We start from the raw sequence: 43,256 nt of genomic DNA, 5'->3' as shown, positions 1-43,256 counted from the left end.
GACGCGAACGTTGCCTGCGGCAGGTTAGCCAGCGCGGCAAGCATCTGACCGGTCTGATTCGAATCGTCGTCGATGGCCTGCTTGCCGAGAATCACCAGTTGCGGCTGCTCCTTGTCGACGAGCGCCTTCAGCAACTTGGCGACCGCCAGCGGCTGCAATTCTTCCGCCGACTCGATCAGGATCGCGCGGTCCGCACCGATGGCGAGCGCCGTGCGCAGCGTTTCCTGCGATTGCGTGACACCGGCCGACACCGCGATCACCTCGGTCGCCACACCGGCTTCTTTCAGACGCACGGCTTCTTCAACCGCGATTTCGTCGAACGGATTCATCGACATCTTTACGTTCGCAATGTCGACGCCCGTGCCGTCCGACTTGACTCGGACCTTCACGTTGTAATCGACCACTCTCTTGACTGGCACCAGGATTTTCATACCGTCTCCTTCGAATACGTCGACGACGCGTGCGCCGCCATTGGCGAACGGATCATGTCTGCCGCGCGCTCAGCCAGCATGAGCACCGTCGCATTAGTGTTGGTCGAGGTTATCGACGGCATCACCGAGCCGTCGACGACGCGCAGGCCCGTCGTTCCGCGCACCCGCATTTCAGAATCGACAACGCTCATTTCGTCCTCGCCCATCCGACACGTGCCAACCGCGTGGTACACAGTCGAGCCATTGTCACGCACGTATTGCAATAGCGCTTCGTCGGTGTCGGCCTGACGGCCCGGTACGGTTTCATCGACGATATAACGGGCGACCTCGGGTTGAGCGAAGATCCGCCGGCCAATCTTGAGTCCTTCCACCATCGTGTTGCGGTCGAGTTCACTGCTCAGGTATGACGGTGCAATGGTCGGCGCTGCCGTGATCTCGCTGCTGGTGATGTGCACATGTCCACGGCTCTCCGGGCGCATCTGCCAGACGCCGCACGAGACACCGGGCTCCGACTCGAGCACGCCGATCCGTCCCTCGGCAAAGCTGCCGGGCGCGATCACGAACTGCACGTCCGGACGGGTGGCGAGGCGCGTCTGCGCAAAGCCGCCGACGAGCGCCGCACTATAGGTCAATACGCCGGTCCCTGACACGACGTAGCGCATCATCTCGCGCGCGAGCGCAAGTCCGTGCGCGCGCTCGTTCGCGGTGCCGGCACCGCGCACTCTATAGCCGAGCCGAACGACATAGTGGTCCTGCAAATTGTTGCCCACGCCAGGCAACGCGATCCGTGTTTTAACGCCTGCATTGTCCAGCACAGCCTTGTCGCCGATGCCACTCATTTCGAGCAGCCTCGGCGTGCCGACCACACCCGCGCTCAAAATCACCTCGCGGGTCGCGCGGATCTGCACCGGAATGCCCGCGCCCGTCGTCCCATTGATGCCGCTCACATGCGTGCCGTTCATCTCGAGCGTAGACACCTGAAGGCCGGTCACTACCGTAAGGTTCGGGCGCGCCATTGCCGGCCGTAGATAACCGCGCGCTGCGCTCGACCGGCGACGTCCGTCGCGCGTTTGCTGGTAGTACCAGATCGACGGACCGCGCGTGTCGCTGTTCGGATCATCGACGAAATCGAGACCCGTCCGCTGGGCGGCCTCGACGACCGCACCGCAAATCTCCGGCGGGTTCTTCACGCGGCTGACCTGAATCGGACCGTGCGTGCCTCGTTGCGGGCTGCTGCCCTCGGTCCACGTTTCCGAGCGGCTGTAAAACGGCAGACAGTTTTTGAAGTTCCAGCCGTTCGCACCCGACCGCTCCCAGCTATCGATATCCTCCGCAAACGGGCGCACGTACAGCAGGCCGTTGATGGCACTGGAGCCGCCGAGCCCGCGTCCGCGTGGAAACAGGATGGCACGGCCACTCGTCCCGGCGTCGGCCTCAGTGCGATAGCGCCATGTCACAGTGGGATGATCGAGCAATCGCACGAAGCCTGCCGGCACGTGGATGAACGGGTGACGATCGCGCTCGCCGGCCTCGACCAGAATCACCTTGATGGCTGGATCTTCGGTCAGACGGTTTGCGAGCACGCAGCCCGCCGTCCCCGCGCCGACGATCACATAATCCGCTGTGTACGATTTCATGACTTCGCTCCGGCAGCGGCTAATTCACGACCTTCCAGTGCAGCGATCTCCTCCTCGCCGAAGCCGTATTCGGCAAGTACTTCAGCTGTATGTTGTCCGAGCGTAGGCGGCGGACGGCGGTAGGCGACGGGGCTGCCGTGAAAATTCACCGGACTCGCGATGTTCGTTACCCTACCCGCGACCGGATGCTCGATCTCGACAACCGCATGGTTGTGCGAGATCTGCGGGTCCTGCGTCAGCGCGGTGTGATAGTCCTGCACGATCGCGCATGGCACGTCCGCGGCGCTCAGATGCGCTACCCAATATTCCGCGGTATGCAGCAGAAATTGCTCCTCGAGGATCACGTCGAGTGCATGCCGATTCGCAGTTCGCGCGGTGTTGCCGATGAAGCGTTCATCGCTCAGCAGTTCTTCGCGGCCAAGCGCGCGGCAAAGGTTCTGCCAGAATTTCTCGGTGAAGCAAGCTGCAAAGAAATAACGGCCATCGGAGCCCTGATAGTTGCGGTACGGCACCATCGTTGGATGACCGCTGCCGAGACGCTCCGGCGCTTTGCCGCTTCTCAGCGTCTCGCCGTCGCGCGGGATCGTGCTGAACAGCGCAGCTGAGAGCAGCGACGTATCAATGCGCTGGCCTTCGCCATGCCGTTCGCGATGGAGCAACGCGGCCGAGATCCCGAACGCGAGCAGCGCCGCCGCGCCGAAGTCCGGCAACGGCGCACCGAGCCGGACTGGATTGCCGCCAGCTTCGCCCGTCATGTCCATGAGACCGGCCACTGCCTGCACGATCGGATCGTTCGCGGGCCATGCGGCGTAGGGACCGCTTTGTCCGAACGCCGACACGCTGGCGTAGACGATCTTAGGATTGCGCGCCTTGACGGCCGCGTAGCCGATGCCCAGCCGATCCACCGTGCCCGGCCGAAAGTTCTCCACGACAACATCCGCCTGCTCCGCCATGCGCAAAAACGCATCACGCCCTTTCGGCGACTTCAGATCGAGGCGGATGCTGCGCTTGTTGCGGTTTTGCGAGAGGAACTGGACGCTTTCGCCCTGGACGAATTGATTGCCCAGTTTGCGCGAGAGGTCACCCGCCATTGGCTCCTCGACTTTCACCACGTCCGCGCCGAGGTCAGCAAGCAGCACAGTGCCGACCGGACCAGCGGTCATGACGGTGAGATCGAGAATACGGTAACCCGACAACGGGCCGACTTGTTTCTTATCCATGATGTGCCGCCTGCAAATGCGATGCGTCCGTAAATTCGGCCCGCGGGTAATCGAGCACGTCGAAGGCGAGACGGAACGGGTCGGCCTCACCACGCGTGATGGTCAACGCATGGCCGAAACCGGCATCGTCGCGCTCGGGAAAGTCGGTGCGGTAGTGGCTGCTGCGCGACTCGCGCCGCTCGATACACGCCTGCAAGATGACTTCGGCAGTGGTCGCCATGTTGTCGATCGTCAACGCATCGATCGCTTGCGGCGGCGAGGCAGCGCCACCCGCGGCGAACTGCGCGCGCGCCTCGCGAACGGCGGCTAACGCGATGTTCAGACCACTCTCCGTCTTCTCGACGAGGCAATGCGCTTGCATCGCCGCGCGCAGATCGGCGGCGATACGTTGAGCGTCGAACGAGGCATTCGGTTTTAGCGCTGTTCCGAGGCGCGTTGCGAGCGGCGCGACGTCGGGCTTCCCCGGCGCACCACTGTCGCGCGCAAACGCGGCCGCGCCGACGCCTGCGCGATGTCCGAAAACCTGACCTTCGGCAAGCGAGTTGCCGCCCGGGCGATCCGGGCCGCGCACGCCGCCAGCGAGCTCCCCTACTACGAACAGCCCGTCGATGGTCGACATCGCGTCGGTGTTCGTCATCCGGACGCCACCGTTCAGGCATTGGAACGCAATCCCGACGTCGAGCAGATCGCGCTTCGGGTCGAGTCCCTTCGCGCGCATCCAGCGCAGGGTGTTCGGAATAGTGGCCGCCAACCGCTCGTCCGGAATATCGGCGAACGAGAAGTGCACCGCACCGCGTTCCGTACCTCTGCCCTGAGCGATTTCCGTTGCGATCGCGATATCGATGTAGCGCGATTCATTCGAGATCGTGAACGGGAACACTTTCTCGTCCATCGCGGCTTCAGGCGTCACGCCTGCCGGCAGGTAGTCTGCCAGGAATTCGTGTCCATCGCGATTGAGCATCCTCGGATGCAGAATGAAGCAGGACTTGCTGAAGAGTTGCACGTAAGGGTGCACCATCGCCGGCCCGAACTGGTGAAACTCCATGTTCACAAGTTCGGCGCCATGGCGGAAGCAGATGGCCTGGCCGTCACCGGTCATTTCCGCTGTCGAGACCTGCTGCGAGAACAGACCGTGCGCACCGCCGGTGCCAAGCACAACGGCGCTCGCGGAAACCACCAGCAGCCGCCGCGATGCAAGGTCCATCGCGACCACGCCGCTTGCGCGCCCACTTGTATCACGCAAAAGGTCGATGAGTGCCGCTGGCTGACGCGTCTCGACTCCTAGCTTCCTCGCTTCGTCCGCGAGCGCGCTCACGAAGGCCTTGCCAGTTTTCCCCTTCACGCCCAGCGCACGCGCATACGTGCCGAAGTCGCTGCGGATGAGTTTATAGCCTTCGTTGACCCGGTCGAACGGCACGCCGAGCTTGATCAGGTCGGCAATGCGCTTCGGTGCGTCCTCCGCCAGCACGCGCACCAGTTCGCGGTCGATGAAGCCGCCCGCCGGACGCATCGTGTCTTCGTAATGCACCGTGGCGCTGTCGTCGGCGCTGCCGTAGCCAGCCGCTCCCATGCTCATGATTTCGCTTGCGCCGTGCACAGTGCTACCGCCCTGCCCGACTGGCGCCTTTGCCAGCACGAGGACCTTCGCACCAGCCTGTGCCGCCGACACCGCTGCACGCGAAGCCGCGCCACCACCGCCAACCACGACTACGTCGGCTTGCGCGTAGTCTACGCCAAAGCCGAGTTTTTCCAATGTCTGAACTGCCGTCACGTCTGTCTCCGCTTACGATTTAAGCGCGCGCGCCACGATGTTGCGCTGGATTTGATTGGTGCCACCGAAGATCTGGAACATCTTGGCTTCGCGGTAATGGCGCTGCATCGCGTATTCGGCTGAGTAGCCATTGGCGCCCATGATCTGGATGCCGTCAGTGGCGACCTGCACGTATGTATCCGATGCCAGGTACTTCGCCTGTGACGACTCGACGTCGCACGTTTCGCCTTCGTCGAGCAGTTTGGCCGCGCGAAACGCCATCATGCGAGCAGCATCGACGCGAGTCTGCATGTCGGCGAGCATGTGCGACACCGCCTGGAAATCGATGATCGACTGCCCAAACTGCTTGCGATCGTTCGCATACCAGCGTGCAAGATCGATCGCCGCCTGAGCGCCGCCCACACACATCGCCGACAAAGCGATGCGCTCCTTTGACAGCACCGTGGTGAGTTTCTTCCAGCCCACGTGCAAGCCACCCACAATCATTTCTCTGGGAACACGGACGCCGTCGTACACCACTTCACAGGTGCGAATGGCGTGGCCGCCGAGCAGGTCGATCGGATTGATCGTCAGGCCTCTTGATTCTTTAGGTACCAGAAAGAGGCTGATCCCGTCGTGCTTCTTCGCTTCTGGATTGGTGCGCACAGCGGTCAAGATATAGTCGGCCTGCATCGCGCCGGAAATCCACATCTTGGTGCCGTCCAATATGAAGTCGTTTCCGTCAGCCACGCCGCGCGTCGTCAGCGAGGCAGCATCTGAGCCGGAGCCGTTTTCGCTCAGGGCGAAGGCGAGAAAGGCGCGACCTTCAGCGAGCTTCGGCAACACCTCGCCCTTGATATTGTCCGGCGCGAAACGAGCCAGCGCGCCGCCCACCATGTTCACGTTCGCATTCCAGAAGCGCGCAAGCGCAATCGTGTGATAGGCGACGATCTCGAGATAAGCGGCCATGTCAAGATAGCCACCGACGCCGCCGTACTCCTCGGGCAGCGTGATGCCGAACCAGCCCTGTTCCGCGGCCACCTTCACGAGTTCCTCGGGGAAGCGCTTCTCTTCGTCGCACTGGCGGACATATTCCGGCGACGCATGGCGCGTCAGCACACGATTCACTGAATCGCGGAATTCGAATTGATCGGCGTTCAGATACGGTTTAAGGTCGCGCCGGTTGACGAGATTGCTTGCGTATTCGGGATTCACTGTGTCTCCTCCTTGTCCGATCAGGACACCTTGCGTTGCGCCAGGACTTCTTCTGCCTGCCCGAGCGGAATGGCACGCAACATTTGCGAACGCGACTTCGCCCCCGTCATCAGAAACGCGAGATCTGAGCCGCTGAGAATGAAACGCGCGCCTTTCTGCACGTAGGCGGTCATCAGCGCTTCGTCGTACACGCCGCCCACGCCCGGTACCTTGCCGTGCCGGTGGCATGCGGCGCACACGGCGTCGATGGCGGCCGCCACACGCGTATGGCCAAGTTGTCCAGTGATACCCAGATCCGCCGCAAGGTCGGTCGTGCCGACCAGCAGCACGTCGATGCCCGGCACCGCCGCGATCGCGTCGGCGTTCTCGAGGCCTTCGCGGGTTTCTATCATTGCTACCACGAGCACCTCGTCGTTGATCGCCCGAACCACATCGGCGATCGGGAGAGCCTGGAATCCGACCTGCGGCAGCATGCCCGGGATCGACCGACCGCCCGCCGGCGGGAAGCGGCACATATTGGCGATCTGCATGGCCTGTTCGGGCGTACTGACGTGCGGCACCACGATGCCCATCGCGCCGGTATCGAGCAGTCGTGTGGCGTGGAACGGCTCATGGCCCGGCACGCGGATGATCGGCGTCACACCGCCCACCAGAGCTGCCGCGCAGATCTGCGCGGCGGTGTCGATGTCCATGGAGTTGTGTTCCATATCGATGAACAGCCAGTCGAAGCCGGCCGTCTGCGCGATCTGCGCGATGTCGACCGTGCGAGCCTGGCGCAGCCCCATGCCGAGTGCCAATTCACCTGCGGCCAATTGTGCTTTTGCGTGGTTCTTGATGGTTTGCATGATGGATTCCATTCAGGCGGTTGCGTCGAGCGGCTCGTCGTTAGCCAGTTCGAGGTTGATGAATTTGGTGTCCAGGTAGTCGCGGATCGCGTTCGGACCACCTTCACGTCCAAACCCGCTGTCCTTACTGCCGCCGAATGGCGTCTCCGCCGTCGACGCCACGAACGTATTCACACCGACGACGCCGGCCTGCAAGCGCTCGGTTGTTTCCAGCGTGTTGCGCATCGAGCGCGTAAAGACATAGGCTGCAAGCGCGAATGGCAGCCGGTTCGCCTCGGTGATGACTTCGTCCATCGTCGTGAACCGGTTGAGAGTGCCGACCGGGCCGAACGGCTCGTCGTTCATCAGGCCAATGTGCGGAGCGGGGTTAGCAATGAGTGTCGGCTCGTAGAACCAGCCACGGCCGAATTGCGATGGACGACGGCCACCGCACAGCACGCTGGCGCCTTCACTTACCGCTTCGTCGACGAGGCGTTCGATCGCCTCGCGGCGCTTCGACGTGGTCAGCGGACCGAGGTCGGTGTTCTGCTGCAGCGGGTCGCCGACGCGTAGCGCCGTCGAGCGCTCGACCAGCGCCTTCACAGTCTTGTCGAAAATCGATTCGTGGATATAGAACCGCGTCGGCGACGCGCAAACCTGGCCCGCATTGCGGAACTTGCCCAGCGACGCGAGATGCGCGAAAGCATCAATGTCTGCGTCGCGATGCACGATCACGGGCGCATGGCCGCCGAGTTCCATCGTGACCTTTTTGAGCGTCTTCGCGGACATCTCGACGATCTGACGGCCGATGGGCACCGAGCCGGTGAAGCTGATCTTCGCCACGCGTGGATCGGCCATGACCGTCGGCGTAATTGCGTCGGCTTTGCCGATCACCAGATTGACCGCGCCCTCGGGAAACCCGGCGTCGACGAAGCAGCGCACCAGTCCCATCGTCGCCCCGGCCGCTTCGTTTGACGGCCGGATCACGATCGCATTGCCCGCGGCCAGCGCCGGTCCCATCTTGCGGGCCAGCAGCAGCAACGGGAAATTCCACGGCGTAAAGGCGGCGACCACACCGAGCGGCTCGTAATGCACCAGATACCGTCCGCCCTTGACGCGGCTTTCGTATGACATGCCGAACACGCGCCGTGCTTCGTCGGCGAACCAGTCGATCGACTCAGCTGACGCGTTAGCTTCCCCAGTGGCCTGGGCGATCGGCTTGCCGGTTTCCAGTGCCACGATTCGTGCGAGCTGCGGCGCGCGTTCGCGGATGAGCGTTGCGGCTCGGCGCAGCAGTGCTGTGCGCTCCCACGGTGTGAGCTTGCGCATTGCGGCTGAAGCCTCGGTCGCGGCATCGATGGCCTTTGTGACCTGCGCCTGCGTGGCCAGCGGCATATAGCCCAGCCGCTCTTCGGTCGCCGGATTGATCGAGACCTGCCCGTTGTCAGCCGTCGCAGACTGCCAGCGACCGGCGATCAGCAAGCCGTGCTCGCGGTAGTGCCCTTCTAGTTCCATTGCCTCCTCCTGATAAGTATCACGGACCACCCATCTTCCAGGTGCTTTCCCGGTGTTTCAGTGCATGCACTCTTTTTCTTATATCAACACCTTGACAGCTAAGTGTCAACACTTTTATAGTGTGTGTCAGCGAAATACGATCCGTCGTATGCACTTGCGAAACCGACGGATCGCTAAAAAGAACGCCGCGGCGCCGCCGAACGCGTCATGCAGCCCTCCCTTTCCTATGGAGCGAGACAAAATGAGTTCGTATTCCCGTCGTACCTTTCTGCAAACCCTTGGAGCAGCCGCGGTGGCGACAACCGGGACCGGTTTGTTTCCATCGCTGGCCAGCGCCCAGACTGCGCAGTTCAAGCTGAAGTACGCGAACAACCTGGCGCTGTCCCATCCGCTCAATGTCCGCGCAAAAGAAGCGGCGGACGCCATCAGGAAAGAAACCGGCGGCCGCGTCGACTTGCAGATTTTCCCGAACGGTCAGATGGGAACGGATACAGATATGCTGTCGCAGGTCCGTTCGGGGGCCATCGACTTTCTCACTCAAGGTGGCGTGGTGCTGTCGACGCTCGTGCCGGTCTCCGCGATCAACGGCATCGGCTTCGCGTTCAAGGACTACAACCAGGTGTGGGCGGCGATGGACGGCGACCTCGGCAGCTACATCCGCAGGGCGGTTTCGAAGGTGGGGCTCATCGCGATGGAAAAACCGTGGGACAACGGCTTTCGCCATCTCACGAGCTCGGTCAAGCCGGTGCTAAGTCCGACCGACCTCAAGGGCCTGAAGATCCGTGTGCCGGTCAGCCCTCTTTGGACCTCGATGTTCAAGGCGCTCGACGCGTCGCCAACCAGCATTAACTTCAGCGAAGCCTATTCGGCATTGCAAACCAAGGTGGTCGACGCGGAAGAAAACCCGCTCGCGCTGATCGAAACCGGCCGCTTTTATGAAGTCCAGAAGTACTGCTCGTTGACCGGCCATATCTGGGACGGCTTCTGGTTCCTTGCCAACGCGCGTTCGTGGGGCAACCTGCCGCCGGACTTGCAGACCATTGTGGCAAAACATCTGAATGCGGCCGCGGTGGCTGAACGGGCGGACGTCGCCGCACTGAGCACATCGCTCGTCGAAACGTTGCGATCGCACGGTATGGCGTTCAACAAGCCCGACATCCAGCCGTTCCGCGCCTCGCTACAAAAGGCCGGCTTCTACGACCAGTGGCGCAAAAAATACGGCGATGAAGCCTGGGCGTTGCTCGAGAAGTACACGCAGAAGCTCGCATGAGCGCGGACCACCGAAGAGTTTCTGGAGAACGAGTCATGACTTCCCGAGTTCATCCCGAGCAGGTGTTCGCCCGCGACATGGGCGCGCCGAAGGAACGACATGCGGCATCGAAGGTCGTGCGTGTCGGCAGCACACTCGATACGGCCATCAAGTGGATCACCGAAGTGCCCGCTGCGTTGCTGCTGGTGGCCGAAGTGGTGCTGCTCCTCACCAACGTTTTCTGCCGCTACGTGTTGCAGGATCCGTTGATCTGGGGTGACGAACTTGCGTCGATCCTGTTCATCTGGCTGTCGATGCTGGGCGCAGTGGTGGCGCTGCGCCGCGGCGAACATATGCGACTGACGATGTTTGTCGACAGAATGTCCCCGCAAAATCGTGCGTTTGCGGAGACGGTCGGAAATTTCATCGTGATGACTTTCGTGCTGCTGCTGGTTCGGCCGGCAACCGACTGGGCGATGAACGAGTGGATCATCAGCACGCCGGCGCTCGAGCTGCCCAATACCATTCCCGCGGCCGCGATTCCCGTGGCGGCTGCGCTGATGCTCGTGCTCGCCATTACGCGGTTGCTCGAGCGCTCGTCGCTTCGCGATTGCCTGAAGGCTTTCGCGCTCGTGGCCGGTGTTGCCATTGCGCTTTACATCGCACGGCAAGCGCTTGCGCCACTGACCGCGCTGAGTCTGGTCCTGTTTTTCGTCGTCGGCGTGATCACGATCATCTGTCTCGGAGTGCCGATCATGGTCGCATTCGGCGTGTGTACGTTTGCTTATCTCGCAACCGTCACGGGCGCACCGTTGACCATTGTTGTGAGCACGATGAATCAGGGAATGTCCAGCCTGATCCTGCTCGCCGTCCCGCTGTTCATCCTGCTGGGCGCACTAATGGAAGCGATGGGACTTGCCGAAGCGATGATCCGTTTCCTCGCTTCGCTGATCGGACACAAGCGTGGCGGCCTCGCCTACGTGCTGATCGGCGCTATGTACCTCGTGTCCGGCATCTCCGGCTCGAAGGTGGCGGACATGGCTGCGCTCGCGCCCGGCCTGTTCCCGGAAATGAAAAAGCGCGGCGCAAACGAAGGCGACCTGGTCGCCATGCTCAGTTCGGCGGCTGCCATGTCGGAAACCATTCCGCCCAGCCTCGTGCTGATAACGATCGGTTCGGTGACGGGAGTTTCGATCGCGGCGCTGTTCACAGGCGGCTTCATGCCCGCCGTGGTCGGCGCGGTAGCGCTCGCGGCAGTGGTCTGGTTCAAGAGCCGCAGGGAAAGCCTGCAAGGCGTGCAACGGGCCTCCTGGGGCGAGGTCGGCCGCGCATTCCTGATCTCGCTGCCTGCGCTCGCGCTGCCCTTCGTGATTCGGGCGGCCGTGGTGGAAGGCATCGCGACGGCGACGGAGGTGGCGACAATCGGCGTGGCTTACACCTGTGTGGTGGGTTTGCTACTCTATCGCCGCTTCGACTGGAGCCGGCTCTATCCTATTCTGGTGGAAGCGGCGTCGCTGTCCGGCGCGATTCTGATCATCATCGGGTGTGCGACCGCGATGGGATGGGCGCTCACGCAGTCAGGCTTCTCCGCGCAACTCGCCTCTATGATGATGGCTGCGCCGGGGGGCAAGCTCGGCTTCCTGGCGATCTCCGCGATAACGTTCGTGATGCTCGGCAGCTTTCTTGAAGGGATCCCGGCGATCGTACTATTCGGGCCGCTACTGTTCCCGATCGCCCGCGCGATGGGCATCTCGGACGTGCACTATGCCATGGTCGTGGTGTTCGCGATGGGATTGGGCCTGTTCGCCCCGCCGCTCGGCCTTGGCTTTTATGCGGCGTGCGCGGTCAGCAAGGTCGACCCGTCCGCCGCGATGCGCCGCGTTTGGCCGTATCTGGGGGCATTGGCGGCGGCCCTCGTCGTGATAGTGCTGGTTCCATGGGTATCGGTAGGTTTTCTGTACGTAAAATAGGTAGCAAAGAATGGCACAGATAAGGCAATCGTCATGAAAAGCGCGCTCAATGGTGCACAGAATAGCAAGGTGAACGCCCGCGCACCGGAGGTGATTGCGTCGAAACTCGACGACATCCGCGATCAGGTGCGCGCCATGATCCAGCGGGGGGAGTTGCGCCCCGGTGAACGCGTGAACGAGCAGGCGCTCGCCAATCAGATCGGCGTCGGCCGTAATTCGGCGCGTGAGGCGCTACGCTCGCTTGAACAGGCGGGGCTCGTTCGCATTGTGCCGAACCGGGGCGCGGAAGTGCGGCGGCTGTCGCTAGAAGAGGCAATGGACCTCTATGAAATCCGCGCCGGACTCGCACGCACGGCGGGACGCCTCGCCGCGCTGCGCCTGACGACCGACGAGGAGCATCTGCTCGGGCTCCTCCTCGACCAGATGGACGCGGCCGTGGCCGAGCGCGATAGCCGTCAGTATCAGACCCTGAACACCGAGTTCCACCGTCAGTTAATGGCGGCGACCAAGAATCCGCGGCTGATCACGATCAATCAGGCCGTCGAAGACGAGCTGACGCTCTACATTCACAAGGGCGTGTATTCATTCACGCAGATGCAGCGCTCCTCGAAAGAACACCGCGAACTTTTCGAGGCGCTGCTCGCGGGTCAAGCCGACGCGGCTGCGGAGGCTTTCGAGAACCACGTGCAGACGGGAAAGAAGCGCATGCTCGACACTGTGTCCACGAGCTCGTCCGAACGTTAATGAAGTGGAGCAGCTCGTTGAAAACCATCGTCTTTCTGGACCGCGCGACGCTGTCGGCCGATCTACCGGATTTCCCGTTTCCGCATCGCTGGATCGAATATCCGTCCACGACGCCGGAACTTGTTGTGGAGCGTTGCCGCGGTGCGCATATCGTCGTGACCAACAAGGTTCCACTGTCGGGCGGTGTGCTTGATCAGTTGCCGCATCTGGAACTGATCGGCGTGCCGGCCGCAGGCGTCAATCATCTGGATACCGAAACATGCCGCAAACGGGGCATCGGCATCGTCGCGTGTCCGGGCTATTCGACGATTTCCGTGCCCGAGCACGCGTTCGCGTTGATGCTGGCGCTCCGCCGCAACCTTATGCCTTATTGGCACGATGTTTATGCTGGCGGATGGAGCGGATCACCCACCTTCTACGCCGAACTGCATCCGATCCAGGATCTGCACGGATCGACGCTCGGTATCGTCGGTGCGGGTCACGGTGGAAAGCGTCTCGCCGAACTGGCCGGTGCGTTCGGCATGCGGGTACTGTTCGCAGAGCGCAAGCGCGCGAGGTGCGTGCGCGACGGCTATGTCGCTTTCGACGAGGTGCTGCGTGAGGCCGATACGATCAGCCTGCATTGCCCGCTTACCGACGAAACGCGGCATCTGTTCGGTCTCGCCGAATTTGAGCGAATGAAGCGCAGCGCGTCACTCGTGAACGCCGCACGCGGCGGTATTGTCGACGAGGGGGCGCTGATCGAGGCGCTCGACCGCAAGCTGATCGCGAATGCCGCGCTCGACGTCCTCGAGCAGGAACCGCCCGCGGCCGATCATCCGCTGCTGTCCCGCGCGCGCACCGATCTGATCGTGACGCCGCATGTTGCATGGCGGACACAGGTGGCCATGACGCGGCTCGTCACGCAACTCGCACGAGGCATCGAAGAGCATTACGCGGAGCCTCAGCTGCCCGAGTAAATCGGGCCCTGTCCACCCGGTGTGAATTGCTGGAATGCCTCGCTGTGCGACGGAGCCGGCGCCGCTTGTGGCCGCGGCGCTGAAGCCGTTGCCGGTTCGCGCAGCGTAAGCGCGCTGTCCGCGGTGATCGGCACGCTGGGCTTGGCGAGCAGTTCGGTCTTTCGCATCGATCCCACCGATGTTCCGAAGTAGTAGCCGATGATGCTGATCCACGCCGTACCCAAAGCCCCGACGACGACGTTGACGAGATCCTTGTTCGTGCCCGGCAGCGGCTGAAAGGCCATCAGCAGCAGAATGCCGAAGAAGCCGGCGGTGACCGCCATCGCAAGGACTTTGGGTACCCAGTCCTTGGTGCTGACTCCCATTGCGCGCGCGTCGGCCCGATCGGCAGCCTCAATACGCGCCATATCGCTTTCATGTGCGAGGCTCGCCTGCGCGGCAGTAACCATCAACTGTTGGAGCTGCAACGAGTTTGCGTTCTCGGCTTGCCGGACCTTCTCGAGTGCGCTGGGATCGTTCAACGCGAGTTCCACGACGCCGGGGTCGCTCGGCGTGCCGAGCGCATGCGAAATGATCGCGGCGGCGGCGGTCACGCCCACACCGATTGGACCACCCACGAGGCCCGCGAGAAGCGGTGCGCTGCTGCCGATGTTCGACGCTACTTTAGACCAGTCCATCATGCTGCTCCCAGGAGAAGATTAGCGGCCATTCGTTCGGTCCATCCACGGCTGAAATTGGGCCATGCATGCAGGTTGCGCAGGTAACGCAAGCGATAAGCGGCGAAGCGCATGACGAACTTCAGCGGGTCCGCGCTTTTGACTGCATCGAGTGTGTCCGGGCCGAACTTGCCGTCTTCTTTCGCGCCGGAAGCTTTTTGCATCCACAACACCACCAGGCCGCCGTTGTAATTGGCATCGAAGATCTGGAAGGCAACGCGCGGGTCGAGCTCGTCGAGATGCAGCGGGTCCCAGTACTTCTGTTTGGCAATCTGTCTGGCGGTATCGAGCGGCAGGTCTTTCATGGCGCCCGCATAGCCCGCGCTGCGTGCCACGCGCGCCGTGACACCCCACATCGTTTCACCGCCAGGGTCATGCGGATTGAAGGAGTAACCGCCCTCACTACCAATCAGGGCCCTGAACGCATCTTCGAAACTGTCCATCGAACATCTCCCATTCAACCAGGTGTGTTACTGCAACGGGTAGGTACTGCGGGACTAAGCCATCTTCATGGCCGGGTATTCGTTACGCGGTTTGCAACGCAAGCGAGGCGGGCGGAATCGCAACAGGCCTGACTCCGTCATTGGGCTTCGACGGGTCTGGGCGATCGCCTCCCTGCGCCGCTCTGGCAAGCCGCGCCAGATGACTTTCGCGCACCGACAAAGTCCCGGCGTCGAGTTGCAACGCTTGAGCGTATTTGCGCGATGCGCCGGACAGATCGCCCTTGCGATCCAGTGCCCGGCCCCACTCCGCGTAGGAGGGCGCCAGATCTGGGCGAAGTGCGACGGCGCGCGAGAGTTTTTCGATCGCTTCGTCGTAGCGGCCCACAGTGACGAGTGCTTCGCCCCAATCGTGCAGGTTGTCGACAGAGTCTGACTTCATTCGGTCTGCCTGCTTGAACGCATCGAGGGCTTCGGAATAGCGATTCGCGTGCAACAGCACGTCGCCGAGAAGACGCAAGTTTTCCGCCGTCTTCGATTTCTCGCTCGCGCCGGCTCGCAAGGCTTCAAGTGCGTCGTCGATTCGATGCTGCTGTTCGAGTGCAATGCCAAGGCTTGCGTGCAGCACCGCTGAATGCTGGTACAAGGCCAGCGCCTCACGTGTCTGCTGCTCGGCCTCTTTGGACAGCCCCTGATCGGCAAGCAGCCACGCTTTGCCGGCGAGCGCCCATTCGCCTTGCTCGGAGGCGGGCAGTGCGAGCACTTCGTCGTAGATTGCGACGATCTCACCGTAGTCGCATTGCGCGAGCGAACACCTGGTTTTCTGCACTTGCGAGTAGAGATGACTAGCGAGAATATTCGGCTCCGCAAGACGCATGGCTTTGACTGCGATGTCATGTACGAACTTCTCCAGATCGCGTCCTTCGAACGACACGGTGCTTTCGCGGGAATTAAACGGACCGCCTTCAATCTGCACATGCGCCACGTAAAAATCCGCGCTGCCGTTGACCTTTGTGATGCCGACATGAACGACCACGTCCGTGCGCTTGATGACGCCTTTGATGAAGCGCACGGTGGTTGCATACGACATCTCCTGACCGGGTATCTGAATGTCCGGTTGTGCGTCGTTGTCTGTCATGGTGTCGTGCGGAATCGACTCGGCGTCCTGACCGATGGCTCGCATCGAAGACATGATGCGTTCCGCGAGAAAGTGCGATGTATAGCCGCGTTCCACCAGCGACTGCGGCGTTTCGACGGGCGGCACCAGCAATTGCCGCGTGAGTACGCCGCGCACGACGAGGCAGAAAAAACCGATAGTGAGCACCGCGAAAACCCACGGCAAAACATACGGCCACAATTGTTTCGGGCCTCGTCCGATGAAGCCGGCGGCCCGCAATCCGAACGGCACCAATCCCACCGGGAAGTCGCGCCTTGCCGTATGGCGCTTTGAACGGCCGCCCACGCGAAAAGGCCGGCTTCGCCAGTTCACTGGTCGACGTTGGCTCTGCACACTCGACATGACGCACCTCGATTCAACGGATGTTGGTAAGTGCACGACTGGGTGGTGTTTATTACGCATCGACCGTGCCATTGCGCCCAGTAGCTTATGTAGCGGGCGTGCAGAGGACCGCGCTGCATGCGGGCGCGGAATTGTGTTGCGTGGTGGCCAACGAATGTTGCGCGTGAGTTTGCTGACGGGAGACAGGTAGTGGGGAGGAGGCGGGAATGAGGCCGGCAGACTTGCACGCCAGGATTCAGTCCGGTCGTGAGACCGCAGGTCGCAGCGCCAGTCGAGCGACGTTGCTACTGCTGCGGCGACGATTCCACAAGGCTTTTGAGTCGCAGGACTGCCGTATCCGATTCAGACTGAATCCGCGCGCGCAGCACGGACCAGTTCAATATCGCAAACCATAACGACGGCGCGCGATAAGTGAAGTCACGTTCAAAACGGGTTCCGCTCACGGTCGACGTCAGCGAATAAGTGACTGTGCCGGCCGATCTGCCGTCGATCTTGCCTGTTATCACCCATTTGCTCGGCCGAACACGTGCAGCGACTGTCCATACAACGCGGCCGCGCCTCGCCGCCACCCTGAACTCCTCCGTCACCTGCTCGCCCACATCGAGGGAATGGTCCACCGATCCGCTGACCGCGAGCGATGACGGATGCCAGAGGGGCCAGTGAGCCGGCGTCGTGACATAGTCGAACACTACCGAGGGCGGGCGCTGTATCGACGCAACGGTAACGATGCGCGTGTCGAACTCGATCCGCCGCGGCAATGGGAGAAAGAGCACCGGAATTGCGACGAGCACCGCCAATATTGCGGTAACGAACCGTGTACGCGTTTTCATAGCGCCTCGTGCCCTTCGCTGTAACAGGCGAAGCTATTTTACGGCGGAGTAGTAGGCACGACGACTGGCACGTCCCGATGCCCGCCCCAAGGGAAATCCCTGCCCTACCGTTCCCATTGAGTGGGAATATGATTTTTGAAATTCGAGAATCGTCTGGCATTCTGCGTTCTTGATAGGTCGTGGGCGGCGTAATCGTGAACGTTGAACAGGGTGTGACAGGGGCTGAACGCGTGTTGCTGGTGCTGGCCGCGCTCGCCAGTCATGGCAAGGCGATGTCGGTCAAGGATCTGCTGGCCGTAACCGGGCTTGCGCAAAGCACACTGTATCGTCAGATCGCACTGCTCAAGCGCTGGGGTTTCGTCGCCGAAAACGCCGGGTACTACGCGCCCGGTCCGATCAGCTTGCAACTCGCGCTTGGCTTCGATGTGAATTCACTGCTCGTCGAAGCGAGCCGCAGTGAGATGCAGCAGCTCGCGCGCGCGTCGCAGGAAAGCATTGGGCTGGTGGTCGCGGTCAGGCATCAGGTGATGTGTCTTGAGATGGTCGACAGCCAGCATTCGTTGCGCTGCTCGTTCGAGAAAGGCCGGGCCGTGCCTCTCAAGGCGGGTGCCTCGGCGAAATGCCTGTTGGCATTCATGGCCGGCAGGGCGCGCGCCGAAGTGCTCGACATCGTGTTCGACAACGACCCCGTCGGCCGCGCCGCGATCGAAGTAGAACTTCAACAGATTCGAGCGCAGGGTTACGCCGTCAGCGACAGCGAAGTCGACCCGGGCGTGTGGGGCGTCAGCGCCCCGATCTTTCATCACAGTGGACGCGGCACCGGTAGCGGCGCGTCGATCACGTTGATGGCGCCATCGACGCGCGCCATCGGACGAGAAACCCAATTCATCGACGGGACGCTACGTACGGCCCGCGCCATTTCCGAGCATATGCAAACCGACTAACGGTACGAAGCGTTTTTCAACTTCGTCCTTCGATTCGGGTCTCGACTTAACCGCACGACTTGATAAAACCACAAGGAGCCTACTCCATGAAGCTGCAACGACTGTTGTCCCTCGCATGCATCTCGTTCGCCGTGACGTTTGGCGGATTTTCCGGCGCGGCGTCAGCACAAACGCCGGATGTACTGAACGTTGCCACCGACGCCACTTTCCCGCCAATGGAGTACACCGAGAACGGCGCGCGCACCGGCTTCGACGTCGACCTCATGAATGCGCTCGCGAAAGCGATGGGCAAACGCGTGCAATGGACCGACATTGACTTTAAAGGGCTGATTCCAGGCCTGATCGCGCATCGTTTCGACGCTGCGATCTCCGGCATCTACATTACCGACGAGCGCGCGAAAGTGGTCGACTTCACCGATTCGTACTACGCGGGGGGTCTGGCCGTGCTGGTCAAAAGCGATTCACCGGTCAAGACGGTAACCGATCTGAACGGCAAGAAAGTCTCGGTGCAGGTGGGCACGAAGTCGGTGAATTTCCTGCGCGATAACTTCCCGCAAATCAATCGCGTCGAGGTAGAGAAGAACCAGGAAATGTTCGACCTGGTAGGCATCGGCCGGGCCGACGCTGCTGTGACGGGTAAGCCAGCGGCGTATCAAGTTGCGAAAACGCGCGCCGGCTTCCGCGTACTCGACAAAACGCTGACAACCGAAGCCTACGGCATCGCCGTGCGCAAAGACGAGCCGCAGTTGAAGGCAGACCTCAACACCGCGCTCGCCAGGATCAAGGCTGACGGCACGTATGCGGCGATCGTCAAGAAGTGGTTCGGCGCGAGTGCGCAATAAACGGCCGGACTAACCAAATGGAACTTGACTTCTCGCCGGTGATTGCCGGTTGGCCGGACATCATGCACGGCGCGATAGTGACGGTCGAAGTGACCGCCGCGTCGCTCGCGCTCAGTTGCGTGCTTGGTCTGTTGATCGGCATCGGCCGGCTGACGCCGCAGCGGCGCATCGTGTACGGTTTCTGCACCGCGTACCTGACGTTCTTCCGCGGCACGCCGTTGCTCGTGCAACTCTTCCTGCTGTTTTTCGGCCTCCCGCAATTCGGCATTCTGCTGCCGGCGTTTTTGTGCGGCATGCTGGGGCTCGGTCTGTATTCGGCGGCTTACGTATCAGAGATCGTGCGCGGCGCGATTCAGTCAGTCGATCGCGGGCAGATGGAAGCGGCGCGTTCGATCGGCATGTCGTCCGGGCAGGCGATGCGCGCGATCATTCTGCCGCAGGCGATCGTGCGCATGATCCCGCCGCTCGGCAACGAATTCATTGCGTTGATCAAGAACTCGGCGCTGGTGTCGCTGCTGACAATCGACGATCTGATGCATGAAGGCCAGAAGATCATCAGCGTGTCCTATCGTTCGCTAGAAGTGTATCTCGCCATCGCGCTGGTGTATCTGGTGTTGACGCAGGCGACAAATTACGCGCTGCATCGCGTCGAACGCCGCTTGCGTGCTGGAGGAATGGTGCAATGAATACCGTGGCCAAAGTCAATGAGCCTATCGTCAGCATTCGCGGGCTCACCAAATCGTTCGGCTCGCATACCGTGCTCAACGGCATCGATTTCGATATCCATCCGCAGCAGGTCGTGGTGGTGATCGGGCCGAGCGGCTCGGGCAAGAGTACATTTCTACGCTGCTGTAACGGACTCGAACAGGCAGAACGCGGCACGATCGACATTTGTGGGCATCGGCTAGTCGACCAGGGTGCGATGCTCAAGGAGCGTTCGCTGAATGCGCTGCGCACCGAAGTCGGCATGGTGTTTCAGTCGTTCAATCTGTTTCCGCACCTGTCGGTGCTGCATAACATTACCGTGGGTCCGCGCATGTTGCGTGGCGCCAGCAAGGCGCAGGCCGAAGCGGCTGCGATCGCGTTGCTGGAGAAAGTCGGGCTCGCGCACAAGGCGGATGTGATGCCGGCGAGTCTGTCGGGCGGTCAGAAACAACGGGTTGCGATTGCTCGCGCGCTAGCGATGCAGCCACGGGTCATGCTGTTCGACGAGCCGACGTCTGCCCTCGATCCCGAACTGGTCGGCGAAGTGCTGCAAGTGATGAAGCTGCTCGCGAGCGAAGGCATGACGATGGTCGTCGTCACGCACGAAATGGGCTTCGCGAAGGAAGTGGCCGACGTGGTGGTCGTGATGGACGGCGGTGTGATCGTCGAAGCAGGACCGCCCGCGGAGATTTTCTCTGCGCCATCGCAGCCGCGCACACGCGCATTCCTGCAGGCGGTGTTGTCACGCGCATGAGAGTCCCATTTGATGGCAAGGTGTGGGCAGGCCGTTCCGACGACGGCGAGCCCGGCGACACGCGGCGTGTTTTCAATCAGGTGACGCCGTTCGGTAGCGCGCAGCAGGTGCAGCGCGATGTGCCGGTGATCGTGGGCTTCAGTTCTGATGAAGGAGTGCGCCGCAATCAAGGCAGGATCGGCGCAGCGCATGCGCCCAAGGAATTGCGCCGTGTGCTGGCAGGCTTGCCGGCCAAAGCGGCGATCGCCGCGCTTGCCGACGCAGGCGATGTGGTGTGCGATGACGGCGACCTCGAAGCCGCGCAGGCGGAACTGGCCCACGTGGTCAGCGAGGTGCTGGCGGGCGGCGGGCGCCCGTTGGTGTTCGGCGGCGGTCATGAGGTCGCGTGGGGCACGTATAGCGGTTTACGGTTGCATCAGCAGCGTGAAGCCGGGAATCAAGCCACGCTGCTCATATCGCGCAAGCTGTTAATCATCAACTTCGACGCTCACTTCGATCTGCGTCAGAAGCGTCCTGCGAATTCGGGCACGCCGTTCGATCAGATCGCGCTTGACTGTGAGGAACGAGGGGTGTCGTTCAACTATGTGTGCTTCGGCATCAGCGATCTCGGCAATACGGCGTCGCTATTCGCGCATGCGGAGCGACTCGGCGTGCGCTACGTGTTAGACGTCGATATGCAGGAAACGCAACTGCCGCAGCGTCTGAATGAGCTTCAGAAGTTGCTGGACGCGGCGGATGACGTATATCTGACAATCGATCTCGACGTGTTGCCGGCCGCCACGGCGCCGGGTGTGTCGGCACCCGCTGCGCTGGGCGTACCGCTATCGGTGGTTGAAGCGATGGTGCTGCGCGTGCGGGCTTCGGGCAAGCTCCGCGCGTCGGATATCGCAGAGTACAACCCGACGCTCGATCAGGACAGACGCACCGCGAGAGCGGCCGCCCGACTCGCGTACCGGTTGCTTTGAATCATGCATCGTGCTTGACGTCTATGAGGCAGGCGCGCTCGCAACCAGGCAAACACTTTGTCGTTTCCTGGGCACTAACGGCTTATCCATTTGACGCCGCGGCAGTAAACTGTGAGTCATGGCTTCTGCAGGAGGACATCATGCGTCTCGTCGACTGGAACGTTCAGTGGGGACGCGGTGTAGACGGCCGCGTCGACCTCGCCCGCATTGTGCGCGAGGCAAAGGCGCTGTGCGATTTCGACATCCTGTGCCTTCAGGAAGTCACGCGCGGCTTTCATGAGGGACAGGCGCAGGGCGGATTGGCAGGCGGCCCCTCTGCCGATCAGTTCGCCGAACTCGCCGCGTTGCTGCCGGACGCGACGGTGGTCGATGCGATCGGTTCCGATCTTCCGCCTATCGGGCCAGCACGACAGCGGCGTCAGTTCGGCAATGCAATCGTGAGCCGACTGCCTGTCAAGCAGGTGCTGCGTCATTCGCTCCCGTGGCCGGCCGACCCCGCCAAGCCGTCGATGCTGCGTGTCGCTCTCGAAGCCGTTATCGAAACCGATATTGGCCCGCTGCGCGCCATCAGCACTCATCTTGAGTTCTATTCCGAGGCACAGCGGCTGGCGCAAGTGACGAGGCTGCACAAATTGCATCAGGAAGCGTGCGACCATGCGCGCCGTCCCGCGCAAGCGGAAAAACTGGACAGTCCCTTCGCCGACACGGCACGTCCTATGTCTGCCATCGTGTGCGGCGATTTCAACAGCGCGTTCGAAAGTTCTGCTTATTGCAGGATGCTGGAGCCGATTTCAGGCGCGCCCGCCTTCGCCGACGCATGGGCCTGCGCGCACCCCGGCACCCCGCGGGCTGCCACAGTCGGTCTGTATGATCACGAGCAATGGTCCGACGGACCGTTCGCATGCGATTTTGTTTTTGTCACCGAAGATCTGAAGCCGCGCATCGTGGATTGTGACGTGGACCAGAATAGCCGCTCGTCCGATCATCAACCGCTGTGGCTCGAATTGCGCTGATCCGCGAAGACGGACCAAGGCAACAAGTGCCGCCCCCCGCGGCACCCTTCGAGTAGCCGCCCTACGACTCGAGCGAGCGGCTAAAAACTGACCGACTGCAGCTAGCGGCGTACAGCGAATCTCGGCCGGTCAAGATTCCTCAGTGGTTGTGGTTGTGGTTGTCGTCATCGTCACGACCGTCGCGGTCAAGACCGTAGCGACGGTTGTCGCGGCAATCCCAGCGATGATGGCCCGGCAGCCCGGCAATCTTGCGAATCCGGAGACCATCGGCGACATACAGGGCACCGTCACGCGCGAACGCGAGGCCCCGTGGCTGCATGAGCATAGCCTGAATGGCGAGACCTCCGTCACCCGAGTAGCCCGCCGTACCCGTGCCGGCGATAGTCTCAATGGTTCCCGTCTCCCGGTCTACCTGCCGCACGCGGTAATTGGCGCTATCGCTGATTGTTAGCGTTCCTGCGCAATCGGCCGCAATATGCGATGGATAGTTAAGTAGCGCCTGCGTGGCAGGCTGTCCATCACCGTTGTAGCCCGCCTGAAAAGCTACTCCTGTCGTCCCCGGATAGACCCCCGCGACTGTCGTAAATGTTTGACGCTGTCTGTCGAGTTCGCGAACGGTGTTAAGACCAGCGTCGGCAAAGAACATGTCGTTGCGCCGGTTGAACGCGGTCGTGATGTAGTAGAGGAAGCCGGCTTCCGCCGCGGGGCCGCTGGCCGGACCCGCTCCATTTATGCCACCGCCCACCACTGTCGCGATGATGCCGGTGCGTCGATCGACGCGCCGAATCCGCTGGTTGCCAGAATCGCTGATGACGAGGTTTCCGTCGCGATCGAATGCGATGTCCGTCGCGTTGATCAACGCAGCACTTGCCGGTCCTCCGTCTCCGGAGAACCCACGTTGGCTTCCTCCGGCAACCGTGTGAATCGTCAGCGTGTGATGATCGACGCGCAAGATGCGGCTGGTCGACCCATAATCGGCGATATATACATCGTCGTCTGGTCCGACCGCTACACCTTGTGGATAGTCGAGGTTTGTCGCTGTTGCTTTCAACCCATCGCCGTTATAGGCCGTTTGACCGGTGCCCGCGAAGGTGGTGATGATCCCGGTGGCGTGGTCGATACGCCGGACCACATGGTTCACCGGTTCGGCAACAAACAGGTTGCCGTGGTGGTCGACAGACAGACCCTCTGGAGCGATGAGCGCTGATGTAGCCTGCCCCCCGTCGCCAGCGTACCCTTGCACCCCAGTGCCAGCGATCGTGACTATTGTTTGAGATTGCGCCCATGCTGCATAAGGTACGGCAAGCAGCATGATCCAGGCAGACTGGATAAGCCTTGCACGAATGGAATATTTCATCGCTGACCTCCCTAAGGTGAACAGCTGAAACGATTCCCACCGAAGCATTTGCTTCATGGCGAGGTCCATGCGCTTGCCGCCAGGCGTTCGCAATCTATTGACCAGCTGCCCATGCCGAGCCACAGGCGTCCGTTGACTGCCGGCGACGCATTGCGCCCGCGCGGACCGAGGTAGTTTGGAGGATGTCGGTCCCCCATTCCGCGCGAGGCGCGGAATGGCTGACGACGACTGCAGAGCTGACCTGACACCGCGTTGGTCGTAGTGTCTGAAGAATAGACACCCGTGTCGCCGATGCATGCCGATACCTATGCTTTTTGCGCCTTCTCGAGGCGAAAAATTATTCAGTTCTGGTTGAAAAACAATCAAGCCCTAGACCAATTATCACAAGGCCCTGCTGAATGGAGAATGCATCCGGTTCGCAGCGCTCCGTGGCCACCGAGCAACTCAAAACCGATTCTCACCACACCTACACATCCGGAGAACAATCATGTCCCGCGCTTTCCCGTTCGTTTCGCAAGTCGGTGCCGCTTTCGCTGCTTCGGCCGTCATGCTGTTTGCCGCCGCATTACCTGCGACCGCAGCCGCGACGTCCGCTGCTGACGACCACCTCGTAAAGCCGCAAACGTTGATTGTCGATCACACGCTTCCGAAGAAGCAGCTCGATGCGCAGATTCGCGCCGCTCGGACTTACGATACCTTCTGGACCACCGGCGACGAAGCGCAGGCCCACGCCGCGCTGGCGGAGAACTTCACCGATCGCACATTGCCGCCCGGCCGTCCGCAAGGCATCGCCGGACCGCTCGCAGCCTCCAGTGCGTTCCATGCGGCCGTGCCCGACGTTAAGGCATCGGTCGAGCAGATGATCGTGGCCGGCGATCGCGTCGTGACGCATCTGCATTTCACCGGTCACTTCACCGGCACCTTCAACGGCACTCAGGGCAAAGGGCAAACAGTCGATTTCATCGCGACGGACATTTACCGCATTCGCGACGGCAAGATCACAGACAACTGGCATCTCGAAGACAATCTGACCTTCCTGCAGCAACTCGGCGTCGTCGCAAAGTGATCACCGGTACGCAACGAGGTCGAGCAGGCCCGAAGCACCCCCGCGAGGCATTCACCGAACGTCAAGGTTGGCGGCCCAGTTGCTGCTCCGCGCGGGTTCGCTGCGCCTGCGCGTCCATAAGCAGGCGATACGACGCGTAGTACTTGTAGATGTTTCGCACGTACGTGGTTGTCTCAATGCCAATCTTCTCTGCCACCACGATCTCGACGTTGTTGAACCAGACGTCCGGGTTGAGGCCGCGGGCCGCGGCCTGCTTGCGCATCTTCGCGATGCTTCCGGGTCCGGCGTTATAGCTCGCGAACGCGAACAGCGGGCGGTCCACCTCGGAGAAGTGCGCGTCCTGGAAGTAACGCGTCATGAGTCGATCGAGATACTTGGCGCCGGCATGAATATTCGACTCCGTTATCCGGATGTCGCCGACATTGAGTTCCTTACCCGTGGCCGGCATTAATTGCATGATGCCGACGGCTCCCACGCGGCTCTTGGCCTGCTGATCGAGCTGCGACTCCTGATAACCCTGGGCCGCGAGCATGAGCGGATCGAAGCCGTATTGCTGGCCGTACTTCGCGAATAAGGCCACCGTCTGATTGAAGCGATTGAGTTCGGCACTCTCAGCATTGTTATGGATCTGCTTGATGCCTTGCATATACTGTTTGAGGCGAACCTCAGCGACGCTTTGCTTCGTGATGAAATTGTCGTAAAAATCGCTGATCACAGCTTTGAGCTTGGGACTCTGTTTGCGAATAGCCCAACCCACATAGCCTCCCTCACGCACTGACATGTTGTCGTGCACCTTCACATTCGGCAGCATCTGCGCCCACATCCGCGCCTTCCAGTCGTCCACCACCAGGATCTGAAGCAGACCGACGTTCAGCATCTCCATCGCATCTTCGTCTTCGAGTGCATCCGGCAACAGCACAAGCCGCATCGGCGGCTTACCGGCTTTCTGGAAGCGGCCGTTAAGTGCACTCAGGCTTTCGTAGTAGCTACTGGAGCGGCGCACGTGAACCGTCTTTCCGCTTAGATCGTCGAGCTTCGACAATTCCGGCGATTTCGGCCCCGTCAGTACCAGCTCACGGGTTGGCTTGAGGGCGCGCGCCGTGACGAAGTCGGCCTGTTTCAGACGCTCGTCGGTGACGGTCAGGTTGCCAACGGCGATATCGCCCATGCCGCTGTTGAGGCTGGGCAGCAGCCGATCGCGCGTCGTCGGAATCATGAACACGGTGATCGGGCGCTTGTCGAGTCGATCGGCGTAGGTCTTGTTGACGTACCGTTCGAAATCGCGCACGAAATCTGCGCTCAATCCTCGTTCACGTCCCCGGTCATTGAAATACAGCGTACGACTAAAAGGTACGAGCACGCGGATCACGCGGCGTTCGAGCATTGCGTCGAAATCGCCGCGCCAGGGCTTGTTTGTCAGATCGATCCGGCGCGGCGGGCTCGCAGGCACCGGTTTGGAAGGCACGGACGGCGACGACGCAGCCGAAGCCTTGGTTGCCGGTCCAGCTGCGGCGCAAACCGTACTCCACGCGCACAGCGCAAAGAGGCCTGCCACCGTCCAGAAACGAGCAGAACGCATGATGTACACCGTTGCGGTTCCGGGCCGCCGCGTCAGCGTTAGCCCATGTTGACCGTCGTCCTGCGGGGCGGTCGATTCGAGCGGGAAGCTCTTTCAGCATTGCAGTCCGGCTCATTTACAGCATAGTTGCCTGCGAAAACGGTTCAAGGTTTATCGCGGCTTTGAAAGCGGTGAATCGGCAGTAGTTTCAAGCTGATGGCTATATCGGTTTCTGCCGGCTGGCTTCGCGCTGTTCTTTATCGCTCATGATTGGCTTTCACCAGTTCTGCGTCGGCGTCGCCAGCTTCAAGACCATTTCGCGACAAACTCCCCGATCTGAAGGGACGCCATACTTCGCGCGCTGCGGTGTCCCCGCCCTCACGCATAGCGCCATTCAAAACCCTTTTCGACGCGCCGCACGGTCCCCGCCGATGTCTCGGCAAAATGCGCGGCAAACACCGTCGCGCCCGCGTCCGCTGCATGTGCGAGCAGACGCTCGCGTGAAGCGCGGGCCTGCTCCTGATCGAGACAGAACATTGAATTCCATTCGGGCCGATGCACTTGCACCGCGCTGTGCATCACGTCGCCGGAAAAGAGCGCGGTCTCGCCACGCGAACGAAGCTCGATGGCCATGTGACCGATGCTGTGGCCGAAAGTCGGCAGGAAGCGGATGCCGTCGAGAATCTCCGCACCTGCATCCGGCACGGCACGCGCCTGACCGGCCTCGATGACCGGAAGCACACTGTCGTCGTACACCATCCGCCGCGACGCGCCTTCCGGGGTAGCGAAGAAGTCGCGTTCGCGCTCACCGAACACGTAGGTCGCGTTCGGAAACACGGGCGCCCAGCGGCCGTCCTGCCAATGCGTATTCCAGCCGACGTGATCGACGTGCAGATGTGTGAGCAGCACGTAGTCGATATCCTCGCGCCTGAAGCCGGCCGATTCGAAGCGTTCGAGCACGGGATTGTCGAGCTTGTCGAAGAGCGCGCTGAACGGCCGGGACTTGCCATTGCCGATGCCCGTATCGACGACCATCGTCACACCGCCGACTTCCACGACCCACAGATGCGTTTTCAACGGCACTCGCGCGTTAGTGAGATCCAGACTTTCGGTGGCGAAGCGTTCCTCGAGCTCGCGACCATCTTCATCGCTCCACGCCGGGAACAACAGGTTCGGCGCGAGCGCGAAGCCGGTTTCATCGACCCGCGTAATGGTCGCGGCGCCGACGTGATGGACTTGTGAGGCGGGTTTCATGGCGATCCGTTCTCTTCGGTTCGAATGCAGGTTTTAGTATGTGTGTCAGTGCGCGTTTCACTACGCCGTCGCAGCGCGAACGCGCCGGGTCGCCACTGCATAGAGTAACGCGCTGACGAGCGCCGACACACCACCGACCAGCGCCAGTGCGTTTCCAAGACTCGTTCCCGTGTGTCCCAGCCGTTCGTTCAGATAGCCAACCGACAGCGGGCCCACGCCACCGCTGATCGCATTGGTCATGAAGACGAGCAGCGCCAGCGAACGGCCGCGCATGCGGTTCGGCACGGCGATTTGCAATGGCACGGGTGCAAGTCCCATTGCGATGCTGGCAGTAAAAGCACTGACGCCATAGAGCACGATGGCAAGGCTGCTGCTCGCGACGAGCGGCATCGCGATCGCGGCGGGCACCAGCAAGGCAACGGCGCCCGCGGAGAAGCCCAGCACTTTGCGCAAGGTGGTGTCGTCGGTGACGCGCGTTGCGAGCATTCCCGCGCATGCCACGCCGAGAATACCGCCGACCATGTACGCAGGTGCGGCCATCTGTCCAACGGCTTTCGGCGCAAGATGGAAATGGCGCATCAGTAAGGTCGGGAACCATGCGGCGTGCGAGTAGAACAGCGTGATCAGCGCGACGTAGGCCGCAAAGTAAGGCAGGCAGAAGCGATTACGCACGAACAGCTCGGCGAGCACGTCGCGCAGCGACGGCATCTCGTTCTGCGCATGCGCGACATGCATGCTGGTTTCGAGCCGCGCCGGTTCGCGAACTGTGAACGCGACGAGCGCGGCCAGCAGAATGCCGGGCAATCCCACGGCAACAAACACCGCTTGCCAAGGCGCAAAGCCGTGTGCGCTGAGCCACGCGCTGCCGTCGCCCGCAGCTGCCGCCGACAACAACATACCGCCGCCGAACAGCGCAGCGCCGCCGCCTACATACGGCCCGAGCATGAACACGCTACTCGCGCGCGCGACGCGGCGCGGCGCAAAGATGTCGCTGAAGATCGACAGCGCTGCGGGACTCAAGGCGGCCTCGGCAACCGCCGTTCCGGCGCGGGCGAGCAGCAGTTCCGTGAAGTTGGTCGCGAAGCCGCACGCCATTGTCGAAATCGCCCAGATCGCAATGCACGCGGCGATCAGTTTCACGCGGTTGCCGCGATCGACGAGCCTCGCGACGAACACACCTGCCGTTGCGTAGCACATCGTGAATGAAAATCCTTGCAGCAGGCCGATCTGCGTATCGGTAAGCGCGAGCGACTGCTTGATCGGCTGTACGAGAATGCTGACGACCTGGCGGTCCAGATACGAAAATGCGAAACAGACGAAGAACAGCAGCACGACATACACCGGATGGCGCACGCTATCGAAAGACCCGGTACGTGCAATGGCATCGGCGGGCTGGGTTGAAACAGGGTGAACGTTCATGCGCGGTCTCCGGCGTGAGTGGACTTGGCTCAATCTGCGTTGGCTCGTGCAGCGAGCAGCGCGATGCAGTCGCCGGGTTCCACCCGTGCAAAGGTCCGCATGCAAATGACCGTGCCGTCGCCGCGGAACGCGATATCGGCCGGCGCCTGCCACGGGCGGTGCGGATCGTACAGGCGTCCCGCGAGCTGACCCTCGCGCACCTGATCGCCGAGTCTGAACGCGGGTTCGAATACACCCGCAAGCGGCGCATACACGTATGCACGCGCGCCTTCTACGCGTAGAAAGCGCGTTTTGCCGGCCGGTGCCGGCTGCGTGTCGGAGACCACACCGAGCCGGACCAACACGCGCTGCAAGCCGCTTTCGACAATCGCCAGATTCGCGGCGTCGCAGCCCGCATGTCCGCCGAACTCGCCGCACAGAAAAAGCTTGCCGTGCCGTTCGGCAGCGGCTGCGAACGTGCGGTCTTCGCCGAGCAGGTCCATGATCATCGTGTTCGGCGCGCCGAACTCGCGCACGAGGTCCATATACAACGCGTGCCGCTCGCCTTCGGCAGGCGGCGACGCGAGCAGCGTGGGCGCATGCTCGAACGACGCGCCGCCGGCATGCAGGTCGATCACGACATCGGCGCGTGGCAGGAGTTCGCTTTCGACGTAGTGCGCGATCATTTCCGTCGGCTGGCCGTTTCGGGCGCCGGGAAAGAGGCGGTTCAGGTTGCCGCGGTCGATCGGCGACGTGCGCGTGCCATTGATGAAGGCTGGAAAGTTCAGACCCGGTATCACGATCAGGCGACCGCGTATGGTCATCGACGGCATGCGCTGCATCAGCTTCATCAGCGCGACGGGTCCTTCGTATTCGTCGCCGTGATTGCCGCCCGTCAGGAGAACGGTCGGGCCCGTACCAGCACCAGCGTTGAGCACGGCAAGCGGGATCGGCACGTGGCCGTATGCCGAGCGGTCGTGCGAATACGGCAGACGCAGTGTGCCGGTCTGGAAGCCGGAGCGTTCGAAGTCGATATCGGTAGCGATGAGCGAAGCAGAAGTGGACATGGCGCGAACAGTAAAGAGCTTGGGGTGCCTTTACTATCGGCGACGAAAAAACGTCCGGCCAATGCCGTTTTCTGCGCTGGGCGATGCCTTGCAGGCATCGCTTGCCGGCCGCTATGTCAGCAGGTCCAGAAAACGCTTCAGCGTGGGATTCGCTCCGTGCGCCGCCTCATGTGCGACAAAGCAGAATTCAAGCGGCAAGGAAATCTCCAGGTCCAGCAAGTCGACGAAACGCACTCGTGCGGGCGGCCTGTCGCGATTCGCGGCATTGACGATGGCCGCGCCCATCCCTGCCGAAACCAGCGAAAGTATCGCGGTTTCCGTCGACGCCTCCTGTCTGATATCGAGCGTGAGCCCGCGCTCGGCGCAGGCGGACAGCAGGCGATCGTAGTAGGCAGGATAGACGCGGCGTGGGAACGCGATGAACGGCCTGCCGGAGAGTTCATGTGCGCTGACCGCGCCTGCGCTGCCGTGCGGCCACGCTTGCGGCACGGCGAGCACCACGCCTTGATCGAGCACATGCAGGCTCGCGATGCCTTCCGGCAACGCGCCGAAGCGATAGCAGAAGCCGCCGTCGAGCCGTCCCGCGGCGAGCGCGTCGAGTTGCTCGGGCGTGTTCATCGGCGTGAGTTCGAGGGCGACGTTCGGTGCTGCCTGTTCGAAAGCGCTCAACGCGCTCGATACGGGGCCGCTCCACACGGCGTTTTCAACGAAACCGATGCGCAGGTGACCTTGCACGCCGGATGCGATGCGCCGCGCCAGCCGGTTGGCGGCATCGACACGCGCAAGGATCTCGCGTGCTTCCGAGAGATACGCATCGCCGGCGGGCGTCAGCTTTAGCCCGCGCGGCGTGCGCTCGAACAGCGCGGCGCCGATGGCGTCTTCGAGATCCTGTATCTGGCGGGAAATCGCCGGTTGCGTGACGTGCAGCTGCTCGGACGCCGCCCGTACGCTGCGCAATTCCGCAACAGCAATGAAATAGCGAAGATGCCGAAGTTCCATGCTCATTCCAGCAGTTCAGATTGTCAGCAATGATCGCAGAATTGCGCCGCGACCACGCAGCTCGGCCAGGCAGGGCCGGCACAGCGCCGATTGATAACCAATGGACATCAATCGTTAAAAAGATTGCACTTATCGTTTTGCCGGGCAAGGGCCAATATTCGCGAATCCACAAAGAGCGGAACCACAGCATCTTTCGGGATTTCAGGAGACAACGATGCACCCCTCGCCCTCTACCCTTTCGTCGGGCCGTTCAAAGGCCGCGGCGGTTTTCCGCGTAACGGCCGGAAACTTTCTCGAGCAGTTCGACTTCTTCCTGTTTGGCTTCTATGCCACCCAGATCGCCAAGGTCTTCTTCCCGGCCGACAGCGAATTCGCCTCATTGATGATGACGTTCGCGGTCTTCGGCGCCGGTTTCCTGATGCGACCGCTGGGCGCAATCGTGCTGGGCGCGTACATCGACGACGTCGGTCGCCGCAAGGGTCTTATCGTCACGCTCTCCATCATGGCGAGCGGCACCATCCTGATCGCGTTCGTGCCGGGCTACGCAACGCTTGGCCTGCTGGCGCCGGCGCTCGTCTTGATCGGGAGGCTGCTGCAAGGTTTCTCGGCGGGCGCGGAACTGGGCGGCGTCTCGGTGTATCTCGCCGAAATGGCCACGCCGGGCCGCAAGGGCTTCTTCACGAGCTGGCAGTCCGCGAGCCAGCAGGTCGCGATCGTCGTGGCCGCAGCCCTCGGCTTCGCGCTCAACCAGTCGATGAGCGCCGCTACCATCGCGTCCTGGGGATGGCGCGTTCCGTTCTTCGTCGGCTGCATGATCGTGCCGTTCATCTTCATGCTGCGTCGTAACCTGCAGGAGACCGAGGAGTTCAAGGCGCGCCAGCATCGTCCGAGCATGAAGGAAGTGTTCCGCACGCTGGTCCAGAACTGGACCGTAGTGATTGCAGGCATGATGCTGGTGGCGATGACCACCGCGAGCTTCTATCTGATCACCGTCTACGCACCGACTTTCGGCAAGACCGTTCTGCACCTGAGCACCGCCGACAGTCTGCTCGTGACGTTGTGTGTCGCCGTGTCGAATTTCGTGTGGCTGCCGATCGGCGGCGCTCTGTCCGACAAGCTCGGCCGCCGGCCGCTCCTCGTCGCGATGACGGTGCTCGCCATCGCGACTGCCTACCCGGCGCTGTCGCTCCTCGCCCACGCGCCGAGCTTCCTCAACATGCTGCTCGCGCTTCTTTGGCTCTCGTTCATGTACGGCATCTATAACGGCGCGATGGTCGTCGCACTGACAGAAGTGATGCCGGCACAAGTACGCGTCGCGGGCTTCTCGCTCGCCTATAGCCTCGCGACGGCGGTGTTCGGCGGTTTCACGCCGGCGATCTCCACGGCGCTCATCCACATGACGGGCGACAAGGCCGCACCTGGCTACTGGATGAGCTTTGCCGCTGCATGCGCGCTGATGGCGACGTTCGCACTGTATCGCCGCCGCGCAACGACGCTGACTCCGGCGCACTGATCCGCTTCCGCGCTCCGCATCCAGATACACCCTCATTCCGACACCACTACGATCATGAGAAACCTGATTCGAAAACTGTGCGCCGCAGCACTGATTGCAACCTCGGCCGCCGCGGCGAACGTGCACGCCGCCGACTTGCACGTCATGAGTTCCGGCGGCTTTACTGCGGCGTACAAGGTGCTTGGCCCGAAATTCTCGGCGGAGACGGGCAACGCGCTCGACACCGCGCTCGGTCCGTCGATGGGCAAATCGCCCGAAGCGATTCCCAACCGGCTGGAGCGTGGCGAGCCGGCGGACGCCGTCATCATGGTCGGATATGCGCTCGACGATCTGATCCAGAAAGGCAAGGTCGTCCCCGGATCGCGGGTCGAACTGGCCGATTCGCGCATCGGCATGGTCGTGCGCGAAGGTGCGGCGAAGCCGGATATAAGCTCCGTAGACGGGCTCCGGCAGACGCTGCTGCATGCGAAGTCGATCGCCTACTCGGACAGCGCGAGCGGTGTCTATATCGAGCGGGAATTGTTCAAGAAGCTTGGCATCGAGGATCAGGTCAAAGCGAAGGCGAAGATGATCCCGCGCATTCCAGTGGCCTCGGTCGTGGCGAACGGCGATTACGAAATCGGCTTTCAGCAGGTGAGCGAGTTGCTGCCTGTCAAGGGCGCGACCTTCGTCGGCAAGATTCCCGAATCGCTGCAGTCAGTCACGCGTTTCGCGGCCGGCATTCCGGTCAGTGCACAGCATCCGAAAGAAGCAAAAGCTCTGCTCGACTATCTCGCTTCGCCCGGCGTCCAGCCGGAAGTGAAGTCGACCGGGTTGGATACCGTTTCCGCTCATTGACGCAAACCCGAAGGAAGGCTTGCTTGCTGCAGCCTTCCTGTCACATTCCCGGGGTTCGTCTCGCCGAGTCCTCCGCACCGTCCGCGTCGCCTGCAGTTGCCGCTGCCGCCCCCAGCATCTGAGCGAGACGCGCACGGTCGCACGCCCCTTCCCACATGGAAACGAAGATCACAGCGCATGCGTTGCTGATCACGCTCGTCAGCGCGCGCGCTTCGGACATGAAGCGGTCGATGCCCACCAGCAGCGCCACACCCGCTACCGGCAGATCCGGGATCACCGTCAGCGTCGCGACGAGCGCGACGAGTCCGCTACCCGACACGCCGGCCGCCCCCTTTGACGTGAGCAGCATGACCGCGAGCATCATCGCGATCTGAGACGCGGAAAGCGGCACGTCGCACGCCTGCGCGATGAACATCGAAGCGAGCGTCAGATAGATCGCGGTGCCGTCGAGATTGAACGAATATCCGGCGGGCAGCACGAGCCCCACGACCCCTTTGTCGCAACCGAGCGCCTCGAGCTTGACGATCAGGCGCGGCAGTACCGGCTCCGTGGAAGATGTCGCGAGAACAATGAGCAACTCCTCCCGCATGTAGCGCAAGAGCCGCCAAAGCGCGAAACCATGCAGCCGCGCGAGTGAAGCGAGCACCAGCGCAATGAACAGCACGCATGCCACGTAGAAGCACACCATCAGCATGCCGAGAGAGCCGACCGAGCGAATGCCGAAGCGGCCCACCGTGAACGCCATCGCACCGAATGCGCCGAGCGGGGCAAGTCGCATGATCATCGCGAGGATCCGGAACAGGACGTGCGCGACGCCGTCGATTAGCACGAGCACCGGCCGGCCCGCCTTCGGGCAGGAGTTCAGCGAAAAGCCGAAGAGTAGCGAGAGCAGCAGTACCGGCAGTACGTCACCCTTCTCGAAGGCGCCGAGCATCGTCTCGGGGATGACGCTCAGCGCAAATGCGACCAGGCCGCCCGGCTGTGCGTGCTTCACATATTGCGCGAGGATGCTCGTGTCCAGACCGTGCGCGTCGATGTGCATACCCGCGCCCGGTCGCAGAACGATGGCCGTTACGAGCCCGAAAGCTAGCGCCACGACGGTGAGCAAGTAGAAGAGCGCCAGCGCCTTGAAGATCGTGCGCCCGATCGCCTTGCCGCTCGCAAGCGACGTGATCCCCGAGACGATCGTACAGAAGACGATTGGCGCAATCATCATCCTTACGAGGCCGACGAATGCATCGCTGAAGGGCTTGAGCAGCGCGCCCGCTTGCGGCAGAAAATGACCGACCGCCACGCCGAGCACCATGCCCAGCAGCACCTGCACATAAAGCGATCGAAGCGGTCTTGCCGACCTCACGATGCGGTCTTCCGGACTGGCCGTTCTTTCGCAGACGTGTTGACGTCAGAACCATCGCTGCCTTCGACGCCGCCCTGCCTCATCTCGACAATCGTTCTGTGAAACTCCTGCGCGGCCGGAGTAAGCGGACGCCCCCGGCGCCTCACAATTCCTACGCGCCGCTTAACTACCGGTTCAACGAGCGGCACACTCGTGAGGATCGGATGATCGCGGCCGGGCATGGCCATCGACGGCACGGCGGCGACACCGAGCCCCGCTTCGACGAGGCCGAGCATGGTCGTGACGTGACGGGTCTCGCAGACGCTCGGCGCGCGCGGCGCCACTGCCGAGAGTGCCTGATCGAGCAGCAGACGGTTTCCGGAAGTCTTGTCCACTGACACGTACTCATGCTCGTAAAGCTCGTTCCAGGTGACGCGCTTCTTGCGCGCGAGCGGATGATCTCGACGGCATGCGGCAACGAAGCGCTCCTGCAGCAGCACCTTGAACTCGACCTCGGACTCCTGGCTACCCATGAAACTCACGCCAAAATCAGCCTCACCGCTGATCACAGCGCCAAGCACCTCATTCGCGCTCGAATCCAGCAGTTTCACCCTGATGCGCGGAAAGCGGCGATGGTAGCTTGCGACGACGTTGGGCAAAAAGTAGTACGCCACCGACGGCACGCAGGCAATGGTCACATGACCCAGCCGGCTTGAAGAGACATCGCGGATGCCGAGCAACGCGACGTCGAGATCGTCGAGCAGTTGTTCGGCGCTCGGGGCGAACACGCGGCCGACGGTGGTGAGCGTGACGCTGCGCGTGGTGCGCTCGAAGAGACGCACGCCGAGCGCTTCCTCGAGTTTCTCAATGCGACGGCTCAAGGCCGGCTGAGAGATGCTGACAGCCTCGGCGGCCTTGCGGAAGCTCCCCAGTTCCACCACCGCGCGAAACGCCTGCAAGTCGTTCAAATCGAAATTGACGCCCACGAGTTACTCTCCACATCCTAGATGTGCTCATTTTGCATGACGCGGCTGGATTTTTTGGCATAGCCACGAGTCTTTTCCCTACCGCCGGTAGTGCCTCCAAGCATATCGTGAAATTCCGATATATACTTCGTTCTGTAGCGATGCAAACCTGTGGGCGGCAATTTGCCCACGCCTGACCATTGAAGCAGCTCTTGTAGTTGACGAATGAAACGAACTCCCATCGCGCCTGACATGGACGCGATCCACAAGGCGCTCGCCAATCCGGTGCGTCGAGAGATTCTTGGCTGGCTGCGCGAGCCGCATGCGCACTTCGCCGATCAGGAACTCCCGCTCGACCATGGCGTATGTGCCGGCAAGATCGACGCGCGCTGCGGACTCTCGCAGTCCACGGTGTCGGCCCACCTCGCGGCGTTGCAGCGCGCGGGGCTCGTCACGTCGAAACGCGTGGGGCAATGGGTGTTCTTCAAACGCAACGAGCCCGTGATTCAGGCTTTTCTCGAGCATATGAACTCGAAGCTCTGACCGGTCTTGCATCGCCGCTTCTTTCACTCTTTCGTTGCAATGCAACTATCTCTCGGCTCAAGGCGTCCTCGCCTCAGCCAAAGGTGAACATTTATGCCGACTCTTTTCGATCCGCTGCAAATTGGCGACCTGACGTTGTCCAACCGCATCATCATGGCGCCGCTGACGCGTCAGCGCGCCGAGGAAATCCGCGTGCCGAACGCGCTGATGGCAAAGTACTACGCTGAACGCGCCACGGCGGGCCTCATCATCAGCGAAGCCACCTCGGTCACGCCGCAGGGCGTCGGTTATGCCGAGACGCCGGGCATCTGGTCGCAGGAACAGGTGGAAGGCTGGAAGCTCGTTACCAACGCAGTGCATGCAGCCGGCGGGAAGATCTTCCTGCAACTGTGGCACGTGGGCCGCATTTCCGATCCGCTGTTCCTCAATGGCGAATTGCCGGTCGCGCCGAGCGCGCTCGCCGCGAAAGGCCACGTGAGCCTCGTGCGTCCGGAGCGCCCGTATGTCACGCCTCGCGCACTCGAACTCGACGAAATCGCGGGCGTTGTGCAGGCATTCCGCAAAGGTGCCGAAAACGCGAAAGCAGCAGGCTTCGACGGCGTTGAAGTGCACGGCGCAAACGGCTATCTGATCGACCAGTTCCTTCAGGACAGCACCAACAAGCGCACCGACGCGTATGGTGGCCCGATCGAAAATCGCGCGCGTTTGCTGCTCCAAATCACCGACGCATGCATCGACGTGTGGGGCGCGAATCGCGTCGGCGTGCATCTCGCGCCGCGCCGCGACTCGCACGACATGGGCGACTCGGATCCGGCCGCGACCTTCGGCTATGTGGCCCGCGAACTCGGCAAGCGCAAGATCGCGTTCATCGCCGCGCGCGAAGCGTTGGGTGAGGACCGTCTCGGCCCACAGTTGAAGAAAGAGTTCGGCGGCCCGTACATCGCGAACGAGAAGTTCACGAAGGAAACCGCCCAGCAAGTACTCGACGCAGGCGAAGCGGACGCGGTGGCGTGGGGCCAGTTGTTCATCGCGAATCCGGACCTCGTGCGCCGCTTTGCGACCAATGCGCCGTTGAACAAGCCGAATCCCTCCACGTACTACGCACGTGGCGAGACGGGTTACATCGATTACCCTACGCTTGAAACGGTGGAGTAAGCGCAAACGCGTAATCGTGAATGAGCCGTAATGTGGCTGTAAAAGCAGCGGCTGTAACGAGCAGCGAAAAGACGCGCAGCGAAAAGCGGCGGGCGTCATCGGAGAGTGAATCTCCGGCGGCGCCCGCCGCTTTTTTCCGTCTGCGGCGACGCCCGTCTCTGTAACGCAAACTGTTAGTCAAGATTGCGCCGCATGAAGACGCGTTTTGACTCGTCGAGGCCTCGTGCGATATGTGCATCACGCCGTGCGCGTAGAGCCACGTCGAGTTCGGCTTCGTCTATGTCGCGAAAACCGAGTCGCCGGTAATACGGTGCATTCCACGGCACTTCGCGATACGTCGACAGGACCAGTTGCATGATCCGCCGCGAGCGCGCGAGTTGCGCAACCTGCTCGATCAGCGCGGCGCCGATGCGTCGACCGGCATGCGACGTCAGTACATCGAGCTCCTGGATGTAGATACGCGCGGGCTGCGGCTCGAACATCACGAATCCGACGCAGGTTCCCTCGGCATTCACCGCCACGATCAGCTCCTGCGCCGCGATCTTCCGCTCCACGAAAGCGAGACTCATTGGCGGCGCATCGGCAATGCCCGACATGCCGACGCTGACAAAGCGCAAGCTTGCCTCGAATTCGATTGTGCGAACCGTTTCGGCATCGCCGGGCGCGGCAAGACGGAAAGTCACATCGGCTAACTGTTGCATGGTGTTTTTTGACGGTTGATGTTCGGCCCGTTCACGGATGCGACACGCGATATTGACATCCGCGCGGCCAAATACACAAGTATCCGCGCGGCCGCCGGACTACACTGCTGAACATCCGACAACCTGGGGCCAGCATGCAACTCATGCAAATGCTGCAGATCGCTCTGCACTTCGATCAGCACCTGAGCAGCCTGATCGTCCAATACGGTACAGCCGTGTACGCGATGCTGTTTATTATCGTGTTCGTTGAAATCGGCTTTCTGCCGTTATTTTTCCTGCCGGGCGATCCGCTCATTTTCATTTGCGGCGGGCTGTCAGCCACCGGCGCGTTGAACGTCTGGCTCGTGATGTCAGTGCTATTCGCGGCTACTGTGGCGGGAAGCATCGTCGACTATGCAATTGGGCGCGCGATCGGTGAAAAGGTTTATACGGCCGATTACCGCTGGCTCGACAAGAATGCACTGCGCCGTGCGCATGCGTTCTACGAAGCTCGCGGCGGATTAACCTTTCTGTTATCGCCATTCATTGCCGTAGTGCGCACTTTCGCGCCGTTCGCGGCCGGCGTTTCGCGCATGACGTTTGCGCGATTCGTGTCGTTCGTGACCGCGGGCGCCGCACTGTGGATCGGCTCTCTCGTCGCGGCCGGCTATCTGTTCGGCAATGTGCCGCTCGTACGCGATCACATGAGTTCCATCGTGCTGTTAGGCGTCGCGCTAGGCGTCGGATCGCTGATCGCAAGCGCGTTGTGGCGACTCGTCAACAGCCGCTCGCGCATTCATTGAGCGAGTGCTTTCAGCTTACTTTCTGTGCGCTCCTCTGCGCGAATCGCGCGGGGCTGCCGCCCCGCGTTTGCTCCCCCGCATGCACCGCTAGATCCAGCCTTCGATATTCAGCCCGCTCGCGCGTTCAGCTTCTTCCCGCGATACAGCGCGCACGGTCTGCCCGAAACTCCAGATATGCCCCTCCGGGTCCCGCGCAGCATAAACGCGGTCGCCGTAAAACTGATCCGCGGGCTCGCGGGTAATGACCGCGCCCGCCGCACGCGCGCGAGCGCAATGTTGGTCGATACCGTCGCTCAGTTGCACATGCACTGACTGTGTATTTTTCCCGCTCACAGTAACCGGGCTCACGGAGTCTGCCGACCATTCACGGCTGATCATCACGTAGCTGTCGCCGTAACGCATTTCGGAATGTGCGAGTTGCCCGGCGTCGTCGGTAATCACGAGTTGCCGGGTGAAGCCGAAAGCCCGTTCGAGCCACTCAAGAGCGGCTAACGGATCTTTGTAATAGAGCGCCGCGCCGAATGACGGTCGATGCAAAGATTCGCTCATGACATCCCCTTGCAGGCTCAGCAAACGCAACTTAATGACCGCGGATCGAACCGCGCATCCACTCAGCCGCGCGCATACTATTGGCTGGCGGACGAAGCAGGCGCCGCGCTGCTGGGTTGACTCGTGCCGCCCGCGGCCGCGCTCTCGCTCGCACGCTTCGCGGCGTCGCTTTGGCCACTGGTTCCGTTCGCGCCCGCCGAATTGCTCATCACGCCGCTGCTTGCGGAACTCATCGTGTCCTTGCTGGTGTTGTCCTCTTTCTTGCAGCCAGACGCACCTACGGCCAGCGCCGCAATGGATATGGCGAGTAACGCGCTCTTCGGATTGCAATGCATGGTGGCACCCGTTCGGTTTCGATTCGTCGTTGCGCGAAGCGCGGCATGACTCCTCGATAGCAGAACGGCGCAGCATCGACTGTGCCTGGTGAAACTAATAAATCATTCCACGCGGGGCGGCAAGCGGTTTGCTGCAACTCCCGTTACATGGACCACATATCGCACACTGCACTCCGTCAAACCCAGGGAGAACCGGATCATGCTGCTTAGCGACGAAGAACTTGCGCGCCTTGACGGCGTCGCGCCGTTTCTCGAGAGCGAGGCGAAGACGTCGCTCAACTTCGCACCGAATTATGAAGTCACCGCCGAATTCGAGACGCATCTGCAACCGGGACTGCGCATCCGTGCCCCAGCGTCGGACGCGGCATCGGAGGACCCAGAAGCGCCGCCGTATCCGTTGAACCTCTTCGTCGGATTGCCGCTCGATGAGCTACGCAACCTCGCCTACGCAGACGATATGGCGCGCGAGGCGATGATTGGACGCTTCGGCGCATCGTTTACCCCGCGCCTGCTGCGCGCAATCGAAAAAGAAACGCCAGGGGCGATCAATCTCGATGCAGGGATCCAGAACGATTCGGGCACGCTGTCGGTGATGCTCGACGAGCCAGAGCAACGGTGATCACCACACGCCTGGAACGCCCGTCGGAGATTCCATGGCAATGCCTTAACAAGGACGCGCGAGCCACGTGTATTTACTTCCCGGGCGCTTGCACATTTGACAGCGGAGACAGTGGCCTCCGCGCGTCGCGCGCCCGGGTTGGTCTACCGGGCGCTATTCGTCGCCCACGCCTTTCGACACCTCGGCGGGGCTGCCGTACTCCTGATCCGGCAAGCGTTCGAGTGCATCGAGCACCTCGTCGTCGGCGCCATTGCCCTTTGCGGTGTCCAGCAGGCTTGCTTTGTCGGCGGGATAGGAAGCGCCCTTCAGCGCCTTCTGGACATCGATGAATTTGCGGATGGGACCGCCGTTCGAACCTGAATTAGACGTCGCCATGTGCCTCTCCTTGGTTGGCATGCGGTCCCGCTAATTCAGCATCGCGCGTTCCTCGCGGGCGCCCGGTTCTTTACGCGTGTTCTGCCGCCGCAATGCACAACGTAGCTTGTGTCTCGGCATAGCAGGAATGAATCTGGCTCGACGGTTTCATTCGAAGAGCCTCCGTTAGTTGGGATGGCTCACTTTCTTCACTATTGCAAGCAGGGGATCTTGCCGTGAGCACAGCGGACCGCGAAGCCATTCTCTTCAACCAGCAAGCGATTCTGGCGGAATTCGGCGAACTTGCGCTTCGCTCCGACGACCTCGACGAAATATTGTGCGAAGCATGCCGTCTCGTCGCTCAAGCGCTGCAAGCAGACATGGCCAAAGTCATGGAATTGCAGGCCGATCGAATTACGCTTCTCGTGCGCGCCGGCGTGGGCTGGCCGCCGGGCGTGGTGGGCCATGCCACGGCGCGAGCCGAACGCGGCTCGTCGGAAGGTTATGCGCTGCAAACGGGCAAGCCTGCAATTTCGCCGGACATCGCTGCTGAAAAGCGCTTTCGCTATTCGCAGTTCATCGTCGACGCGGGCGTGAAGGCGCTGATCAACGTCGTGATTCTCGGCGGAAAAGAACGGCCTGCATACGGCGTGTTGCAAGTCGACAGTCGCACGCCGCGCGACTTCAACGACCTCGACACTGAATTCTTGCGCTCGTATGCGAACCTGCTCGCCGCCGCGGTCGAACGGCTTCGGATCGCAGCCGAGACACGCAAGCATGCCGTCTCGCTGCACGAGAGCGAAGAGCGCTACCGCATGCTTGCGACGCAGATACCGCAACTGGTGTTCACCTGCCTCATTAGCGGCGAGCGCACGTGGGGCAGTCCTCAGTGGATCGAATACAGCGGCATTTCGGAGCAGGACAGCCTCGGCTTCGGATGGCTGGATGCAGTGCATCCCGGCGATCGCGAGGCAACCATGGCGGCGTGGAGCGTGTGCGGTGTGAAAGGAGAATATGCGGTCGAGCACCGCATTCGCCGCGCGTCCGACGGCACGTACCGCTGGTTCCAGACCCGCGCGAAGCCGTTGCGTGCAGAAGGCGGCGTCGCGGCGTGGCTCGGCACATCGACCGATATCGAAGACCAGGTTCGCGCACGCGAAGCGCTCGAACGCGGCAGCGAGGAACTCGAAAGACGTGTATCCGAGCGCACCGCGGAATTGCAGCGGGCGGTGGATACGCTTCATCGTGAAAGCCGCGAACGCTCGCGCGCCGAAGAACGTTTGCGCCACAGTGAGAAACTCAAGGCCATTGGCCAGCTTACCGGCGGCATCGCGCACGACTTCAACAACATGCTGCAGGCCATCATGAGCTGCCTGAGTCTGATCCGGGTGCGCATGCAGCAGGGCCGGCCCACCGACGTCGTCACGCTGGTCGAGCGGGCGGAAAAAGGCGCAAGCCGTGCGGCGACATTGACACACAGGTTGCTCGCGTTCGGACGCCAACAAACGCTCGAGCCGCGTCTGGTGAGCCTTGATGCGATTGCGCACGACATGGAAGACATGATTCGCCGCGTCGTCGGTTCGGGCATCAACCTGGAACTCAAGCTCGGTGACGGGACGTGGCTGGTTTTGTGCGACCCGAATCAGATGGAAAGCGCGCTCGTCAATCTGTGCGTGAATGCTCGCGACGCGATGCCGGACGGCGGGTGGCTCACCATCAGCACGAGCGAAGTGATATTGACCGACGCAGAAGTCGCCGGATTCGACGACGCCCAACCCGGACGTTACTGCTGCATTGCTGTGTCGGACACGGGCACCGGCATGTCACCGAAAATCATGGAACATGCGTTCGAGCCGTTCTTCACGACAAAACCGTCGGGCCAGGGCGTCGGTCTTGGCCTCAGCCAGATCTACGGCTTTGTCAGGCAATCCGGCGGAATCGTGCAGATGGAAACCGCCCTCGGCAAAGGAACGACCGTACGCCTGTGCCTGCCCGCCTCCGTGCAGAAGGAAGATATGCAGGACGAGTACAAGGATCCGGCAAAAACCATCGTCCTTGTCGAGGACGAAGAAATCGTGCGGGAAGTCACCGCGGAGCAATTGAGGGAACAGGGCTACCGGGTACTGGAAGCGGACAGCGGCGCGGCGGCATTGCGGCTGCTGCATGCAGGCGCGCGTTTCGATTTGCTGATCAGTGACGTCGCTTTGCCCGGCACGATCAACGGCCGGCAGATCGCCGAGGCCGTGAGGCAACGGTATCCGTCGATGCCGGTCATTCTTGTCACCGGCTATGCGCCAGGCGATGCGCTCGCCGATATGGAAGTCATCCGTAAACCCTTCGCTCCCGAAGTACTCGCCGACCGCGTGCGCGCAAAGCTCGAACAATTGCGTACCGATGCAGACTAGACTGTTTACTTAACCCGCGGTCAGTAGACTCAAGTGGCTACTGATCTAACAGAGTCACACGCCATGCCAGTTTATGACTATGAGTGCGCCGAATGCGGCGCTTTCGAAACGGTGCGCCGCGTTGCGGAGCGTGACGAACCTGTGGCGTGCCCTCAGTGCGGGGCCTCGGCTGCACGCGTGGTAATCGGCGCGCCCTCGCTCGGTGGCGGCTCGCCCGACGC

At 61.8% G+C, this 43,256-nt stretch carries 42 protein-coding genes (1 of these 42 only partly in view); 19 read left to right on the top strand and 23 right to left on the bottom strand.

The window, feature by feature from the left end:
- The 7 genes from ACTJLB_RS13970 to ACTJLB_RS13940 form a co-directional block, all read right to left on the bottom strand.
- Positions 1-431 (bottom strand): electron transfer flavoprotein subunit beta/FixA family protein (locus tag ACTJLB_RS13970; protein WP_440783605.1); only part of this gene is annotated, 431 nt, incomplete at its 3' end.
- Entirely contained in the window at positions 428-2,068 is a 1,641-nt protein-coding gene (locus ACTJLB_RS13965; RefSeq protein WP_440783604.1) for a GMC family oxidoreductase, read from the bottom strand. The genes ACTJLB_RS13965 and ACTJLB_RS13970, both read right to left, overlap by 4 nt.
- Positions 2,065-3,288, bottom strand: a complete 1,224-nt coding sequence (locus ACTJLB_RS13960) for a CaiB/BaiF CoA transferase family protein (protein WP_020068409.1) — start codon at positions 3,286-3,288, stop codon at positions 2,065-2,067. The genes ACTJLB_RS13965 and ACTJLB_RS13960 overlap by 4 nt, the downstream gene beginning before the upstream one ends.
- Positions 3,281-5,059, bottom strand: coding sequence for an FAD-binding protein (locus tag ACTJLB_RS13955; RefSeq protein WP_408199210.1), 1,779 nt, complete (start codon positions 5,057-5,059; stop codon positions 3,281-3,283). Before ACTJLB_RS13955 ends, ACTJLB_RS13960 begins: the two co-directional genes overlap by 8 nt.
- Positions 5,060-5,071: 12 nt before the next feature.
- Positions 5,072-6,253 (bottom strand): acyl-CoA dehydrogenase family protein, encoded by a 1,182-nt coding sequence (locus ACTJLB_RS13950; protein ID WP_088173452.1) that lies wholly within the window; start codon positions 6,251-6,253, stop codon positions 5,072-5,074.
- A gap of 20 nt (positions 6,254-6,273) precedes the next feature.
- On the bottom strand, positions 6,274-7,098 hold the full coding sequence (locus ACTJLB_RS13945) for an HpcH/HpaI aldolase family protein (protein WP_051121002.1): 825 nt from the start codon (positions 7,096-7,098) through the stop codon (positions 6,274-6,276).
- 12 nt (positions 7,099-7,110) lie between these two features.
- Positions 7,111-8,592 carry an NAD-dependent succinate-semialdehyde dehydrogenase gene (locus ACTJLB_RS13940; RefSeq protein WP_440783603.1) on the bottom strand — a complete coding sequence of 494 codons (1,482 nt, stop codon included), beginning with the start codon at positions 8,590-8,592 and terminating at the stop codon, positions 7,111-7,113.
- A 241-nt stretch (positions 8,593-8,833) separates the two neighbouring features.
- Between ACTJLB_RS13940 and ACTJLB_RS13935 the strand changes: the two genes are divergently transcribed.
- From ACTJLB_RS13935 to ACTJLB_RS13920, 4 genes are all read left to right on the top strand, one after another.
- Positions 8,834-9,862: a TRAP transporter substrate-binding protein gene (locus tag ACTJLB_RS13935; RefSeq protein ID WP_144028130.1), complete on the top strand. Its 1,029-nt coding sequence runs from the start codon at positions 8,834-8,836 to the stop codon at positions 9,860-9,862.
- 77 nt (positions 9,863-9,939) lie between these two features.
- Positions 9,940-11,811 (top strand): TRAP transporter large permease, encoded by a 1,872-nt coding sequence (locus tag ACTJLB_RS13930; RefSeq protein WP_408130038.1) that lies wholly within the window; start codon positions 9,940-9,942, stop codon positions 11,809-11,811.
- A 33-nt stretch (positions 11,812-11,844) separates the two neighbouring features.
- Positions 11,845-12,555 (top strand): GntR family transcriptional regulator, encoded by a 711-nt coding sequence (locus ACTJLB_RS13925; protein ID WP_020068402.1) that lies wholly within the window; start codon positions 11,845-11,847, stop codon positions 12,553-12,555.
- Positions 12,556-12,572: 17 nt separating this feature from the next.
- Positions 12,573-13,514, top strand: a complete 942-nt coding sequence (locus ACTJLB_RS13920) for a D-2-hydroxyacid dehydrogenase (protein WP_440783602.1) — start codon at positions 12,573-12,575, stop codon at positions 13,512-13,514.
- On the opposite strand, the gene ACTJLB_RS13915 is transcribed toward ACTJLB_RS13920, so the two are convergent.
- From ACTJLB_RS13915 to ACTJLB_RS13900, 4 genes are all read right to left on the bottom strand, one after another.
- Complete coding sequence (locus ACTJLB_RS13915; protein ID WP_131316983.1) at positions 13,499-14,191, bottom strand: hypothetical protein; 693 nt, start codon at positions 14,189-14,191, stop codon at positions 13,499-13,501. The genes ACTJLB_RS13920 and ACTJLB_RS13915 overlap by 16 nt on opposite strands.
- Entirely contained in the window at positions 14,191-14,673 is a 483-nt protein-coding gene (locus ACTJLB_RS13910) for a glycoside hydrolase family 108 protein (protein WP_088173446.1), read from the bottom strand. Before ACTJLB_RS13910 ends, ACTJLB_RS13915 begins: the two co-directional genes overlap by 1 nt.
- 82 nt (positions 14,674-14,755) lie before the next feature.
- Complete coding sequence (locus ACTJLB_RS13905; RefSeq protein WP_440783601.1) at positions 14,756-16,189, bottom strand: tetratricopeptide repeat protein; 1,434 nt, start codon at positions 16,187-16,189, stop codon at positions 14,756-14,758.
- Between the two features lie 284 nt (positions 16,190-16,473).
- Positions 16,474-17,019 (bottom strand): SRPBCC family protein, encoded by a 546-nt coding sequence (locus ACTJLB_RS13900; protein ID WP_440783600.1) that lies wholly within the window; start codon positions 17,017-17,019, stop codon positions 16,474-16,476.
- Positions 17,020-17,213: 194 nt separating this feature from the next.
- Between ACTJLB_RS13900 and ACTJLB_RS13895 the strand changes: the two genes are divergently transcribed.
- From ACTJLB_RS13895 to ACTJLB_RS13870, 6 genes are all read left to right on the top strand, one after another.
- Entirely contained in the window at positions 17,214-17,963 is a 750-nt protein-coding gene (locus ACTJLB_RS13895; RefSeq protein ID WP_027804693.1) for an IclR family transcriptional regulator, read from the top strand.
- Positions 17,964-18,049: 86 nt separating this feature from the next.
- On the top strand, positions 18,050-18,805 hold the full coding sequence (locus ACTJLB_RS13890) for a transporter substrate-binding domain-containing protein (protein WP_087753759.1): 756 nt from the start codon (positions 18,050-18,052) through the stop codon (positions 18,803-18,805).
- A 17-nt stretch (positions 18,806-18,822) separates the two neighbouring features.
- The gene (locus tag ACTJLB_RS13885; protein ID WP_020068394.1) at positions 18,823-19,491 is read left to right on the top strand and encodes an amino acid ABC transporter permease; all 669 of its coding nucleotides are present in this window, start codon (positions 18,823-18,825) and stop codon (positions 19,489-19,491) included.
- Positions 19,488-20,264, top strand: coding sequence for an amino acid ABC transporter ATP-binding protein (locus ACTJLB_RS13880; RefSeq protein WP_020068393.1), 777 nt, complete (start codon positions 19,488-19,490; stop codon positions 20,262-20,264). The genes ACTJLB_RS13885 and ACTJLB_RS13880 overlap by 4 nt, the downstream gene beginning before the upstream one ends.
- The gene (gene hutG, locus ACTJLB_RS13875) at positions 20,261-21,229 is read left to right on the top strand and encodes a formimidoylglutamase (RefSeq protein ID WP_440783599.1); all 969 of its coding nucleotides are present in this window, start codon (positions 20,261-20,263) and stop codon (positions 21,227-21,229) included. The genes ACTJLB_RS13880 and hutG overlap by 4 nt, the downstream gene beginning before the upstream one ends.
- Before the next feature lie 140 nt (positions 21,230-21,369).
- A complete protein-coding gene (locus tag ACTJLB_RS13870) occupies positions 21,370-22,242 on the top strand; it encodes an endonuclease/exonuclease/phosphatase family protein (RefSeq protein WP_440783598.1) in 873 nt (290 codons plus the stop codon).
- Between the two features lie 139 nt (positions 22,243-22,381).
- Here the strand turns inward: ACTJLB_RS13870 and ACTJLB_RS13865 are convergent, their stop codons facing one another.
- On the bottom strand, positions 22,382-23,599 hold the full coding sequence (locus ACTJLB_RS13865) for an NHL domain-containing protein (RefSeq protein ID WP_440783597.1): 1,218 nt from the start codon (positions 23,597-23,599) through the stop codon (positions 22,382-22,384).
- A 487-nt stretch (positions 23,600-24,086) separates the two neighbouring features.
- On the opposite strand from ACTJLB_RS13865, the gene ACTJLB_RS13860 reads away from it, so the two are divergent.
- A complete protein-coding gene (locus tag ACTJLB_RS13860; protein ID WP_440783596.1) occupies positions 24,087-24,665 on the top strand; it encodes an ester cyclase in 579 nt (192 codons plus the stop codon).
- Between the two features lie 61 nt (positions 24,666-24,726).
- Here ACTJLB_RS13860 and ACTJLB_RS13855 read toward each other — a convergent pair whose 3' ends face one another.
- From ACTJLB_RS13855 to ACTJLB_RS13835, 5 genes are all read right to left on the bottom strand, one after another.
- Positions 24,727-26,244, bottom strand: coding sequence for a transglycosylase SLT domain-containing protein (locus ACTJLB_RS13855; RefSeq protein ID WP_440783595.1), 1,518 nt, complete (start codon positions 26,242-26,244; stop codon positions 24,727-24,729).
- A gap of 357 nt (positions 26,245-26,601) precedes the next feature.
- On the bottom strand, positions 26,602-27,477 hold the full coding sequence (locus ACTJLB_RS13850; protein ID WP_440783594.1) for an MBL fold metallo-hydrolase: 876 nt from the start codon (positions 27,475-27,477) through the stop codon (positions 26,602-26,604).
- 60 nt (positions 27,478-27,537) lie between these two features.
- Positions 27,538-28,896 carry an MFS transporter gene (locus ACTJLB_RS13845; RefSeq protein WP_440783593.1) on the bottom strand — a complete coding sequence of 453 codons (1,359 nt, stop codon included), beginning with the start codon at positions 28,894-28,896 and terminating at the stop codon, positions 27,538-27,540.
- A gap of 29 nt (positions 28,897-28,925) precedes the next feature.
- Entirely contained in the window at positions 28,926-29,942 is a 1,017-nt protein-coding gene (locus ACTJLB_RS13840; protein ID WP_440783592.1) for a succinylglutamate desuccinylase/aspartoacylase family protein, read from the bottom strand.
- 111 nt (positions 29,943-30,053) lie between these two features.
- Positions 30,054-30,941, bottom strand: coding sequence for a LysR family transcriptional regulator (locus ACTJLB_RS13835; RefSeq protein ID WP_440783591.1), 888 nt, complete (start codon positions 30,939-30,941; stop codon positions 30,054-30,056).
- 214 nt (positions 30,942-31,155) lie between these two features.
- Between ACTJLB_RS13835 and ACTJLB_RS13830 the strand changes: the two genes are divergently transcribed.
- Together ACTJLB_RS13830 and ACTJLB_RS13825 are read left to right on the top strand one after the other, a co-directional pair.
- Positions 31,156-32,454 carry an MFS transporter gene (locus tag ACTJLB_RS13830; RefSeq protein ID WP_020068383.1) on the top strand — a complete coding sequence of 433 codons (1,299 nt, stop codon included), beginning with the start codon at positions 31,156-31,158 and terminating at the stop codon, positions 32,452-32,454.
- Positions 32,455-32,508: 54 nt separating this feature from the next.
- Complete coding sequence (locus ACTJLB_RS13825; protein WP_020068382.1) at positions 32,509-33,291, top strand: substrate-binding domain-containing protein; 783 nt, start codon at positions 32,509-32,511, stop codon at positions 33,289-33,291.
- Positions 33,292-33,331: 40 nt separating this feature from the next.
- Here ACTJLB_RS13825 and dctA read toward each other — a convergent pair whose 3' ends face one another.
- Together dctA and ACTJLB_RS13815 are read right to left on the bottom strand one after the other, a co-directional pair.
- The gene (gene dctA, locus ACTJLB_RS13820; protein ID WP_440783590.1) at positions 33,332-34,648 is read right to left on the bottom strand and encodes a C4-dicarboxylate transporter DctA; all 1,317 of its coding nucleotides are present in this window, start codon (positions 34,646-34,648) and stop codon (positions 33,332-33,334) included.
- Positions 34,645-35,613, bottom strand: coding sequence for a LysR family transcriptional regulator (locus ACTJLB_RS13815; RefSeq protein ID WP_088173434.1), 969 nt, complete (start codon positions 35,611-35,613; stop codon positions 34,645-34,647). Before ACTJLB_RS13815 ends, dctA begins: the two co-directional genes overlap by 4 nt.
- Positions 35,614-35,817: 204 nt before the next feature.
- Between ACTJLB_RS13815 and ACTJLB_RS13810 the strand changes: the two genes are divergently transcribed.
- Both ACTJLB_RS13810 and ACTJLB_RS13805 read left to right on the top strand, forming a co-directional pair.
- Positions 35,818-36,135: an ArsR/SmtB family transcription factor gene (locus ACTJLB_RS13810; RefSeq protein WP_027777718.1), complete on the top strand. Its 318-nt coding sequence runs from the start codon at positions 35,818-35,820 to the stop codon at positions 36,133-36,135.
- A 93-nt stretch (positions 36,136-36,228) separates the two neighbouring features.
- The gene (locus ACTJLB_RS13805; RefSeq protein WP_440783589.1) at positions 36,229-37,290 is read left to right on the top strand and encodes an alkene reductase; all 1,062 of its coding nucleotides are present in this window, start codon (positions 36,229-36,231) and stop codon (positions 37,288-37,290) included.
- 173 nt (positions 37,291-37,463) lie between these two features.
- Here the strand turns inward: ACTJLB_RS13805 and ACTJLB_RS13800 are convergent, their stop codons facing one another.
- Positions 37,464-37,991 (bottom strand): GNAT family N-acetyltransferase, encoded by a 528-nt coding sequence (locus tag ACTJLB_RS13800; RefSeq protein ID WP_440783588.1) that lies wholly within the window; start codon positions 37,989-37,991, stop codon positions 37,464-37,466.
- A 134-nt stretch (positions 37,992-38,125) separates the two neighbouring features.
- On the opposite strand from ACTJLB_RS13800, the gene ACTJLB_RS13795 reads away from it, so the two are divergent.
- The gene (locus tag ACTJLB_RS13795; RefSeq protein ID WP_020068376.1) at positions 38,126-38,773 is read left to right on the top strand and encodes a VTT domain-containing protein; all 648 of its coding nucleotides are present in this window, start codon (positions 38,126-38,128) and stop codon (positions 38,771-38,773) included.
- 87 nt (positions 38,774-38,860) lie between these two features.
- Here ACTJLB_RS13795 and ACTJLB_RS13790 read toward each other — a convergent pair whose 3' ends face one another.
- Together ACTJLB_RS13790 and ACTJLB_RS13785 are read right to left on the bottom strand one after the other, a co-directional pair.
- Positions 38,861-39,322 carry a VOC family protein gene (locus ACTJLB_RS13790; RefSeq protein ID WP_027804688.1) on the bottom strand — a complete coding sequence of 154 codons (462 nt, stop codon included), beginning with the start codon at positions 39,320-39,322 and terminating at the stop codon, positions 38,861-38,863.
- A 77-nt stretch (positions 39,323-39,399) separates the two neighbouring features.
- Positions 39,400-39,657, bottom strand: a complete 258-nt coding sequence (locus ACTJLB_RS13785) for a hypothetical protein (RefSeq protein WP_310069396.1) — start codon at positions 39,655-39,657, stop codon at positions 39,400-39,402.
- A gap of 199 nt (positions 39,658-39,856) precedes the next feature.
- Between ACTJLB_RS13785 and ACTJLB_RS13780 the strand changes: the two genes are divergently transcribed.
- Positions 39,857-40,276, top strand: coding sequence for a hypothetical protein (locus ACTJLB_RS13780; protein ID WP_020068373.1), 420 nt, complete (start codon positions 39,857-39,859; stop codon positions 40,274-40,276).
- A 153-nt stretch (positions 40,277-40,429) separates the two neighbouring features.
- Here ACTJLB_RS13780 and ACTJLB_RS13775 read toward each other — a convergent pair whose 3' ends face one another.
- Complete coding sequence (locus ACTJLB_RS13775) at positions 40,430-40,651, bottom strand: DUF2795 domain-containing protein (RefSeq protein WP_088173431.1); 222 nt, start codon at positions 40,649-40,651, stop codon at positions 40,430-40,432.
- Positions 40,652-40,866: 215 nt separating this feature from the next.
- On the opposite strand from ACTJLB_RS13775, the gene ACTJLB_RS13770 reads away from it, so the two are divergent.
- Both ACTJLB_RS13770 and ACTJLB_RS13765 read left to right on the top strand, forming a co-directional pair.
- On the top strand, positions 40,867-43,035 hold the full coding sequence (locus ACTJLB_RS13770) for a response regulator (protein WP_440783587.1): 2,169 nt from the start codon (positions 40,867-40,869) through the stop codon (positions 43,033-43,035).
- Positions 43,036-43,098: 63 nt separating this feature from the next.
- Positions 43,099-43,256, top strand: partial view of an FmdB family zinc ribbon protein gene (locus tag ACTJLB_RS13765; RefSeq protein WP_440783586.1) — the 5' portion only. Its footprint extends 58 nt past the window's final position; 158 of the gene's 216 nt are visible here — the first part of the coding sequence; its start codon is at positions 43,099-43,101; its stop codon lies off the right edge, out of view.

This window comes from Paraburkholderia sp. 22098 (assembly GCF_052045935.1).
Lineage (GTDB): Bacteria > Pseudomonadota > Gammaproteobacteria > Burkholderiales > Burkholderiaceae > Paraburkholderia > Paraburkholderia caledonica.
Note: the sequence above shows the minus strand (reverse complement) of the source record. Positions and strands in the feature narration are given on the sequence as shown.

What these genes read in the sequence shown, in the direction of transcription:
- ACTJLB_RS13795 (WP_020068376.1), top strand. Translation starts at nt 38,126, where the DNA reads ATGCAACTCATGCAAATGCTGCAGATCGCTCTGCACTTCGATCAGCAC.
- ACTJLB_RS13910 (WP_088173446.1), bottom strand. Translation starts at nt 14,673, where the DNA reads ATGGACAGTTTCGAAGATGCGTTCAGGGCCCTGATTGGTAGTGAGGGC.
- ACTJLB_RS13960 (WP_020068409.1), bottom strand. Translation starts at nt 3,288, where the DNA reads ATGGATAAGAAACAAGTCGGCCCGTTGTCGGGTTACCGTATTCTCGAT.
- ACTJLB_RS13885 (WP_020068394.1), top strand. Translation starts at nt 18,823, where the DNA reads ATGGAACTTGACTTCTCGCCGGTGATTGCCGGTTGGCCGGACATCATG.
- ACTJLB_RS13890 (WP_087753759.1), top strand. Translation starts at nt 18,050, where the DNA reads ATGAAGCTGCAACGACTGTTGTCCCTCGCATGCATCTCGTTCGCCGTG.
- ACTJLB_RS13905 (WP_440783601.1), bottom strand. Translation starts at nt 16,189, where the DNA reads ATGTCGAGTGTGCAGAGCCAACGTCGACCAGTGAACTGGCGAAGCCGG.
- ACTJLB_RS13925 (WP_020068402.1), top strand. Translation starts at nt 11,845, where the DNA reads ATGAAAAGCGCGCTCAATGGTGCACAGAATAGCAAGGTGAACGCCCGC.
- ACTJLB_RS13835 (WP_440783591.1), bottom strand. Translation starts at nt 30,941, where the DNA reads ATGGAACTTCGGCATCTTCGCTATTTCATTGCTGTTGCGGAATTGCGC.
- ACTJLB_RS13800 (WP_440783588.1), bottom strand. Translation starts at nt 37,991, where the DNA reads ATGCAACAGTTAGCCGATGTGACTTTCCGTCTTGCCGCGCCCGGCGAT.
- ACTJLB_RS13850 (WP_440783594.1), bottom strand. Translation starts at nt 27,477, where the DNA reads ATGAAACCCGCCTCACAAGTCCATCACGTCGGCGCCGCGACCATTACG.
- ACTJLB_RS13965 (WP_440783604.1), bottom strand. Translation starts at nt 2,068, where the DNA reads ATGAAATCGTACACAGCGGATTATGTGATCGTCGGCGCGGGGACGGCG.
- ACTJLB_RS13865 (WP_440783597.1), bottom strand. Translation starts at nt 23,599, where the DNA reads ATGAAATATTCCATTCGTGCAAGGCTTATCCAGTCTGCCTGGATCATG.
- ACTJLB_RS13915 (WP_131316983.1), bottom strand. Translation starts at nt 14,191, where the DNA reads ATGGACTGGTCTAAAGTAGCGTCGAACATCGGCAGCAGCGCACCGCTT.
- ACTJLB_RS13900 (WP_440783600.1), bottom strand. Translation starts at nt 17,019, where the DNA reads ATGAAAACGCGTACACGGTTCGTTACCGCAATATTGGCGGTGCTCGTC.
- ACTJLB_RS13790 (WP_027804688.1), bottom strand. Translation starts at nt 39,322, where the DNA reads ATGAGCGAATCTTTGCATCGACCGTCATTCGGCGCGGCGCTCTATTAC.
- ACTJLB_RS13935 (WP_144028130.1), top strand. Translation starts at nt 8,834, where the DNA reads ATGAGTTCGTATTCCCGTCGTACCTTTCTGCAAACCCTTGGAGCAGCC.
- ACTJLB_RS13810 (WP_027777718.1), top strand. Translation starts at nt 35,818, where the DNA reads ATGAAACGAACTCCCATCGCGCCTGACATGGACGCGATCCACAAGGCG.
- ACTJLB_RS13780 (WP_020068373.1), top strand. Translation starts at nt 39,857, where the DNA reads ATGCTGCTTAGCGACGAAGAACTTGCGCGCCTTGACGGCGTCGCGCCG.
- ACTJLB_RS13940 (WP_440783603.1), bottom strand. Translation starts at nt 8,592, where the DNA reads ATGGAACTAGAAGGGCACTACCGCGAGCACGGCTTGCTGATCGCCGGT.
- ACTJLB_RS13830 (WP_020068383.1), top strand. Translation starts at nt 31,156, where the DNA reads ATGCACCCCTCGCCCTCTACCCTTTCGTCGGGCCGTTCAAAGGCCGCG.
- ACTJLB_RS13825 (WP_020068382.1), top strand. Translation starts at nt 32,509, where the DNA reads ATGAGAAACCTGATTCGAAAACTGTGCGCCGCAGCACTGATTGCAACC.
- ACTJLB_RS13860 (WP_440783596.1), top strand. Translation starts at nt 24,087, where the DNA reads ATGTCCCGCGCTTTCCCGTTCGTTTCGCAAGTCGGTGCCGCTTTCGCT.
- hutG (WP_440783599.1), top strand. Translation starts at nt 20,261, where the DNA reads ATGAGAGTCCCATTTGATGGCAAGGTGTGGGCAGGCCGTTCCGACGAC.
- ACTJLB_RS13775 (WP_088173431.1), bottom strand. Translation starts at nt 40,651, where the DNA reads ATGGCGACGTCTAATTCAGGTTCGAACGGCGGTCCCATCCGCAAATTC.
- ACTJLB_RS13845 (WP_440783593.1), bottom strand. Translation starts at nt 28,896, where the DNA reads ATGAACGTTCACCCTGTTTCAACCCAGCCCGCCGATGCCATTGCACGT.
- ACTJLB_RS13855 (WP_440783595.1), bottom strand. Translation starts at nt 26,244, where the DNA reads ATGCGTTCTGCTCGTTTCTGGACGGTGGCAGGCCTCTTTGCGCTGTGC.
- ACTJLB_RS13840 (WP_440783592.1), bottom strand. Translation starts at nt 29,942, where the DNA reads ATGTCCACTTCTGCTTCGCTCATCGCTACCGATATCGACTTCGAACGC.
- ACTJLB_RS13785 (WP_310069396.1), bottom strand. Translation starts at nt 39,657, where the DNA reads ATGCATTGCAATCCGAAGAGCGCGTTACTCGCCATATCCATTGCGGCG.
- ACTJLB_RS13880 (WP_020068393.1), top strand. Translation starts at nt 19,488, where the DNA reads ATGAATACCGTGGCCAAAGTCAATGAGCCTATCGTCAGCATTCGCGGG.
- ACTJLB_RS13805 (WP_440783589.1), top strand. Translation starts at nt 36,229, where the DNA reads ATGCCGACTCTTTTCGATCCGCTGCAAATTGGCGACCTGACGTTGTCC.
- ACTJLB_RS13930 (WP_408130038.1), top strand. Translation starts at nt 9,940, where the DNA reads ATGGGCGCGCCGAAGGAACGACATGCGGCATCGAAGGTCGTGCGTGTC.
- ACTJLB_RS13870 (WP_440783598.1), top strand. Translation starts at nt 21,370, where the DNA reads ATGCGTCTCGTCGACTGGAACGTTCAGTGGGGACGCGGTGTAGACGGC.
- ACTJLB_RS13945 (WP_051121002.1), bottom strand. Translation starts at nt 7,098, where the DNA reads ATGCAAACCATCAAGAACCACGCAAAAGCACAATTGGCCGCAGGTGAA.